The organism is Vagococcus lutrae, from assembly GCF_023299185.1.
In the GTDB taxonomy this organism is placed as follows: Bacteria; Bacillota; Bacilli; order Lactobacillales; family Vagococcaceae; genus Vagococcus_A; species Vagococcus_A lutrae.
In genome coordinates this window covers 865,069-912,500 of sequence record NZ_CP097017.1, presented here as the reverse complement: position 1 = coordinate 912,500, position 47,432 = coordinate 865,069, and the positions used below count along the sequence as shown (strand labels likewise).

Annotated in this window: 43 protein-coding genes and 1 pseudogene (1 of these 44 running past the window's edge); 41 read left to right on the top strand and 3 right to left on the bottom strand. The window is 37.1% G+C overall.

Features of this window, described 5'->3' with window-relative positions; translation table 11 throughout:
- Positions 1-114 carry the start of a prepilin peptidase gene (locus M2919_RS10135; RefSeq protein WP_476756241.1) on the bottom strand. Its footprint begins 288 nt before the window's first position, so only the first 114 of its 402 coding nucleotides appear in the window; it begins with the start codon at positions 112-114; its stop codon lies beyond the left edge, outside the window.
- 288 nt (positions 115-402) lie between these two features.
- Between M2919_RS10135 and uvrC the strand changes: the two genes are divergently transcribed.
- The 31 genes and pseudogenes from uvrC to M2919_RS04185 all read left to right on the top strand — a co-directional run bounded on the left by uvrC (position 403) and on the right by M2919_RS04185 (position 30,864).
- The gene (uvrC, locus tag M2919_RS04320) at positions 403-2,190 is read left to right on the top strand and encodes an excinuclease ABC subunit UvrC (RefSeq protein ID WP_248849401.1); all 1,788 of its coding nucleotides are present in this window, start codon (positions 403-405) and stop codon (positions 2,188-2,190) included.
- 55 nt (positions 2,191-2,245) lie between these two features.
- A complete protein-coding gene (locus tag M2919_RS04315; RefSeq protein ID WP_248849400.1) occupies positions 2,246-2,572 on the top strand; it encodes a hypothetical protein in 327 nt (108 codons plus the stop codon).
- A gap of 48 nt (positions 2,573-2,620) precedes the next feature.
- Positions 2,621-3,520: an ABC transporter ATP-binding protein gene (locus M2919_RS04310; RefSeq protein ID WP_222317222.1), complete on the top strand. Its 900-nt coding sequence runs from the start codon at positions 2,621-2,623 to the stop codon at positions 3,518-3,520.
- Positions 3,513-4,766: an ABC transporter permease gene (locus M2919_RS04305; protein ID WP_168413579.1), complete on the top strand. Its 1,254-nt coding sequence runs from the start codon at positions 3,513-3,515 to the stop codon at positions 4,764-4,766. Before M2919_RS04310 ends, M2919_RS04305 begins: the two co-directional genes overlap by 8 nt.
- Before the next feature lie 124 nt (positions 4,767-4,890).
- Entirely contained in the window at positions 4,891-7,152 is a 2,262-nt protein-coding gene (pcrA, locus tag M2919_RS04300) for a DNA helicase PcrA (RefSeq protein ID WP_248849399.1), read from the top strand.
- Positions 7,153-7,166: 14 nt separating this feature from the next.
- The gene (gene ligA / locus M2919_RS04295; RefSeq protein ID WP_248849398.1) at positions 7,167-9,194 is read left to right on the top strand and encodes an NAD-dependent DNA ligase LigA; all 2,028 of its coding nucleotides are present in this window, start codon (positions 7,167-7,169) and stop codon (positions 9,192-9,194) included.
- Positions 9,195-9,262: 68 nt separating this feature from the next.
- On the top strand, positions 9,263-9,568 hold the full coding sequence (gene gatC / locus M2919_RS04290; RefSeq protein ID WP_126762652.1) for an Asp-tRNA(Asn)/Glu-tRNA(Gln) amidotransferase subunit GatC: 306 nt from the start codon (positions 9,263-9,265) through the stop codon (positions 9,566-9,568).
- On the top strand, positions 9,568-11,037 hold the full coding sequence (gatA, locus tag M2919_RS04285; protein WP_248849397.1) for an Asp-tRNA(Asn)/Glu-tRNA(Gln) amidotransferase subunit GatA: 1,470 nt from the start codon (positions 9,568-9,570) through the stop codon (positions 11,035-11,037). Before gatC ends, gatA begins: the two co-directional genes overlap by 1 nt.
- Entirely contained in the window at positions 11,037-12,467 is a 1,431-nt protein-coding gene (gatB, locus tag M2919_RS04280) for an Asp-tRNA(Asn)/Glu-tRNA(Gln) amidotransferase subunit GatB (RefSeq protein WP_222317228.1), read from the top strand. Before gatA ends, gatB begins: the two co-directional genes overlap by 1 nt.
- A gap of 16 nt (positions 12,468-12,483) precedes the next feature.
- Complete coding sequence (locus M2919_RS04275; protein ID WP_248849396.1) at positions 12,484-13,503, top strand: diacylglycerol kinase; 1,020 nt, start codon at positions 12,484-12,486, stop codon at positions 13,501-13,503.
- Between the two features lie 77 nt (positions 13,504-13,580).
- A complete protein-coding gene (gene rlmD, locus M2919_RS04270) occupies positions 13,581-14,945 on the top strand; it encodes a 23S rRNA (uracil(1939)-C(5))-methyltransferase RlmD (protein WP_222317230.1) in 1,365 nt (454 codons plus the stop codon).
- A 168-nt stretch (positions 14,946-15,113) separates the two neighbouring features.
- Positions 15,114-15,497 carry a hypothetical protein gene (locus M2919_RS04265; protein WP_222317231.1) on the top strand — a complete coding sequence of 128 codons (384 nt, stop codon included), beginning with the start codon at positions 15,114-15,116 and terminating at the stop codon, positions 15,495-15,497.
- Positions 15,498-15,507: 10 nt separating this feature from the next.
- On the top strand, positions 15,508-16,149 hold the full coding sequence (locus tag M2919_RS04260) for an AbiTii domain-containing protein (protein WP_222317232.1): 642 nt from the start codon (positions 15,508-15,510) through the stop codon (positions 16,147-16,149).
- A 173-nt stretch (positions 16,150-16,322) separates the two neighbouring features.
- A pseudogene (locus tag M2919_RS10130) lies at positions 16,323-16,697 on the top strand (recombinase family protein); the annotation flags it as partial.
- A 36-nt stretch (positions 16,698-16,733) separates the two neighbouring features.
- Positions 16,734-17,741, top strand: coding sequence for a recombinase family protein (locus M2919_RS10125; protein ID WP_446558062.1), 1,008 nt, complete (start codon positions 16,734-16,736; stop codon positions 17,739-17,741).
- Between the two features lie 531 nt (positions 17,742-18,272).
- The gene (lsa(E), locus tag M2919_RS04250; protein WP_222317233.1) at positions 18,273-19,757 is read left to right on the top strand and encodes an ABC-F type ribosomal protection protein Lsa(E); all 1,485 of its coding nucleotides are present in this window, start codon (positions 18,273-18,275) and stop codon (positions 19,755-19,757) included.
- A 53-nt stretch (positions 19,758-19,810) separates the two neighbouring features.
- A complete protein-coding gene (gene lnu(B), locus M2919_RS04245; RefSeq protein ID WP_018659192.1) occupies positions 19,811-20,614 on the top strand; it encodes a lincosamide nucleotidyltransferase Lnu(B) in 804 nt (267 codons plus the stop codon).
- A gap of 225 nt (positions 20,615-20,839) precedes the next feature.
- A complete protein-coding gene (locus M2919_RS04240; protein ID WP_428986963.1) occupies positions 20,840-21,094 on the top strand; it encodes a single-stranded DNA-binding protein in 255 nt (84 codons plus the stop codon).
- 102 nt (positions 21,095-21,196) lie between these two features.
- A complete protein-coding gene (locus tag M2919_RS04235; RefSeq protein WP_000228166.1) occupies positions 21,197-22,066 on the top strand; it encodes a nucleotidyltransferase domain-containing protein in 870 nt (289 codons plus the stop codon).
- Positions 22,047-22,781, top strand: coding sequence for a class I SAM-dependent methyltransferase (locus M2919_RS04230; protein ID WP_000662263.1), 735 nt, complete (start codon positions 22,047-22,049; stop codon positions 22,779-22,781). Before M2919_RS04235 ends, M2919_RS04230 begins: the two co-directional genes overlap by 20 nt.
- Before the next feature lie 32 nt (positions 22,782-22,813).
- Positions 22,814-23,677: an aminoglycoside nucleotidyltransferase ANT(6)-Ia gene (locus tag M2919_RS04225; protein ID WP_002294505.1), complete on the top strand. Its 864-nt coding sequence runs from the start codon at positions 22,814-22,816 to the stop codon at positions 23,675-23,677.
- 43 nt (positions 23,678-23,720) lie between these two features.
- Entirely contained in the window at positions 23,721-24,248 is a 528-nt protein-coding gene (locus tag M2919_RS04220; protein ID WP_002294507.1) for a phosphoribosyltransferase family protein, read from the top strand.
- 131 nt (positions 24,249-24,379) lie between these two features.
- Complete coding sequence (locus M2919_RS04215; RefSeq protein ID WP_002294509.1) at positions 24,380-25,189, top strand: ANT(9) family aminoglycoside nucleotidyltransferase Spw; 810 nt, start codon at positions 24,380-24,382, stop codon at positions 25,187-25,189.
- A gap of 807 nt (positions 25,190-25,996) precedes the next feature.
- Positions 25,997-26,368: a DEAD/DEAH box helicase family protein gene (locus M2919_RS04210; RefSeq protein ID WP_222317235.1), complete on the top strand. Its 372-nt coding sequence runs from the start codon at positions 25,997-25,999 to the stop codon at positions 26,366-26,368.
- 366 nt (positions 26,369-26,734) lie between these two features.
- Positions 26,735-26,857: a hypothetical protein gene (locus M2919_RS10060; RefSeq protein WP_268744222.1), complete on the top strand. Its 123-nt coding sequence runs from the start codon at positions 26,735-26,737 to the stop codon at positions 26,855-26,857.
- Positions 26,858-26,937: 80 nt separating this feature from the next.
- On the top strand, positions 26,938-27,162 hold the full coding sequence (locus M2919_RS04205) for a helix-turn-helix domain-containing protein (protein WP_248849395.1): 225 nt from the start codon (positions 26,938-26,940) through the stop codon (positions 27,160-27,162).
- 15 nt (positions 27,163-27,177) lie between these two features.
- Entirely contained in the window at positions 27,178-27,309 is a 132-nt protein-coding gene (locus tag M2919_RS10055; protein WP_272158181.1) for a hypothetical protein, read from the top strand.
- Between the two features lie 110 nt (positions 27,310-27,419).
- Complete coding sequence (locus tag M2919_RS04200; RefSeq protein ID WP_248849394.1) at positions 27,420-28,169, top strand: Crp/Fnr family transcriptional regulator; 750 nt, start codon at positions 27,420-27,422, stop codon at positions 28,167-28,169.
- A gap of 164 nt (positions 28,170-28,333) precedes the next feature.
- Complete coding sequence (locus M2919_RS04195) at positions 28,334-28,636, top strand: iron-sulfur cluster repair di-iron protein, ric (protein ID WP_222317236.1); 303 nt, start codon at positions 28,334-28,336, stop codon at positions 28,634-28,636.
- A 51-nt stretch (positions 28,637-28,687) separates the two neighbouring features.
- Positions 28,688-30,535 (top strand): heavy metal translocating P-type ATPase, encoded by a 1,848-nt coding sequence (locus M2919_RS04190; RefSeq protein WP_248849393.1) that lies wholly within the window; start codon positions 28,688-28,690, stop codon positions 30,533-30,535.
- A gap of 95 nt (positions 30,536-30,630) precedes the next feature.
- A complete protein-coding gene (locus tag M2919_RS04185) occupies positions 30,631-30,864 on the top strand; it encodes a heavy-metal-associated domain-containing protein (protein ID WP_202585197.1) in 234 nt (77 codons plus the stop codon).
- A gap of 339 nt (positions 30,865-31,203) precedes the next feature.
- On the opposite strand, the gene brnQ is transcribed toward M2919_RS04185, so the two are convergent.
- On the bottom strand, positions 31,204-32,538 hold the full coding sequence (gene brnQ / locus M2919_RS04180; protein ID WP_248849392.1) for a branched-chain amino acid transport system II carrier protein: 1,335 nt from the start codon (positions 32,536-32,538) through the stop codon (positions 31,204-31,206).
- 162 nt (positions 32,539-32,700) lie between these two features.
- On the opposite strand from brnQ, the gene M2919_RS04175 reads away from it, so the two are divergent.
- The 10 genes from M2919_RS04175 to M2919_RS04130 all read left to right on the top strand — a co-directional run bounded on the left by M2919_RS04175 (position 32,701) and on the right by M2919_RS04130 (position 45,363).
- Positions 32,701-33,369 carry a TetR/AcrR family transcriptional regulator gene (locus M2919_RS04175; protein ID WP_023606000.1) on the top strand — a complete coding sequence of 223 codons (669 nt, stop codon included), beginning with the start codon at positions 32,701-32,703 and terminating at the stop codon, positions 33,367-33,369.
- Position 33,370: 1 nt separating this feature from the next.
- The gene (locus tag M2919_RS04170; RefSeq protein WP_248849391.1) at positions 33,371-35,089 is read left to right on the top strand and encodes an ABC transporter ATP-binding protein; all 1,719 of its coding nucleotides are present in this window, start codon (positions 33,371-33,373) and stop codon (positions 35,087-35,089) included.
- Positions 35,089-36,945: an ABC transporter ATP-binding protein gene (locus M2919_RS04165; RefSeq protein ID WP_248849390.1), complete on the top strand. Its 1,857-nt coding sequence runs from the start codon at positions 35,089-35,091 to the stop codon at positions 36,943-36,945. Before M2919_RS04170 ends, M2919_RS04165 begins: the two co-directional genes overlap by 1 nt.
- A 142-nt stretch (positions 36,946-37,087) precedes the next feature.
- Positions 37,088-37,954, top strand: a complete 867-nt coding sequence (locus M2919_RS04160; RefSeq protein WP_248849389.1) for a VOC family protein — start codon at positions 37,088-37,090, stop codon at positions 37,952-37,954.
- Between the two features lie 110 nt (positions 37,955-38,064).
- Positions 38,065-39,405 (top strand): DUF1958 domain-containing protein, encoded by a 1,341-nt coding sequence (locus M2919_RS04155; RefSeq protein WP_248849388.1) that lies wholly within the window; start codon positions 38,065-38,067, stop codon positions 39,403-39,405.
- Positions 39,406-39,540: 135 nt separating this feature from the next.
- Positions 39,541-40,803: a UDP-N-acetylglucosamine 1-carboxyvinyltransferase gene (locus tag M2919_RS04150; protein WP_248849387.1), complete on the top strand. Its 1,263-nt coding sequence runs from the start codon at positions 39,541-39,543 to the stop codon at positions 40,801-40,803.
- A gap of 23 nt (positions 40,804-40,826) precedes the next feature.
- Complete coding sequence (rho, locus tag M2919_RS04145) at positions 40,827-42,101, top strand: transcription termination factor Rho (protein WP_126762627.1); 1,275 nt, start codon at positions 40,827-40,829, stop codon at positions 42,099-42,101.
- A gap of 98 nt (positions 42,102-42,199) precedes the next feature.
- Complete coding sequence (locus M2919_RS04140; RefSeq protein WP_023606007.1) at positions 42,200-42,463, top strand: type B 50S ribosomal protein L31; 264 nt, start codon at positions 42,200-42,202, stop codon at positions 42,461-42,463.
- 275 nt (positions 42,464-42,738) lie between these two features.
- Positions 42,739-44,214: a peptidoglycan DD-metalloendopeptidase family protein gene (locus M2919_RS10050; RefSeq protein WP_276520513.1), complete on the top strand. Its 1,476-nt coding sequence runs from the start codon at positions 42,739-42,741 to the stop codon at positions 44,212-44,214.
- Positions 44,215-44,307: 93 nt separating this feature from the next.
- A complete protein-coding gene (locus M2919_RS04130; protein ID WP_248849386.1) occupies positions 44,308-45,363 on the top strand; it encodes an aldose epimerase family protein in 1,056 nt (351 codons plus the stop codon).
- 14 nt (positions 45,364-45,377) lie between these two features.
- On the opposite strand, the gene M2919_RS04125 is transcribed toward M2919_RS04130, so the two are convergent.
- A complete protein-coding gene (locus tag M2919_RS04125; RefSeq protein WP_248849385.1) occupies positions 45,378-47,264 on the bottom strand; it encodes a fructose-1,6-bisphosphatase in 1,887 nt (628 codons plus the stop codon).
- Positions 47,265-47,432: the final 168 nt, after the last annotated feature.

Sequence of the window (47,432 nt, the reverse complement as noted above, 5' to 3'; positions counted from 1 at the left end):
GTATAAGTGATAAATTATCGAAAAGAAAATACTTGCATAATAAATGATAGGTGAAATCATTAAATAATAACTGTCACTAAAAGTAAAAAAAATACCACTGACAGTAATAAGCATGATTGGAAAAAGTGTATGATTAAATGAATGTTGTTTAAAATAGACTATGAATAAGCCAATCTGCAAAATTAAAATAAATAAAATCATGCTGTTTGGCAAGTAAATGACGGGTCTATCAGACTTTTTAAAGCTAAAATAATGGAATATAGTAAAAGTAACAATTAGTAAGAATGTATTTATCCATAGATTCATATAAAACCTTCTTTCTTTATTTGAAACAAAGATGCAATTTAGTTATTTTTAATACAAAATAGATAATGGTATAATAGTTAAGATAGGAGGGATTTGATGAGTGAATGGTTACAACATAAATTAAGTCTATTGCCAACAGATCCTGGTTGCTATTTAATGAAAGATAAAAATCAAACGATTATTTATGTTGGTAAAGCTAAGAATTTGCGAAATCGGGTTCGTTCTTATTTTACAGGAAGTCATGATACAAAAACAGCTCGATTAGTCAGTGAAATTGTTGATTTTGAATATATTGTCACAGAGTCTAATATTGAAGCGTTGATATTAGAGATTAATCTGATTCAAAAGAATGATCCAAAATATAATATTATGTTAAAAGATGATAAGAGCTATCCGTTTATCAAAATCACGAATGAGAAATATCCACGCTTGATGATTACGCGAGAAGTAAAAAAAGATCATGCTTGGTATTTTGGTCCTTATCCAGATGTTAAAGCGGCCAATGAAACGAAAAAGCTTTTAGATAAACTCTATCCATTAAGAAAATGTAGTTTAAATGCGAAAGAGGTCTGTCTTTATTATCATTTGGGACAATGTTTATGTCCAGCAGTAAATGATGTCGATCCACAAGTTTATCGTGATATGGTGGAAGAGATTAAGCGATTTTTGAATGGTGGCTATACAGAAATTCAAAAAAATCTAGAGAAAAAAATGTATCAAGCAGCTGATGAAATGGCGTTTGAACGTGCGGCGGAGTTGCGTGATCAGATTCAATCGATTGAAACGGTTATGACACGTCAAAAAATGACAAATGCAGATTTTATTGACCGTGACGTGTTTGGCTATGCAATTGATAAAGGCTATATGTGCGTGCAAGTCTTTTTTGTCCGTCAAGGAAAGTTGATTGAGCGTGATGTTTCTATTTTTCCTTTTTATAATGAAGCGACGGAAGATTTTTTAACGTTTATAGGTCAATTTTATCAGAAAACGCAGCACTTTATTCCTAAAGAAATCTTTATACCACGAGATATTGATAAAGAAAGTGTGGAAGCGCTAGTGAGTAGTAAAGTGTATCAACCGCAGCGTGGTGAAAAGCGTAAGCTAGTGGACTTAGCGAGTGAAAATGCGCGTGTGTCGTTAGCCGAACGTTTTAGTTTATTAGAGAGAAAGCAAGAGCGGACAGTGGGAGCGATTGAGACACTTGGTGAGTTGTTAAATATCCCGACACCGGTCAGGATTGAAGCGTTTGATAACTCTAACATTATGGGGACAAGTCCGGTATCTGCGATGGTTGTCTTTGTTGATGGTAAACCGCTAAAAAAAGAATATCGTAAGTACCGTATTAAAACAGTGCAAGGGCCAGACGATTATGCGTCGATGCGTGAGGTAATCTATCGTCGTTATTCGCGTGTTTTAAAAGAAGGTCTACCACTACCTGATTTAATTATGATTGACGGTGGTAAAGGCCAAGTCGAAGTGGCACGTGATGTATTGGTGAATCAACTAGGTTTAACGATTCCGATTGCAGGATTAGTTAAGAATGACAAGCATCGGACAAGTGAATTAATCTTCGGTCCAGAACTGGCTGTGGTTCCAATGGAAAGACAATCGGAAGCTTTCTTTTTACTACAACGTATTCAAGATGAAGTCCATCGTTATGCTATTACCTTTCATCGACAAGTACGTAGTAAAAATAGCTTCTCTTCGCAATTAGATGATATTGAAGGGTTGGGACCAAAACGTAAGCGGAAGCTTTTAAAACACTTTAAATCGATAAAAAAAATGGAAGACGCTTCGCTAGAGGAAATACAGGCAGCGGGTATACCAAAATCTGTAGCGGAGAACGTTTTAGCTTATTTTAATATCAAAGAGAAACAGACCTAAGACCGATGACAGCTAATAGGTGGTATGTTACAATTTTGATATTAACAACAAGAAAATGAAGAAGAACGAAAGAGATGAAGAAATGAAGGCACTTTGGGTTCAGGTAATTGTAAGTTTGGTTATGGTAGCAGGAATTGTGTATTATTTACGAGCAGTATCAGTCTTTAAAGATTCAAAGCGCGGTCATGAGATTTTAGCCCGTGCTAGCGTTATGACATTTAGTACCTTCATGATAGGCTTCGCTTGGATACTCATTATTCTGAATACGGCGGGTATGTCACGCAAAAACTTTGTGATGAGTTGTTTGCTACATGCTACAGCAGTATCGGTTGTTAATGCAGGGAGCATTTGGTATTTTTCAAAATCAGAAAATAAAAGGTAAGTAACGATTCCAAAGAATCGTTATTTTCTTTTAGGGAAAGGAGAAAAGATGTTAGAGGTTAGAGGGTTAAGTAAACAGTTTGGTGAGTTAAAGGCGTTGGATGATTTACATTTTACCATTCCTAAGGGGACGATTTTAGGTTTAATTGGTCAAAATGGCGCTGGTAAGACGACTACATTTCGTCTTATTTTAGATTTTTTGAGAGCGGATACGGGCAAGGTTTTTTGGAACGGTCGTGAGTTAACGGAAAAAGACTATAATATTATTGGGTATCTGCCAGAAGAAAGAGGGTTATATCCTAAGATTTCGATTGAAGAACAGTTAATTTATTTTGCAAAATTACGTGGAAAAAGTAAAAAAGAAATTGCACCGAAAATTGATGAATGGTTAGAAAAGTTTGAAGTGAAGGGGAAAAAGACGGATAAAGTCAAATCACTTTCAAAAGGGAATCAACAAAAAGTGCAAGTAATTGCAACATTGATTCACGAACCGGAGTTAATTATTTTAGATGAGCCGTTTAGTGGTTTGGATCCTGTCAATGCCGAGTTATTAAAAGATGCCATCATTGAGTTGAAAGATAAAGGGTCTTGTGTGATTTTTTCCAGTCATAATATGGATAACGTGGAAAAGATTTGTGATCATTTGATTATGTTGCGCAATGGGCGTACGGTATTGGATGGTAAGGTACATGAAATTCGTGAACAATTTGGTCGTACTAAGTTAACAATGGATTCACTAATGCCACGCAATGAAGTGGAAGAAACACTTGGTGTGGAGCGAGTTGTCACACGAGCGGATGGCGCATTAGAGATTCAATTAGCAAATGAAGAAGTAGGGCGCGAGCTTTTTGAAAAAGCTGTTTCTTACGGTTATATGCCTGTTTTTAATCAAGTTCCTCCTACACTGGAAGAGATATTTAAAATGAAAGTGGGGGAAAAAGATGAATAAGTTTTGGATAGTGGCGTTAGAAACATTTAAGCGTAATGTTAAGAGTGTGACATTTATAGTGATGTTATTTGCACCGTTATTGTTTATTGGGTTTATCGGTCTTTCAGCGTTTATTGGCTCAAAAGTAGCCGACACGGATACGGTAGCCATTGTGTCAGAAAATCCTGATATTCGTGCGGCTGTGTTAAGTCAAACAGCATTAGACATTGACAAGAATATCACAACGGTAGATGCTGGCAAAAAAGAGTTAGAAAAAGGGAATATCGATGGGTATATTCTCATTGACGAGGACGAGCAAAACATCGTGGGAACATACTACGGAAATAGTTCACTTGCTATGAGTGATAAGCTACAGTTGACGCAAATATTATCACAATTTCAGTTAGCTGAGCGTAGTAAGTCTTTAGGATTAAGCGAGACTGAAGTCGCGAGTTTAATGGCTCCTGCTCAAATTAAAGAGAAAACAGTGGAATTTTCAGATGGCGAATTGGTCGAGAAGAAAGACGATAAGTTTGCTCGTATGGGTGTCGCCATGTTTATTAGTTTTGCGATGTTCATGATTATATTAATGTACGCGCAAATCATTTCACAAGAAGTGGCTTCTGAAAAAGGGACACGTATTATGGAAGTTATCTTATCGAGTACGTCAGCTGAAAAACATTTTTATGGTAAAATTATGGGGATTTTCATGGTGATTTTAACCCAAATCGGTGTGTATATTCTAACAGCCGTTATGGCTTTTCAAGTTGTTAAAAATCAACCTATTGTCAAAGAGGCGCTTTCCTTTATTTCAATTGGCGAAATTATGAAAGCTCTACTCGGTTACAATTTAATTTTCTTACTATTGGGTGTCATGATTTATACGATTGCTGCAGCGTTTTCTGGTTCTCTCGTATCAAAGTCAGAGGATGCCGCAAAAGCGGTTGTACCAGTGACGTATATTACGATGATTGGTTATTTCCTAAATATTTTCCTAGGCATGAACAATCCAAAAAATCTCGTCTTTGTCATTTCTTCGTACGTGCCATTTGTTTCAAGTTTTACAATGCCAGTGCGAATTGCCAATGATACAGTTTCAGCTTACGAACCACTTATTTCCGTCTTGATTTTAGCAGTTGCAACCGTCTTACTGTTAAGATTATCAGCGAAGATGTACCGAGCAACGTCACTTGTCTATAGTGATGAAGGCATTTGGAAAGTGATGAAACGTTCGTTTACATTATTAAAATATGAGAAGGCCGTGTAATGCGTCTTAAAGCTGTCCGCTTATTTGGGCAGCTTTTTTTGTTTGTGTTTGGCAAACAATTAGAAGAAGTTTTTGTGTAAATTTGCTATAATATAAGAGATTGTGTAAAGAGAGGACGTTGTGAATGCCAACAAGAAAAAGTTTATTAGATGGGATGAACCCGCAGCAGCAAAAGGCGGTGCTTAAAACAGAAGGGCCTCTTTTGATCATGGCAGGTGCAGGAAGTGGAAAGACACGAGTTTTGACACATCGGATTGCTTATTTGATAGCTGAAAAAGGGATTAATCCGTGGAATATTTTAGCGATTACCTTTACTAATAAAGCGTCAAAAGAAATGAAAGAACGTGTTAGTCAGATTATTGCTGGCGAGGGTGATAGTGTTTGGGTATCTACTTTCCACAGTATGTGTGTGAGAATTTTACGTCGTGATGTCGACCTGATTGGTTATAATAGTAATTTTACAATTGCGGATCCAGCCGAACAGTTAACGTTAATTAAGCGAATTATTCGCGAGATGAACTTGGATGATAAAAAGTTTGAGCCGCGTCAAATGTTGGGTAAAATTAGTCAGGCTAAAAATGAGTTGTTAACAGTAGAAGATTATCAACAAGAGCAAGGCAGTTATATAGAAGATATTACCGCGCAAGTTTATGCTAACTATCAACGAGAATTGCGTAAAAATCAAACGGTTGATTTTGATGACTTAATTATGCTAACGATTCGTTTATTTAATGAACACCCTGAAGTGCTAGCTTATTATCAACAGAAATTTCAATATATCCATGTAGATGAGTATCAAGATACTAACCACGCGCAATATACATTGGTTAATCTATTAGCAGGTCGCTTTAAAAATCTCTGTGTAGTAGGGGATGCCGACCAAAGTATTTATGGTTGGCGTGGAGCAGATATGCAAAATATTTTAGATTTTGAAAAAGACTATCCGGATGCAGCGGTTATTTTATTAGAACAAAATTATCGTTCGACTAAAAATATCTTGCAAGCAGCTAATAATGTTATACAACAAAACCAAAATCGAAAAGATAAACGTTTGTGGACGGATAATGAGCAAGGTGAAAAAATCAGCTACTATCGTGGGCCAACAGAGCGAGATGAAGGTCGCTTTATCGTTGAAAAAATTCAAGAAGAAAAACAACAAAACAGCCGCCGAAATGGTGATTTCGCTGTGCTTTACCGGACAAATGCGCAATCTCGTGTGGTAGAAGAAATGTTAATGAAAGCAAATATCCCTTATAAAATGGTTGGGGGACATAAGTTCTACGACCGAAAAGAGATTAAAGACTTAATGGCTTATTTACGCTTAATCGCTAACCCTATGGACTCGATGAGTTTTGAACGTATTGTGAATGAGCCAAAGCGTGGGATAGGTGCGACGTCGATTCAAAAACTACGAGAGTTTGCCGTCATGCATGATTGGTCGATGCTGGAAGCAGCTCAAAATGTCGCGTTGACGACGATTAGTGGTAAGGCAGCACGTGAATTAGCAAATTTTGCGGAAATGATTGTTTCCTTACAAAAAATGGCGGAGTTTTTAAGTATTACCGAGATAGTTGAACAAGTGCTAGCACGCAGTGGATACTTAGATGCTCTAACCTTACAAAATAATTTAGAAGCGCAGACGCGCATTGAAAACTTAGAAGAGTTTTATACGGTGACACGTGCCTATGATGAAGAGCAAGCTAAAGCAGAAGTAGAGGAAACAGAAGAAGGCCAACCGCTTGCACGTTTTCTGAGCGAATTAGCGCTTGTATCGGATTTGGATACGCTAGAAGAAGGTCAGACACAAGTTACCTTAATGACGCTTCATGCGGCAAAAGGGTTAGAATTTCCTGTGGTCTTTCTCTTAGGTATGGAAGAAGGGATTTTCCCACTATCACGGGCGATGTTTGAAGATGATCAGCTAGAAGAAGAGCGCCGATTAGCGTATGTTGGCATTACTCGGGCAGAAGAAAAGCTTTATTTAACGAATGCTTTATCACGGACGCTATACGGACGGACACAAAATAATCCCGTTTCACGTTTTATTCATGAGATTAATCAAGAGTTGATTGAGCCTGTTGGCAATCAAGCGAGTATTGTCGCGCGCCAAAGACAATCGCCTTTTATGACGAAAAAGTCAACGATTGGTCATCGCCCAACACGACCTGAAACGACTGTGAAAAAAACGACTTCGGTGCGTCAAACAGGTAGCGAGCAGCGAGATTGGCAACCTGGCGACAAGGCGCACCATAAAGTATGGGGTGAAGGCACGATTGTTAGCGTTTCGGGCAAAGGAAAAGAGATGGAGTTAGATGTTGCCTTTCCACAACAAGGCATTAAACGTCTATTGGCTGCCTTTGCGCCATTAACTCGACCGGAGAAGTAGAGGAGGATAAAGAGATGCAACCTGAAGAGGCAAAACAACGGATTGAAGAACTAAGAGCAACATTACAAACGTGGGCAAAAGCTTATTATGAAGACGATAATCCCATTACGACGGATGCCGACTATGATAAGGCATATCATGAATTGGTTGAATTAGAAGAAGCCTTTCCAGAATTTCAATCGGCTGACTCAATTACTCAGAAAGTCGGGGGAGAAGTAGCAGAAGGGTTTGAAAAAGTACGTCACGATACGCCCATGTTAAGTTTAAGTAATGCTTTTAATAAAGAAGATTTAGTAGCATTTGACCAACGAATCCGTCGTTTAACATCTGCTGATTTTAGTTATGTCTGTGAGTTAAAGATAGATGGACTGGCAATTGCTCTAAAATATGAAAATGGCCAACTCATTCAAGGCGCGACACGTGGCGACGGAACGATTGGCGAAAATATTACGAATAATTTACGACAAGTGACAAGTATTCCTCATCAATTACCAGAAGCCATTGATTTAGAAGTGCGTGGGGAATGTTACATGCCGAAAGAAAGTTTTGTAAAATTAAATGACATGCGTGAAGCAGAGGGCCAAACTGTCTTTGCTAATCCACGTAATGCGGCAGCTGGAACGCTACGACAGTTAGACAGCCGTGTCGTGAAACAGCGTCAGCTAAGTGCGTTTATGTATGGTTTAGTGCATCAGCCAACAGATGGTTTATCTTCTCAAGAGGATGCGTTAGAACAAATGTCGGACTGGGGCTTTCAAATTAACCCAGACCGTACTGTTTGTCAGACAATCGAGGAAGTCTGGTCATTTATCGAAACGTATCAAGAAAAACGAATGGCGTTACCTTATGAAATCGATGGCATTGTAATTAAGGTGAATGAGTTCTCTGTCCAAAATGAAATCGGCTTTACGGTAAAAGCACCGCGCTGGGCGATTGCTTATAAATTTCCAGCGGAAGAAGCGTTAACTGAGATTTTAGATATTGAATGGACGGTTGGAAGGACGGGCGTTGTCACACCAACAGCGATTATGACACCTGTACGACTGGCAGGAACAACTGTTGGACGAGCGAGTTTGCATAATGTTGATTTAATTCGTAAACGGGACATTCGTCTTCATGATACCGTCGTGATTCATAAAGCAGGTGATATTATACCAGAAGTGACACGAGTTATTTTGGATAAACGTCCGATAGACTCTCAGCCATATGAGATGCCCACGACCTGTCCAGAATGTCATAGTGACCTCGTTCATTTGGAAGAAGAAGTCGCTTTGCGTTGTTTAAACCCTATGTGTCCTGCTCAGATTAAAGAAGGTTTGAATCACTTTGTGTCGCGAAATGCAATGAATATTGACGGTGTCGGGCCGCGAATTATAGAACAACTTTATCAACATCAATTGGTAAAAGATGTGGCGGACTTATATCGCTTGACGGCAGACGATTTATTAGGTTTGGAAAAAATTAAAGAAAAATCCGCCCAGAATATTTTAACTGCGATTGAAGCAAGTAAACAAAATTCATTAGAGCGGTTAATATTTGGACTTGGAATTCGTCATGTCGGAGCAAAAGCGGCAATGTTGATTGCGGAACGTTTTAAAACACTGGAGGCTGCTCGCCAAGCGACAGTAGAAGAAATCACTCAGATTCAAACACTAGGGGAGGTCATTGCGGAAAGTTTTGTGACCTATATGGCACAGCCAGAAGTTGGGGTGTTAATGGAAGAATTAGAAAAAGTCGGTGTGAACATGACCTACCAAGGCGTGACACAAGCAGAAATTGAAGCTATCGACTCTCCTTTTAAGGAAAAAACAGTGGTTCTGACTGGAAGTCTTGAAGCCATGACACGCCCAGAAGCGAAAAAAATCATCGAATCGTTAGGTGGGAAAGTAACTGGCAGCGTATCGAAAAAAACCGATATTGTCATTGCCGGAAGTGAAGCCGGAAGTAAACTAACGAAAGCGGAGAGCTTAGGCGTGACCGTTTGGGATGAAAAACGTATGTTAGAAGCCTTTAAAGACGCGAATCAGAATGTGTCAGACTAAAAAGAACACTGCATAAGTAAGCAAAATATGATAAAATGTGAAAAGAAAATGAAGAGAGAAGGGAAATTATGGCAATTAGTGAAGCAGAAGTAAAACATGTCGCAGCTCTGTCAAAATTAGAAATTTCAGATGAAGAAATTGCAATGTTTACCGAGCAACTAGGTGATATTATTGACATGGTTGAATATTTAGATGAAGTCGATACAACAGGTGTACCTGTTACAGTGAATGTTGTTCATAACGAAACAGTATTACGACCTGATACAGTCGCACAAGACAATACACGTGAAGAATTATTAAGAAATGTTCCAGATAAAGAAAATGGCTATATTCGTGTGCCAGTCATTATTGAAGATGGAGGTGCGGGAGCCTAATGATGTCATTATTTCAAGGAAGTATTCAAGATTTACACCAAAAATTAGTTAATAAAGAGTTAACTGTTGTCGAACTAATTGAGGCAACGTTTGACCGTATTGAAGCGACTGACGAGGTGTTAAACACCTTTTTAACACTTGATAAAGAAGGCGCTCTTGAACAAGCAGCTGCTTTAGATGAAAAAGGAATTGACGAAGGAAATATTTTGGCAGGTATTCCAATCGGGATTAAAGATAACATTGTTACAAAAGATGTGGAAACAACAGCAGCAAGTAAAATGTTAGGTGGGTTTATCCCAGTCTATGATGCTACAGTTATGTCAGCGGTGAAAGCTCATGATATGATTCCAGTTGGTAAACTCAACATGGACGAGTTTGCTATGGGAGGAAGTACTGAAACATCTTATTATAAAAAAACAACTAATGCATGGGACGCTACAAAAGTACCGGGTGGTTCATCAGGTGGTTCAGCTGCAGCAGTCGCAGCAGGACAAGTTCCAGTTTCATTAGGAACTGATACGGGTGGTAGTATTCGCCAACCAGCAGCCTTTAATGGAATTGTTGGAATGAAACCGACATACGGTCGTATTTCACGTTTTGGTTTAATAGCGTTTGCTTCAAGTTTAGACCAAATTGGGCCATTAACACGTACGGTAGAAGAAAACGCTCATGTCTTACAAGCCATTAGCGGACACGATCCGAAAGATAGTACGAGTGCGCAACTAGAGGTTCCAGATTTCACGGCGAACTTAAAAGCTGGTGTTAAAGGAATGAAAATAGCCCTTCCAAAAGAATACTTAGAAGAAGGGATTGACCCAGCGATTCGCGAAGCAGTCTTAAAAGCTGTGGAGACGTATCGTGAACTTGGTGCGACGGTTGAAGAAGTCTCATTGCCACATTCTAAATATGGTGTTGCAGCTTACTACATCATTGCTTCATCCGAAGCTTCTTCGAATTTACAACGTTTCGACGGTATTCGCTATGGATATCGCTCGGAATCTGCTACTAATTTAGAAGAATTATATGTCAAAACACGTTCTGAAGGCTTTGGTTCAGAAGTGAAACGCCGTATTATGTTAGGGACATTCTCACTAAGTTCAGGCTTTTACGATGCTCACTTTAAGAAAGCCGGACAAGTCCGTACTTTGATAAAAAATGACTTTGAAAAAGTCTTTGAATCATATGATTTAATTATTGGGCCGACAACGCCTACTGTTGCCTATGACTTAGGAGATAAAATCTCTGACCCACTTGCGATGTATATGGCTGACATTTTAACCATTCCAGTTAACTTGGCGGGTGTACCGGGTATGTCGATTCCATGTGGATTTGCAGACGGACTACCAATCGGCTTACAATTAATCGGCAAACGTTTTGATGAAGCAACTATGTACCAAGCAGCATACGCATTTGAACAAGCGACAAACTTTCATCAACAACGTCCTGAGATTTTAGGAGGTAAGGCATAATGAACTTTGAAACAGTCATTGGATTAGAAATCCACGTAGAATTAAAAACAGATTCTAAAATCTTTTCAACATCACCCGCTCATTTTGGAGCAGAGCCGAATGTGAACACAAACGTCGTCGACTTTAGTTATCCAGGCGTATTACCGGTGATGAATGAAAAAGCTTTAGAGTACGGTATTAAAGCAGCTCTTGCTTTAAACTGTGATATTTCTCAACATACACATTTTGACCGAAAAAACTACTTTTATCCAGATAATCCTAAAGCATATCAAATCTCCCAAGATGAGTCTCCAGTTGGACATGATGGTTGGGTAGAAATTGATGTAGCAGGTAAAAAGAAAAAAATTCGCGTTGAACGCGTCCATTTAGAAGAAGATGCTGGGAAAAACATCCATGGCACTGACGGATATTCATACGTTGACTTAAACCGTCAAGGCACTCCGTTAATTGAAATCGTTTCTGAAGCAGATATTCGTTCACCTGAAGAAGCCTATGCCTATTTAGATGCGGTACGTTCAATTATTCAGTTTACGGGTGTCAGTGATGTTAAAATGGAAGAAGGCTCTATGCGTTGTGACGCTAACATCTCATTACGTCCATATGGTCAAGAAGAATTCGGAACAAAAACGGAGTTGAAAAACCTAAACTCCCTGAACTTTGTCAAAAAAGGTTTGGAATATGAAGTCAAACGTCAAACGCAAGTCCTTTTATCTGGAGGCGTTATTCAACAAGAAACACGTCGTTATGACGATGCTACGGGTGAAACAGTCTTAATGCGTGTGAAAGAAGGAGCGAGCGATTATCGTTACTTCCCAGAGCCAGATTTACCACCTTTGACGATTTCAGATGAAACAATCGCGCGTATCAAAGAGGAATTACCAGAGATGCCTCAAGCACGTCGTGAACGATACATTCAAGAGTTAGGCTTACCAGAGTATGATGCGATGGTCTTGACTTTAACACGTGAAATGTCTGATTTCTTTGATGCAACATTAGAGGCTGGAGCAGACGCTAAACAAGCTTCAAACTGGTTAATGGGAGATGTCTCTGCATATCTTAACAGCCAACAAAAAACGTTGTCAGAGACGAAGCTGACACCAGATAATCTTGCTGGAATGATTCAATTAATTGCAGACGGAACCATCAGCTCGAAAATTGCGAAGAAAGTCTTTAAAGAATTAATTGAACATGGTGGCGATGCGAAAAAAGTCGTCGAAGAAAAAGGATTGGTTCAGTTATCTGACCCAGCACAATTATTACCTATTATTACTGAAATTTTAGATAACAATGCGCAATCAATCGAAGATTTTAAAAATGGTAAAGACCGAGCAGTTGGCTTCTTAGTAGGTCAAGCGATGAAACAAACAAAAGGAAAAGCCAATCCAGGTGTCGTCAATAAATTGATAATGGAAGAACTGGCAAAACGCTAGAAAAAGAGGGAAAACCATGCGGGCAAGAGTAATATATAATCCAACATCAGGAAAAGAGTTATTAAAGAAAAATTTGCCGGATATTTTAACGATTCTAGAGCGAGCAGGTTATGAAGCAAGTGCGTTTGCGACCACACCTGATCCCAAATCAGCTGAACGTGAAGCCAAACGGGCTGCTTTAGCAGGCTTTGATTTGATTGTCGCAGCAGGTGGTGACGGAACCATCAACCAAGTTGTTAATGGGATTGCGCCTTTGGAAAAACGACCTAAAATGGCGGTCATACCTGGTGGAACGACGAATGACTATGCACGCGCATTAAAAATACCACGTGATGATGTTTTAGCAGCAGCACGAATTATTGCTAAAAATCAAACGGTCAAGATGGATATCGGACAGGCTGGTGCGCAATACTTTATTAATATTGGAGCAGGTGGCTATTTAACAGAGCTAACCTATGAAGTACCGTCACACTTAAAGAGTATTTTTGGTTATCTAGCGTATCTCGTTAAAGGAGCAGAAATGCTACCACATGTGAAGCCAATTGATATGAAATTAATCTATGACGATGGCGAGTATGTTGGGAAGGCGTCGATGTTTTTCTTAGGCTTAACGAATTCCATAGGTGGTTTTGAAACAATTGCACCTGACGCACGTTTAGATGATGGGAAGTTCTCATTAATCATAGTAAAAACAGCGAATCTTGTGGAAATATTACGTTTGATTGTAAAACTTTTAAACGGTGGTAAGCATATTGATGATCCAAATATTATTTATGTGAAAACATCAGAACTATATGCGGAAGCGACGGAAGAAAATGTGAAAATGATGATTAATTTAGACGGAGAATACGGTGGCGATGCGCCAATGACGTTTAAGAATCTACCACAACATATAGAAACTTTTGTCAATCTCGACCAAATTTCGGATGCAGCTGTTATAGGGGATGAGTTTAAAGAAGCCTCAAGTGCGTTCGTGCGAGAAATGGAGCATTTAACACAAGAAGATTTAGACGGTGATGGAGAGATTTCCAAATAGCCAGGAGAAAGGAAGAGACGTGGTCGCTTCCTTTCTTTTTGTCAAGAAGAAGAGTGAATTATGAAGGGAAAAAATAAATGACAGTGAAAAAAAATCGTCAACTGACGGTGAAAATTGAAGACTTAACACATGAAGGAATGGGCGTAGCGAAAGTTGAAGGGTATCCTCTGTTTATCGAAAATGCCTTACCGGGAGAAGAGGTACTTGTACATGTCGTGAAAGCAGGCAAAAAGTTTGGCTTTGCTAAAGTCATCGATTATCTGACTGAAAGTCATCAGCGTGTGTCTCAGACAGATGATGTGCTTATCCGAACAGGTATTGCGCCATTAAGTCACTTAACGTATGAGCAGCAACTTCTTTTTAAACAGACTCAAGTCAAGCGTAATCTAAGCAAGATAGCGCAATTAGATGACGTCTCTGTCTTAGAGACAATCGGAATGACAGACCCTTGGCAGTATCGAAATAAAGCTCAAGTTCCTTTTCGTCGCGTCAACGGACGAGGAGAAACCGGATTTTATCGTAAAAATTCTCATGATTTAATACCGATAGAAGACTATCAGATACAACATACTGAAATAGATAAGGTTATTGCCATCGTGCGTGACGCTTTGAATGATTATCGGATTAAACCATATAATGAAGAGGAGCATACAGGGTTAATCCGCCACATTATTGTCAGACGTGGATTTTATACAGGCGAGATGATGGTGGGCTTTGTCACACGTACGAAGAAATTTTTTGATAGTGACCGTGTTGTGAAAAAGATTTTAGAACAAGCACCTGAAGTGACCACGATTGTTCAAAATATTAACGAAGATAAAACCAATGTGATATTAGGAAATGAAACAGTAACATTATATGGCGATGGCTTTATACATGACCGTTTATTTGATAAGACTTACCGTTTATCACTTAATTCTTTCTTCCAAGTGAATACCCAGCAAGCAGAGGTGCTGTATGAACAAGCAATGAACTTTGCAGAACTGAATTCGTCAGATATTGTCATAGATGCTTACTGTGGAATTGGAACGATAGGGATGTCTCTTGCCAATCGTGTGGCGCACGTTTATGGTATGGATGTTGTCCCACAAGCGATTGCGGATGCGAAAGAAAATCAGAAGTTAAATGATATTAAGAATGTCACATTTGAAACAGGAAAAGCGGAAGAAGTGTTACCAAGCTGGGTGGCAGAGGGTATAAAAGCGAATGTTCTGATTGTCGACCCACCACGTAAAGGATTAGACCCAAGTTTTATTGAGACGGCTTGTGAGCTAGCTCCTGACAGAATCGTTTATGTATCCTGTCATCCGGGAACATTTGCTCGTGATGTCAAGTTATTTGGCGAAAAAGGCTATGAATTAACGAAAGTACAACCGGTTGATATGTTTCCACAAACGACACATGTGGAGACGGTTGTGTTGCTACAAAGAAAAATTATATAGAAATCCTGAAACTTAAAAACTTTTACAAGCATATTGTCTTTACTGGTGAGGTTGATAAGATCAAAAATAAAGAGATTAAAGACTGTATAAATGTTTCGATAGCGATTGATATAGAGTGTGGAGATACAACCAAATAAATAATTGGATTATAAGAAACGGAGGGACATTATGGAAAAAAATCATCATAACGGCAAAGAAAAGGATATTAATAACTCTTTTAGTGTTTCAGGAAATGCTAATGGGGTTCAAATTCAACAGAATGTATCTAATTCTACGCAATCACAGGTAGTAAATGAGGTTTTTGAGTACGAAAAAGTATTAGAAGTTTTAAACGAAATTTCGAATTTCCAGCAGATGTTTAAAGATACATACGGAAATGAATCCGAACAAGTATCAGATTCACTAAACCAAGCTAAACAAGCAGTCATAAACAGGGAACATCCATCAAAGATAAAAGGATTTCTTAATGTAATTAAAGAGATATCATTAAGAGTTACAAGTAACTTAGTAGCGACAGGAATACTTGGTCTACTTAGTCGAATTGGAATTTAGAGGTAGTGCAATGGGAAAAATAGTGTTAGATTTACAACAAGAAGCACTTAGTAAAGATAGCGATGTTTTAAACTTATTAAGGAAAGCTTATATAGTAGCAAGAAAATTAAAGTTGAATGAATTTGAAGAATGGGTCAATAATGAGTTGAATGGTTATCAAGAAACCGATAAAATACCCGATTATAGAAAAGTTAGAGGAGAAGTTAAGGCTTGGAATCCATATCTTGGATGGATTCCAATGATTATACAAAACAATGAGATAGCTAATCAATTATCAGAACATTTAGCTTCAGATTCGATTCCTAATCTAAAAAACGTATATGAGAGTTTAAATGGTAATCATGCGACGTTACAGTTTGATGCAGGTATGAACAATTTATTATCAAAGTCAAGTGGGGTTAACACCAAATATGCTTTAATGATAAGTGCTAATCAAATATATAATATAATGGAAAGAGTTCGTAATATTGTATTAGATTGGTCTATTACTCTTGAAGAAAATGATATTTTAGGAGAAGGTTTGCAATTTACAGAAAAAGAAAAAGATATTGCTGTTTCTTCTTCTACTATTAATAATTACACGAATAATTTCTATGGTGACGTTCAAGAAACGCAAATACAACAAAATACATCAGAATCTACGCAAAAATAGAGTAATACAATTTTAAGGAGTACTGTGACAATAGTATTCCTTTTTCTTTTTTGAGACTAAGAGTTATTTCCCTGTCCCGTACAGCTGTAAAAGAAAAGATAAAGAAACTTCGTGTTGCTGCCTATTGCCGTATTTCTACAGAAACTGAAGAATAAAACTCTAGTTATGAGGTTCATGTCGATCACTATACAGAGTTTATAAAGAAGAATACTGAGTTGAAGTTTGTTGTAATCTTTGCAGATGGTGGTATCTTTGGTACGAACACTAAAAAGCGGGACGAAATTAATCGTATTATTGAAGAGTGTATGGATGGTAACATCGACATGGTTATTACTAAATCCATCAGGCGATTTGCACGTAACAACCTAGACTGCCTTTAATATATTAGACAGCTCGAGGATAAGAACATATCCGTCTACTTTGAAAAAGAGAACATCAACATAATGGACGGCAAAGGGGAGCTTCTGCTGACTATTATGTCATCTTTAGCACAACAGGAAAGCGAGAGACTTTCACAAAACGTTAAGCTTGGTTTTCAATACCGATACCAACAGGGAAAGGTACAGGTCAACCACAAACGGTTTATGGGCTACACCAAAGATGAAGATGGAAATTTAATCATTGTCTCCGAAGAAGCTGAGATTATCAAACGCATCTACCGAGAATACCTTGAAGGTCAGAGTCTAGTGGGTATTGGTCGAGGTCTTGAGAAGGATGGTATTTTAACAGCAGCAGGAAAACCAAGATGGCGACCGGAATCAGTTAAAAAAATCCTCCAAAATGAAAAATACATCGGAGATGCCCTCTTACAAAAGACTGTTACTGTAGATTTTCTAACCAAGAAACGAGTTAAGAATGAAGGTCATCTTCCCCAGTATTATGTTGAAAATAGCCATGAGGCGATTATTCCTAAAGAGTTATTTTTGCAGGTGCAGGAAGAGATTCATCGAAGAAGCAATATCTACACAGGAGAAGGCAAGAACAAACGAATTTATAGTAGCAAGTACGCTTTAAGTGCCATCACCTTCTGTGGAGATTGTGGCGATATTTATAGGAGAACCTATTGGAATATTCATGGTAGAAAAGAATTTGTCTGGCGATGCGTGACTAGAATCGAGCAAGGTCCTGAGGTTTGTAAGAACCGAACCGTAAAAGAAGATGAACTCTATGGTGCTGTAATGACCGCAATTAATAAACTGCTTGCAGGTGGCAATAACATGATAAAGACCTTGGAAGAGAACATTCATGCTGTGATTGGTGAAACGACAGAATACCAAATTTCAGAGATTAACAACTTACTGGAGGAAAAGCAAAAAGAACTTATCAAGCTGGCGAACAAGGGTCAAGACTATGAACACCTAGCAGATGAGATTGATGAGCTGAGAGACAAGCGACAGATCCTTTTAGTAGAAGATGCCTCCCTCAGTGGCGAGAACGAGCGAATCAATGAGCTGATTGAATTCATCCGCAATAATAAATTCCGTACCTTAGAGTACGACGATAAGCTTGTGAGAAAGATAATCCAGAGCGTTACAGTCTATGAAGACCACTTTATCATAACCTTTAAATCTGGCATCGAATTGGAAATATGAAAAAGTTGTGATAATATGAAGATAAACTCACGATAAATTCAAGTCAAAAGTCAGAATTGATATAGAGTTGTAATCTTTAGAAAAAAACAGAAAAATCACAAAAGCAGAAAAATTATATTGGATTTTTGAAGATAATATGATATAATAAAACGACTTGGAGGTGGAAGAATGTATAACTTTTCTTGCTAATTATATGATGCATAATAAGATATTTAAAGAAACGGATATAGAACCGTTTGTTTTGTTATGCAAATTGCAAGAAAGTTAAGTATTCTACACTCAATAATACATTACAGTAACCTTATGTTATGTATAACAAAAGGTAATAATAGTATTTGTTTTTGAGCCGTAAGAATTTACTTTCTTGCGGCTTTTAATATTTGTAAAAGAAAGGAAGATAAACGTGATAGACAATGATACTATGTCATTCATGACAAAATCCTTGCAGAGTTGGATAACATTATAGAGTAATTAATGCCGAAAACCGACTTTGCTTATAAAATTTTTATAATGTAAAGGAGGAAGAAATATATGTCCTTAATAAATGTTTCAAATCTAACTTTTTCATATGAAGGAAGTTATGACAATATTTTTGAAAATGTAAGTTTTCAGATAGATACAGATTGGAAACTCGGTTTTATTGGAAGAAACGGACGCGGTAAAACTACTTTCTTAAATTTACTGCTTGGCAAATATGCGTATTCCGGCAATATAAGTTCTACAGTTAAGTTTGAGTATTTTCCTTATGATGTGGAAGATAAGAGTCTATATACAATTGAAGTAATGAAGAGTATTTGTACGGAATGTATGGATTGGGAGATTTTTCGTGAAATATCATTGCTTGATGTTCAAGAAGATGCTTTATATCGTCCGTTTAATACATTGTCAAATGGTGAGCAAACGAAGGTCCTTCTTGCAGCTTTATTCCTTACAGCGAGTTGTTTCCTGCTTATTGATGAACCTACAAACCATCTTGACATCGATGCACGTAATGTAGTGCAAAACTATTTGAAACGCAAGAAGGGGTTTATTTTGGTATCTCATGATAGAAGCTTACTTGATCAATGTGTTGACCATATACTATCTATCAATAAAACGAATATCGAAATCCAAAAGGGAAATTTTACTTCTTGGTGGGAGAACAAAACGTTACAAGATAATTTTGAACTGGCAGAAAACAAGAAACTCCTTAAAGAAATAGGAAGGTTGTCTTATGCAGCAAAACGTAGTTCAAACTGGTCAAATAAAGTAGAAAAAAGTAAATATGGAACAACAAATTCTGGTTCAAAACTGGATAAGGGTTATGTTGGACATAAGGCTGCAAAAGCGATGAAACGTGCCAAAAATATTGAGTCAAGACATCAGGAAGCCGTTTTACAAAAATCAGAACTGCTCCACAACATTGAACAATATGATGACTTAAAAATTTCACCACTTGAATTTCACAAAGAGTGCTTAATAGAAGCGAATGATTTATCATTGTCTTATGGAGATAAAGAAGTATGCAGTAATCTTAATTTCAGAGTCAATATTGGTGATAGAGTTGCCATTATCGGAAAAAATGGGAGTGGTAAGTCTAGTATCCTAAAATTGATTAATGGAGATGATATTAAATTTACCGGAAATTTTATGCTAGCAAGTGGACTAAAAATTTCTTATATTTCGCAAGATACTTCATATTTAAAAGGTAATCTATCTGAATTTGCCTATAATAATAAGATCGATGAAACTCTATTTAAAACGATTCTTCGTAAACTGGATTTTAATAGAGAGCAGTTTGATAAGAACATGGTGGATTTTAGTGCTGGTCAGAAAAAGAAAGTACTAATTGCTAAAAGCCTGTGTGAAAGTGCACATTTGTATATATGGGATGAGCCATTGAACTATATTGATATTTTTTCACGTATCCAAATTGAAAAAATGATTTTAGAATATTGTCCTACACTATTGTTTGTGGAGCATGATGATGCTTTTTGCAATAATATTTGTACGAAAAATATCAATTTATGTCTATAGAGATTTTGAGTTGCCACAATAACTAAAAGATATTTAGATGAAAGGGTGAAGAAATGTTAAAACAAAAAGAATTAATTGCAAATGTTAAGAATCTTACTGAGTCAGATGAACGAATTACAGCTTGTATGATGTATGGATCGTTTACCAAAGGAGAAGGTGACCAATACTCGGATATAGAGTTCTATATATTTTTGAAAGATAGCATAACCTCGAACTTTGATTCATCCAACTGGTTGTTTGACGTAGCTCCGTACTTGATGCTTTATAAAAATGAGTATGGAACAGAGGTAGTTATTTTTGATAATCTTATACGTGGGGAATTTCATTTCCTTTCTGAAAAAGATATGAACATAATCCCCTCGTTTAAAGATTCAGGTTATATTCCTGATATGAAGGATATGCTTATTTACGATGAAACAGGGCAATTAGAAAATTATTTATTAGAGATAAGTGGTGCAAGACCAAATAGACTTACTGAAGAAAATGCTAATTTCTTGTTGTGTGATTTCTCTAATCTATGGTTGATGGGAATCAATGTTCTAAAAAGAGGAGAATATGCTCGTTCTTTAGAACTCTTATCACAGCTTCAAAAAAATATACTACAACTTATACGTATGGTAGAAAAAAATGCGGATAATTGGCTAAATATGAGTAAGAACCTTGAAAAAGAAATTAGCCTTGAAAATTATAAAAAGTTTGCAAAGACCACTGCTCGATTAGATAAGGTAGAATTATTTGAAGCCTATAAAAATTCCTTACTGTTAGTTATAGATTTGCGAAGTCACCTTCTTGAACAATACAACTTAAAAGTTACACATGATATTTTAGAAAGATTGTTGAATTACATTAGTGAATAGAAGAGTAACGTTATTTAGAGCATTGGTTACTAAGAATTAACAGTATACCTCGGTTTTCAAAAAACAGCGAAGTCTATGGATATGTTCCCACATACGCAAGCCCTCAGTGGATATCTTCCCTCAAAGACAATAATGTTCAAGTGACTAATTTTTGACAGCTATCCCCTCATCTCAAAACATGTTGAGTGTGTTGCATTGATGTCTAAGGTGGATGAATAAAAGAAGTTGAAGAGTAATAGTACCAGGTACAGACACAATTCAGAATTGTTTGCGTACCTGGTACTGTTTTTTCAAGGTGAAGTCTTTCTTGTTAAAGATTTATTCAAGGGATATGTGTGGAATAGGATACCCAGAAAGGATCGACTTCTGCTTGGAACGTTATTTTTAAACCATGTTAGCAAAATGAATGGTAATTTAAAGGCTATTGAAAAGACTTCATCTAATCAGCAGAGGTATAAAAAGACAATTGATAAGTTTTAACTATCTTTTGTGAAATTAAAAAAATTATAAATATGTTGAGTAGAAGCAAAAGATTTGGCTTGGAATTTTTACAGCAGTGAATCGATAAAAGGAGCATGCTTGATGGTAGATAATATTATTAAATCAGTAGCAGAGAAATTATCCTCTCTGTCTTATATAGAAGGTATTGTTTTAGGTGGTTCACGTGCAAGGGGCACCCATACAGAGGATTCGGATATAGATATCGGCATCTATTACAATTCAGAATCATTTGACATAAATACTATTAATCAATTCGCTACAAAGCTGGATGATGAGCATAGAAATAACCTTGTTGTACCTCCCGGAGCATGGGGTGATTGGATTAATGGCGGCGGATGGTTAGTCATAAACGGGTATCATGTGGATTTAATTTTACGTGATATTAAACGTGTGGAACAAATAATGAAAGATACAGAGCACGGAATTGTTACTGCCAATTATCAGACTGGGCATCCCCATGGTTATATTAGTGCAATGTATCGAGGAGAATTAGCGATTAGCAAAATACTATATGCTAAGAATGAAAGCTTATGCGAATTAAAAAAACAGGCAGAAACTTATCCCAATGCTTTGCAGAAAAGTTTAGTTAACTTTTTTATGTTTGAAGCAGGGTTCTCTTTAATGTTTGTAAAAGCAAATTCGGGAACAGACGATAAATATTATATTGCGGGTCATGTTTTTCGTATAGTTTCATGTTTAAATCAAGTGTTATTTGCATGTAATAATGCTTATTGTATCAACGAAAAGAAAGCTATAAAACTGCTTGAAACTTTTGAACATAAACCTGAAAAATATACCGAGAAGGTAAATCATATTTTTGAAGTACTCGGTATCTCACTTTTTGAATGCTACGACATGACCGAGAAGCTTTATAATGAAGTGAATGAAATTGTATCGGAGATAAATAACTTTTTAAACGAGGAGAGTTCAGATGAAAGAAAACAAATATGATGATAATATATTTTTTCAAAAATACAGTCAAATGAGTCGCTCGCAGAAAGGACTGGCTGGTGCGGGAGAATGGGAGACTTTGAAAAAGATGCTACCTGATTTTAAGGGTAAGCGTGTGCTTGATTTAGGATGCGGCTATGGATGGCACTGTATATATGCGATGGAAAACGGTGCTTCCTCTGTAGTAGGTGTTGATATTTCTCATAAAATGCTCGAAGTAGCAAAAGGAAAAACCCATTTTCCACAGATTGAATATGAATGCTGTGCCATAGAAGATGTGGATTTCCCAGAGGAGAGCTTTGATGTAATACTAAGTTCGCTTGCGTTTCATTATGTAGCAGACTATGAGAATTTAATAAAAAAGATATATAGGATGCTGAAGGCTGGTGGCAATTTAGTTTTTACAGTTGAACATCCTGTTTTTACTGCTCATGGAACACAAGACTGGTATTATAACGAAAAAGGAGAAATACTGCATTTCCCGGTGGACAATTATTATTATGAGGGCAAACGGACAGCTATGTTTTTGGAAGAAAAGGTTACAAAATATCATAGAACACTGACCACATATCTAAATACACTGCTTTCAAATAGTTTTATAATAAATCAGATTGTGGAGCCACAGCCGCCAGAGAACATGATGGATATTCCGGGGATGGCGGATGAAATGCGACGCCCAATGATGCTGATTGTATCGGCAAAAAAGAAGATGTAATAATATAGAAAAAATAAACGAGGAGTATGTAAATGAGATCAGAAAAAGAAATGATGGATTTAGTACTTTCTTTAGCAGAACAGGATGAACGTATTCGAATTGTGACCCTTGAGGGGTCACGCGCAAATATTAATATACCTAAAGATGAATTTCAGGATTATGATATTACATATTTTGTAAGTGATATAGAACCGTTTATATCTAATGATGACTGGCTTAATCAATTTGGGAATATAATAATGATGCAAAAGCCGGAGGATATGGAATTATTCCCACCTGAAGAAAAGGGGTTTTCCTATCTTATGCTATTTGATGATTACAATAAAATTGATCTTACCTTATTGCCCTTGGAAGAGTTAGATAATTACCTAAAGGGCGATAAATTAATAAAGGTTCTAATTGATAAAGATTGTAGAATTAAAAGGGACATAGTTCCGACTGATATAGATTATCATGTAAGAAAGCCAAGCGCAAGGGAGTATGATGATTGCTGCAATGAATTTTGGAATGTAACACCTTATGTTATTAAAGGATTGTGCCGCAAAGAGATACTGTTTGCAATCGATCATCTGAACCAGATTCTACGGTTTGAACTACTTAGGATGATGTCGTGGAAGGTTGGGATAAAGACAGAATTTTCATTAAGTGTTGGGAAAAATTATAAGTATATTAACAAATACATTGATGAAGATCTATGGAATAGATTATTATCTACATATCGCATGGATTCCTATGAAAATATTTGGAAGTCATTATTTATATGCCACCAATTGTTCAGGGAAGTGTCCAAAGAGGTAGCAGAACTACTGGGGTTTGATTATCCAGAGTATGGTAAGAACATAACAAGATATACCGAGGACATGTATAAAAAATATGTTGAAAATGACTATTTTTAAAGATTAGCAAAGATTATTAACCATAAGCAAGGGGTGTAAATGTATGGAAAGTACTGATGTTATAAATGAAATTAGAGGTATATTACCTCGTAACTCAATTGGAAAATATGATTTACTAACTATTTTTACACATAAAACCGTTTTTGATAAAATTGTAAAAGTACTATCATTGGATTTTCAAAATAAAGTAGATTATGTGGCTGCCCCAGAAGCAATTGGATGGATACTAGGCACTGCCATAGCCAAAGAACTTGGAGTGGGGTTTATTGGAGTAAGAAAAGGTGATAAGCTGCCATACGCAAAAGAAGAGATTATTTCGACACATTTTACCGACTATTCAGGTCAAGATAAAAGCTTTGAAATATCTAAGAGTTCTATTGTGAGGAACAAAAGAGTTTTGATTGTAGATGATTGGATAGAGACAGGTTCTCAAATGAAGGCTTTAATAGCTTTGTTAGAGAAATTGGATTGCAGCATTATTGGGTTGGCTACTATTGGGATTGATATAAATGAGGTTACTCAAAAATGGATAGACAGCAGTTTTGTAGCTTATATTGGCTCAAACATATAATAAACCGAAAGAAAATCTTGAATCAAAATTTTGGATGGCGTTAATTTACAATACAACGAAAGATGTTTACTCTTTTTTTATAAATTTTAAGAGGCGTTAAAAAACAGTTTTCAGACGAAAGGAGATCGAAGTTGAGTATAGATTTAAGTAACAAAAAAATTCCGAAAGAAGCAATTCAAGCATTAAAAACTATAGCGGAACTACTTGATAATATGTTAATTGGGGTGTATTTGTATGGTTCGGCAGTAATGGGTGGTTTACGTATGAATAGCGATGTAGATATTTTGGTAATAACAAATCAAAGTTTATCTGAAAAAACTCGAAGGAATCTTACAAATAGGTTAATGCTTATATCTGGGAAAATAGGAAACATAAAAGATATGAGGCCTCTTGAAGTTACGGTCATAAATCAAAAGGATATTGTCCCTTGGCATTTCCCCCCCAAATATGAATTTATGTATGGCGAGTGGCTAAGAGAGCAGTTTGAAAAGGGAGAAATTCCTGAGTCGACTTATGATCCGGATTTAGCAATACTTTTAGCACAACTAAGAAAAAATAGTATTAACCTTTTGGGACCAAAGGCAACAGAAGTAATTGAGCCTGTGCCAATGACAGATATTCGAAAAGCAATTAAAGAATCGTTGCCCGGGTTGATAGCTAGCATTAACGGTGACGAACGCAATGTGATTTTAACTTTAGCCAGAATGTGGCTGACAGCATCTACTGGTGAAATTCGCTCAAAAGATCTGGCAGCTGAATGGGCGATACCTCAATTACCCGATGAGCATGCTACTTTACTCAACAAAGCGAGAGAGGCTTATTTAGGAGAGTGTGTTGACAAGTGGGAAGGAATGGAATCTGAGGTGGCTGAACTCGTTAATCATATGAAAAAGTCTATAGAGTCTTCCCTTAATATCCAATTACCTTTTCGAATAGTTTAAATATAACAAAGACTAGTTGTTAATGTGCATTATTGATTGCTTCGATATGTTCCCCCATATATCAGTTTCTTAAAAAATAATCAAAATACCGTTGATACGTTCCCGCGAACGAAAGGGTTAAAAATCAGCTTAAGACATCAATGCCATCAACTCGAGCCATGTGGAGACGGTAGGGTTGATGTCTAGGGTAGATAAGTAAGGATGTAATAAGATAAGTAAATAAAGGCTTTCCGTGATTTGAGGTCTGGTTCTAAGCCGGAAGGATAATCGCGGATTTTTGCTTTGAGGGAAGTTATTCAAGAATAACAAAGTGTAGGGTAGAGTAGATAGGATTTAATTTACTCTGCGAGTTTACAGGATTCTTGGCAAATTTAGATTGAGTGGATAAGATTACGATGGAAAAGTATAGTTCAAGGAAATAAAAAATGTAATTAACTTTATAAATGCAACGACGAGTGAGATTGAGAATAAAAACGAGAGAAGTTATTGAAACGATAAGATAATTGTTCTCAAAGGATTATTGTTGGTTGGAAGTAAAAAAAGCAATACTTGCCGAATTAAAAAATTGGAATTAACAAAACTACTATGTTCGTTGAGGCTGATAGTATTGCTGACTACGTTATGGAAACGAATTAATACGAAAGAATTTATGGCTCCGTTTGCAATTATGGTTGGGCTTTCTAGTCTATTGCCTTGATGATATAGAATAGATTGGAAGAATACTTAGTGAGATACACGCCACATGATGACTAAAGCTATGCTACTGATTTCATGTTATCCCATCCCATATCTGCAGTATTTCTTGAAATGGGCTTAGTAAAAAGTGTGATAACCTTATCCGCTATCTTTGATTTGTGTTTGGATAGTTTTCTCGTTTGTAAGGTCTTAGTCATTGCGCCTTTAAGAGTCGCAGGGGATACATGGCCAGCTGAAATTAAAAAGTGGGATTATCTAAAAGGACTCTCTTATTCGGTGGCAGTGGGAACAGAAAAAGAACGAATTGATGCCCTCAAGAAACAATTAACGTTACACAATATCAATCGTGAAAACGTGGATTGGTTGGTTCACAAAAGTGGTATTCCCTTTGATTTTGATATGGTGGTTATTGAGGAATTGTCATCTTTTAAGTCCTCTGGAGCAAAGCGATTTAAGAGTCTGCTTATAGTAAGCCCTCTGTAAAAAGAATAGTCGAACTTATCGGAACTCCCTCCAGTAATGGATTGATGGATTTATGGGCAGAGTTGCGAATTCTAGATTTTGGTGAAAGGTCTGGTAGATACATTAGTCATTATGGAAATACCTATTCTAAGCCAGATAAGAGAAACGCACAGATTGTTTTTTTCATATAAACCACTACCCGCTGTTGAAGAGGAAATCTACCGATTATCTCAAGATGCCCGAATATGTTAGCAATGAGGTGTTTGTCACTTTAAGTGATAAAGAATAGAAGCTCTATTAAAATTTTAAGGAAGAGATGTTGCTAAGTTAGGTGATGAAGAGATTGATGCGGTTAATGCGGTAGTACTTTCTGGAAAACTTCTTCAGATGGCAAATGATGCAGTATACGATATCGAGAATAAGGCTCGTGTGATTCATGATAAAAAGTTAGATGCTTTGGAAGATTTAATCGAAGGAGCGAATGGGAAACCAGACCTTGTTGCTTGTTGATTATAATAATATTTTAACAACCATTGTATTTATCAACCAAACGGTTTATAATGTTATTAACGTAAAATTGGAGGTGCTGTATGACTACGGCAGAAATGATTAAAAAACTGTGTGAGCAAATGAATGTAAGCGTTTCTGAACTCGCTAGACGTATTGGACAGACTCCACAGAATTTCAATAAGAAATTAAAGCGGGAAACGGTAACCTTGGATGAGTTGAAAGCCATCGCTGATGTGCTAGGTGTCAAGTTTGTGCAGGCATTTATTTTACCTGATAGAGATGAAATAAAAATATCTAACGAATAAAGGAGGCGGTCTAATATGATGATTAGTCCGGAAAGTTACTATAAAGAGTATCTCAAAGGAAAAATAAAAGAAGAAATAATGACCACCATCCGAGGAGTTAAGCAAGAAATAGTCCACCAAAAAAACACAATGGAAAGTCTAGGCTAAGGCGATAATCTAATAAGAATTCCACATAAATTCACTTGCATTTACTAGACTCATGAATACTTGGAAATAAATAAACAAGACCCAAAATATGTTATGAAAGGAGTATCTGAATGTCGAAGAAGGATTGCAAACAAGATATCAGGAAAAATTCTCATAATACTTCCTCACACGGTTATCATCACAGACATGATCCAAATTCAAAGAATTCATGTATCGGTGTTGTACCAATCTTTAATCATCTTGAAGCAGCCCAGATGGAAGAAATAATGAAAGTCATGAAGTCCATTTCATATAAAAAAGGTGAAGTACTTTATCGAGAAGGAGATACATCTAATGTCTTATATATTGTAAGTAAGGGTAAAATTAGAATCTACCGTTTATCTGAATCTGGAAAAGAGCAATTATTGAGAATTTTAAATCCAGGAGATTTTACAGGAGAATTAGCTCTGTTTCGTGAATCAATCCATGAAGCGTATGCAGAAGCAATGATTGATACCGATGTATGTATGATTAATAAAAATGACTTACAAGAATTTTTATTAAAGTACCCTACGATATCTTTGAAGATCTTAGCTGAGTTTTCTAACCGATTGGAAATATCAGAAAAACAAACAACTAGATTTGTCACCGAGAAAGTGGCGGCTAGATTAGCGTTGTTTCTTGGAGAGTGTACAGATGGGGGAGTTAGTCCAATAGAAATTGAATTACCGATGAGTAAAAAAGATTTAGCCTCTTATTTAGGAACGACACCAGAAACGATCAGTAGAACATTGGTTGATTTTGAAGATGCAGGTTATATAAAGCAAAAAAGAAACAGAAAGATTGAGATTTTAGATTTAGATGGTTTGTTGTTGATATAGCAGATAATCTTAAAATAAAAATAGAACAGTTGGTATTAAGTTAAAAATACTAACTGTTCTATTTTTCTGCGGAAAAAGAACAAACTTGATGTAGATCAAGTTAATATCTTTTAATCTCTTATATAATCTAATCAACCCAAAGAAAAAAGAAAGAAGGAAAAAGCATGTCGAAAAAATTAGATTTTAATCAAGTCAAGGAAACACATTTAAAAACATTAGCACAGTATGTACCAATTGTAGCAAGAGTTCATGGCGGAAATCATCCAGAATTTCACGAAGTTCGTGAAGTATATGATAAGCTTGGAAAAAAATTAAAAGATAAAGGAAGGGGAAAAACTGATTTAGTAGATGAATTTGCAAAGTTACGTAAAATTACAGACAATTATACAGTTCCAGATGATGTTTGTGAAAGCTATGAAGCAGTATATAACCTGTTGGCAGAATTAGATAAAGCATATGAATCATAAAAGAAACAAGTGATACAATTAATAAAAATTGTAATAGGAAGGAGTATGTATGTGCAAAAAATAATTTTAGGGAGAAAAAATCATATTATAATAGTAAGTGCAATTTTAATAACAATTGCATATGTTAGTAAATTAGGATTTCAAAACGAACCTATAGCTATATGGACACTAATAATTGCCTCTGTTTTAGGAGTTATACCGATTGCCATCCAAGCGTATCAAGCACTCAGAGTTAAAGTAGTCAGTATTGATGTGTTAGTGACCATTGCAGTCATTGGTGCGTTTCTAATTAGAAATTATGAGGAGTCAGCAATTGTTACCTTTTTATTTTTATTTGGAGCTTATCTAGAACAAAGAACACTGAATAAAACACGTTCTGCAATAAAAGAATTAACTGAAATGGCGCCAGAAGTTGCTCTAAAGCAACTGAAAAATGGTGAATTTGAAGAAGTCGCAATAGAAGAGGTTGATGTAGGTGATATTTTACTTGTTAAAACGGGTGCAAAAATTCCTGTTGACGGGACAGTTTTAACAGGAGAAGGGCATATTAATGAAGCAAGTATTACAGGTGAAGCCGTTTTAGTAAGCAAAAAGAAAGATTTAGGAGTATATGCGGGAACAATTTTAGAAAATGGAACACTGCAAATCACTGCTGACCGTGTAGGCGAAGAAACTACTTTTGGTAAAATCATTGAGTTAGTGGAAGAAGCACAGGATTCAAAATCAGAGGCAGAACGCTTTATTGATAGATTCTCTAAATATTATACACCGGCTGTTTTAGTTCTCTCTTTTATTGTATGGCTCATTTCAAGAGATATTCAACTGGCGATTACGATATTAGTTTTAGGATGCCCAGGAGCACTAGTAATCGGTGTTCCCGTTTCAAATGTTGCGGGTATTGGTAATGGAGCACGTCATGGTGTTCTTCTAAAAGGCAGCGAGGTTATTAATGATTTTAGCAAACTTGATACCATGGTATTTGACAAAACGGGAACATTGACAATAGGAAATCCTAGAGTAGCTGATAAAGAAATTTATGCAGATAATGTAGATGACGTATTCGCTTATCTGTCAAGTGTTGAAAAGGAATCCGATCATCCATTAGCAAAAGCAGTTGTGGAATATATTGGAGATATAGAACCATTTAGAGTTGAAAAAACAGAGGTTGTAAAAGGCGGAGGAATTGTAGCACATGTAGAAGGTCATAGAGTTGCGGTCGGAAATGTTGCACTGATGAAGAAAGAAAATATATATTTAAGTGAGAAAGTTCACGCAGATATTGCTAGATTTGAGGGAAATGGAAATTCATTAGTTTTAACATCAGTTGATGGTGAATTAAAGGTATTGTTAGGGATTCGTGATCAAATTCGTCCAGGTGTAAAAGAAAATCTTCAGAAGTTGAAAAAACTTGGTGTTAAAAATCTAGTCGTTCTTTCAGGTGATAATCAAGGAACAGTTGATTTAGTGTCGCGTGAACTAGGTTTTACAGAGGCCCGCGGGCACATGTTGCCGGAAGATAAATCAGCATATATTAAAGTACTGCAAGAAAGAGGTCAAATTGTTGCATTTGTTGGGGACGGAGTAAATGATAGTCCTTCACTAGCTCTAGCACAAATTGGAATTGCCATGGGAGGCGGAACAGATGTAGCCATAGAAACGTCAGATGTTGTTTTAATGAATTCAGATTTTAGTCTCTTGCCACATGCACTAGGTTTAACAAAAGCGGCAGCTAATAACATGCGCCAAAATATTTTTATTGCAGTTGGAGTTGTATTAGTCCTGCTAGCTAGCGTATTTTTTAGTGACTGGATGAATATGTCAATCGGAATGTTAGTACACGAAGCAAGCATATTAGTGGTCATTTTAAATGGCATGAGGTTGCTACGATACAAACTATGAAAATAAACAACAAATTAAGCTGTTGATGCAAATCAATTTAATGATGATAATAATCGAGTATAATAAAATCGATGTAAACTAAAGGAGAGAAGAAAATGCAAAAAGCAACGATTCAATTAGAAACATTAACATGTCCGTCTTGTATGCAAAAAATAGAGAATGGTGTGAAATCTTTGGACGGGGTAAGTAATGAGAGTTTAAAAGTACTATTTAATTCAAGCAAGGTGAGGGTGGAATTTGACGATGAAAAAGTATCTATAAAAGACATTGAACATGTTATCGACAAATTAGGTTATGAAGTATTAAAATCCCAGGTCAAAAATATTTAAGTAACGAACCACTTAAGTTTATACGGGAGATAGTGTTTGGGGAGCATTTTTCCCTAAAAACTGTATTAGAGGAGCTATGTAATAAATCCATACTTTGACTGATATGTTCTCACATATAAATTCCCTCTGTGGATATGTTTCCCAGAGGAGATTTTCGATAAAAGTATTTGAGCCACTATTTCTTGATAGCTATGAACTTGTCTCCAAAAATGTGGAGTGTGTAGGGCTTTTATTTCGTAAGTAATAGTTATAATAATAACTTTTGGTCAAAAAAAGACTGATGAATCTAATCATAATTCATCAGTCTTTTAAATTACAGAGCTTTTTTAATTTTACTCCCTACGCTGTTTTTCTTGCCCACAATGTCATTCCGCATAGTGTTACGACTACTGGGATTAGCCAAGCCATACTGACTGAAGCAAGTGGTAAAATGCTGTCTAGTTTATCAAAAGAAGTTACCATCGCAGGAATGATCATAATTTTTGTCGTGATGACTTTTAAGGCATCGATAACGGCAAAGATAGTGGCAACCCAAATGGTGACACGATAGACGCTTTTTTTGCTTTTGAAGAATGGGTCGGCAAAAGCTAAGAAGATTAGGCTAATGGCGAGTGGGTATAAAAATGAAAGTACAGGTGTCGCGATTAAGATAATCGAGCTAAGTCCAACATTCGCAATTAAACCGCCTAATAGACTAAAAAGATGAACGAATTGACGATAGCTAATGTTCGGGAAAAGTTCATGAAAAGTTTCGCTACAAGCACTAATCAATCCAATCGCTGTTTTTAGGCAAGCTAAGGTGATAATCGTTGCGAGTAAAATAACGCCATAAGAGCCAAAATAGTAGTTGGCAATTTGATTAAGTGCGACGCCACCATTAGGAGCTGTAGCCATTTGATGACGGCTAGTTGCTCCGATAAAGGTTAAGCTGCCGTAAATAACTGCCATTAAAACAACAGTGAAAATACCTGATTTAAGTGTATCAAGAGCGATTTGTTTAGGCTCGTGAATCCCAAGTTGTTGAATGGCTTTAACAATAATAATACCAAAGGCAAGAGCTGCTAAGACGTCCATCGTATTATACCCTTCGATAAAGCCAGTAAAGAAGGGTTGTTGATAGCTCGGATCAGCTGGGATATCTTGTATATTTCCCATAGGTCGAATAAAACTAATTAAAATAAGTGCACTAAGAAATAATAAAAATAACGGATTTAAAATTTTTCCAATCCACAGCATCATTTTACTCGGGTTGAGTGACAAGCGCCATGCAAATAAAAAGAAAATAATAGAAAAGACTAATAACCATAGCGAACGTTGTTGTGCATTTAAGTAAGGAGCAAAGCCTACTTCAAATGAGACTGTCGCCGTTCGAGGTAAGGCAAAGAATGGTCCGATTGTTAGGTAGAGAGCGATGGTGAAAAATAGTCCGAAGCCTTTGCTTGCTTTCGACGCGAGGTCGTAGATGCCTTGACTTTCTGAAAAGCCAATCGCGAGAATTCCTAAAAAGGGTAAACCGACACCGGTAACGATAAAACCAATGGTTGCCAGAGGTGTTTGGTTACCAGCAAGTTGTCCCATTAAAACAGGGAAAATTAGATTTCCGGCTCCAAAAAATAATCCGAATAGTAAGGAACCGACCGTTAGATATTGTTTCATTGTTAAGTTCTTTTTCATAGAAAGCCTCCTTTTTTTATATCATACCGTGATTGTATAGTAAATGTAAGTATTTTCAGAAAAAAATTTTAAAAATTGAGTTGTTTTTATTGAATTATGACACCTTGTCGTATATAATGACAAGGTGTCATAAAGTTGTTTAGCAAGAGAGGGGGCAAATGAATGCCAAAAGAAACGTTTTTTAGATTACCTAGAGATAAGCAAGAACGCATATTAGAAGCAGCGCATGTTGAGTTTTCACAGCACTCTTTAAAAGAGGCGTCTGTTTCGAGTTTGATTAAGCTTGCTGATATTCCACGTGGTAGTTTTTATCAATATTTTGAAGATATGCGTGATCTTTATTATTATTATTTTGAATTTTTAAGAGAAGATAGTTTTAATAGTTTTGTCACATTACTAAAAGCCTATGAAGGTGATTTGTTTAAGACGTTAACGGATTATCATAAAATGTTTTTAGAAACAATTTTGATGGGAGAAAATGCTGATTTTTATCGTCATTTCTTTTTAAATATGGATGACTATGCGACACGAAAAGTTTCCAAGCATATCATTCGAGATAATGATGAGACTGGAAAGTGTCCAGTAGGGCGCTATCATCGTGAGCGTTATGATGTGTTTTCTTTGATTGATAGCGAGGCATTAAACGTATCGTCGGATAAAGAGATGAATGAACTCTTACGTTTTGCGTTGCAAATGTTTTTTTCCAGTATTCTGCATGCCTATCGAAAGGAAGACATCCCTGTTGAACAATGTATGGTAGAAGCACAAGCTGAGTTTTCTCAGAAAATAAATTGGTTAAAATATGGTGTAGTAAAGGAAGGAAGGTGCTAGGATGTTAAAAATAATTAAGAAGATGTCCATGACGTCAATTATTGGCGCAATCGTCTTTATGTTTGTTCAAGTATTAAGTGATTTAAAACTGCCCTCATTAACATCAGATATTATTAATAACGGGGTAGCTAAAGGGGATATCGATTATATTTGGTCGGTAGGTCTCGTTATGATTGGTTTTTCAATAATTAGTATTACAGCCGCTATTGGTAATACGTTTTTTGCGGTAAGAGAATCACAGAAGATTGGTCGTTCATTGCGTTCAGAGTTATATAGTAAAGTAACGTACTCTTCTCATGAACAGTTTGATGAGCATGGTACAGCGTCTTTAATTACACGAACAACTAACGATGTCAATCAGATTCAATTAGTATCGCAATTATTTTTACGGGTGATGATTACAGCGCCAATCATGTTGATAGGGGCTAGTACAATGGCTTATCGAAAAGATCCTCAATTGACGAAGATTTTCTTTTATGTTTTGCCTATTTTGGTTGTCTTTATCGGAGTGATTTTATATTTTGCGGTTCCATTATTTACATCATTACAAAAGAAAACAGACCGTCTGAATTTGGTCTTTCGTGAAGGTTTAACCGGTGTACGTGTTATTCGGGCGTTTAATCGTGCGGAGTATGAAGCCAATCGATTTGATGAAGCGAATCAAGATTACGTTAATACAGCGATTAAAGTTAATACGATTGTGGCATTTATGATTCCTATTGTCACGTTAATCATGAGTGGAACGAATGTGGCGATTATCTGGTTTGGTGGGCATTATATTTCAGAAGGAACACTTGAAGTAGGGAATTTAATTGCCTTTATGACGTATGCTATGCAAATTCTTATGAGTTTTATGATGATGAGTATGATGTTTGTCTTTATTCCAAGAGCTCAAGCATCGGCAAAGCGTATTAATGAAGTGTTGGATATGGAAGAAAATATTCAAGATGACACTCAGACTGAAGTGATTCCAGCTAGTCCAGCTAGTTTATCGTTTGAGCATGTCGACTATCGTTATCAAGGGGCTGAAAAATTAGCGTTGCAAGATGTGAATTTTTCTATGAAAGCCGGTCAAACGTTAGCGATTATTGGCGGAACGGGTTCTGGTAAATCGACGTTAGTGAATTTAATCCCACGTTTTTATGATGTTGAGTCAGGAAGTATTAAAATTAATGGGGTTGATGTAGCAAAAGCGAAACAAGCAGATGTACGCGAACATGTTGGATTTGTGACGCAACAAGCAAAATTATTCATCGGGACGATTCGAGAAAACATGCAATATGGTAATGAGAATGCGACGGATGAAGAAATCTGGAAAGCACTTGAAATTGCGCAAGCGAAATCTTTTGTTGAAGGATTGGAAGACGGCTTGGATAGTAAAGTCGAGCAAAATGGGGATAATTTCTCTGGTGGACAGCGTCAGCGTTTGTGTATAGCACGAGCTTTGGTAAAAAAAGCGAGCGTCTATGTTTTTGATGATTCTTTTTCAGCATTGGATTTTAAAACAGATAAGAATTTACGTGCAGCGTTATCAGAAGAAATCACGGATGCGGTTATCGTCATTGTGGCACAGCGAATTAGTTCTGTTGTCGATGCCGATGAAATTTTAGTGATTGATGATGGTGTGATTGTAGATCAAGGAACACACGAACAGTTGAAAGCAACCTCTGAAACTTATCAAGAAATCATGAGTTCTCAATTACGAGAGGAGGAAATTTAATGAGCGCACAACGCAGACCAGGACGTCCAGGTGGTCATGGCCATGGAGGAAAGAAAGAAAAAGCGAAAAACTTCTGGGGCACGACAGCACGTCTTTTAAGATATATGTCAACAAAAGCTTATGCGATTGGGTTAGTTTTTGTTTTAGCTATTGTGGCGACGGTATTTCAAATTCGGACGCCGAAAATTTTAGGTCGGGCAACGACAGAGATTTTCGAAGGTTTGAAAAAAGGGTTCATGCAGATGAAAGCTGGACAGCAAATCGACAAGTTTCCGATTGATTTTGATGCGATTAAGCGCATTTTAATGACAGTTATTTTACTATATGTGATTGCTGCTGTTTTAGGGATGATTCAACAGATTATTATGACGCGTGTTTCACAGCGAACGGTTTATCAACTTCGAAAAGACTTGAAAAATAAGATGAATGTTGTGCCGATTAATTATTACGACACGCATTCAAACGGGGATATTTTATCGCGTGCGATTAATGATATGGATAATATCGCTGCCACGTTACAACAAAGTCTAACGCAATTAGTAACAAGTATTGTAACGTTTATTGGGATTTTAATTATGATGCTTTCTATCAGTTGGCAACTGACACTTGTCGCGTTTATCACGGTTCCATTAAGTTTGATTGTCGTGATGATTGTCGCGCCAAAATCTCAACGTTTCTTTAGTACACAACAAAAAAGCTTAGGTTTACTGAATGACCAAGTAGAAGAAACTTACGGTGGTCATACGGTAGTGAAAAGTTTTAACTATGAAGACCGTGCGATAGATGTGTTTGAAGAACAAAACAAAACGTTATATGAAGTAGGTTGGAAAGCGCAGTTTATTTCATCTATGATTATGCCGTTGATGAACTTTATTAAAAACTTAGGCTATGTATTTGTTGCGGTATTAGGGGGCGTGAAGGTAGCTAATGGACAAATGCCATTAGGGGACGTTCAAGCCTTCTTACAATATACGAGTCAGTTCTCACAACCTATTACACAAATTACGAACTTAATGAATACCATTCAATCAACAATTGCTTCAGCAGAACGTGTCTTTGAAGTGCTGGATGAACAAGAAATGTCAGATGAGCCTTCTGGAATTGACCCTATTGAAACTGATGCGAAAGTGATGTTTGACCATGTTCAATTTGGCTACGACCAAAAAGAGTTACTAATGACAGATTTTAACTTAGCGGTTAAAGAAGGCGATATGACAGCGATTGTTGGACCAACTGGTGCCGGTAAAACAACGATTATTAATTTACTCGAACGTTTTTACGATGTCAGTGGTGGTAGTATTAAGCTAGAAGGAACGGATATTCGAGATATCTCTCGTGAATCATTACGTTCTCGTTTTTCAATGGTGTTACAAGATACGTGGCTCTTTACTGGGACGATTTATGATAACATCCATTATGGAAATGAGTCAGCGACAGAAGAAGAAGTCTATGCAGCGGCTAAAGCAGCTTACGCTGATGAGTTTATACGTCGCTTACCACACGGCTATGATACGGTTTTAAATGAAGAGGCAAGTAATATTTCACAAGGACAACGTCAATTAATTACGATTGCGCGTGCTTTCTTAGCCAATCCTGAGATATTAATCCTTGATGAGGCGACGTCTAGTGTTGATACGCGAACAGAGTTACTCATTCAAGAAGCGATGAGTCGTTTGTTAAAAGACCGTACGAGCTTCGTTGTAGCCCATCGTTTATCTACGATTCGAGATGCCGATACAATTATCGTTATGAATCAAGGTGAGATTGTGGAAACAGGTAACCATGATGAATTAATGGCTAAAGATGGTTTTTATGCAGATTTATACAATAGTCAATTCTCTGAAGAGGTGGCTTAAGAGTAGAGCTTTCAGGAAATGTCATGATTTGACATTTTCTGAAAGTTTTTTTGTTTTGCTTATCATATCAATACCCTTTTTTAAAAAATCATGGTAGGATGATAAACAGGGTATGTGAAAAGAAAAGTGAGGGAAATGGAGAATGACGAACAAATTTCGTATAGCGCCAGATACAGCAGTAGGCTTTGTGGCGTTAAAAGTAGAAAATTTAGAAAAACAATTAGCGTTTTATCATGATATTTTGAAATTTGATATTTTAAGTGAAGAAAATGGGATGGCATTTTTAGGAATCAAAGAGACGAAAGAACGTTTGCTCGTCTTAATGGAGAAAGAAGACGGTATTCCAAGCCCGTATACACACAACGGTTTACATCACTTAGGGTTAGTTGTACCATCTCGCGTCAAGCTAAGTAAAATCTATCAACAATTACTCGCACATGACTATCCTGTTATCGAGTTAGTCGATGTTGGTTATGCTGAAGAAATCTTTTTAGAAGACCCAGAATACAATGTCATTAAAATTTATTGGGATAAGCCGACTGTGGATACGACACCAACCATGAAACAAATAAAACCGTTAGATAAAGCGTCACTACTAGCTGAGACGAAAGAACCTTTACGTGGATTGACCGCTTTAGCACGTGTTGGTCACGTTCATTTAAATGTCCATGACTTAGAACAAAGTATGGCGTTTTATCAAGATGTTTTAGGTTTTAGCTCTCAAGAAGTACCATTCGATAGTATTAAATATTTGTCGACCGATAAAGACTACTATGATGTCTGTATGAGTAATTGGTATAAAATCGACGAAGAAACACAAAGTGATGAAAATCTTGGTTTAGATTATATCGTATTTAACATGCAAAGTGTTGAAGAATTAGAAGCGTTAAAAGCGCATCTATGCCATCGTGGTCATGATTACTACTATGATAAAGGTAAGCAAGTCTTACAGTTAGACGATCCTAATGGGATTCATTTGTGGTTTCATGTAAAACGTGTCAAAAAATAATGAAAAAGCTTCTGTTATGAGCCTCGTAACAGAAGCTTTTTATTTTTACTCTTTCTTTTTTTTGAAATATTGCCTACAATATGAAAGACATCACAAAAAGGAGAAGGTAGATGAAAAGAGTAAATCAGATAGTTTTAAGAGGGATATTGGTAGTATGGATGATGCTTGGAGGTGCGTCATCTATGCAAGCTGTTTCGTTGATGGAGTTAATGAATGAGTCACCATACGAGGTAAATGAAAGTGACCAACCTAAATCCAGTCTCGTATATGAACTAGAAACAGGACGTGTTGTTTGGGAAAATCAAGCAGATTTAAAATGGAAGACGGCAAGCGTTTCTAAGTTGATGACGATTTTTGTTGCTTTGGAAAAACTTGGGGAAGAAGGATTGAATCAAACCATTACGATTACGCAGCCTTATGTTGATATGGCACAAGATTACAATCTCAGTAACAATAATATGCAATTGGGTGCGACTTATACCATACAAGAACTCCTTGATTTGATTGTCGTCCCATCGTCTAATGCCGCGACATTATTATTATCGGATATCGTGTCTGACGGTGACCGCGCTTTATTTGTACAATGGATGAATGAAACAGCGAGTCAATTGGGAATGGAAAATTCAACCTTTTATAATCCATTGGGCGCGCCTAATAAATATCTAGGGGTTAATATGGTGCCAGGTGCCGACCCAGAAGGAGATAATGAGTCTACCGCACGTGATTTAGGGATTTTAACGTATCATTTGCTAAAGAAATATCCTTTTATACTTGATCACAGTAAGAATAGAGTGGTAACAGTCAAAGCGGGTACGCCGTATGAGGAAACGTTTGAATCGCATTTACACTCTTTGCCAGGAGCTATATATGAATACGAGGGCTTTGACGGGATTAAGACTGGGTCTAGCGGGAACGCTGGTTTTAATATGTCTGCTACTGCTAAGCGTGGAGAAACACGCTTTGTTGAAATTTTGTTAGGAATAGGCGATTGGAGCAATCAAGATGGTGAGATGATTCGCCATACGTTTGGAAATGTATTACTAGACTATGCGTTTGATCGATACGAGTATCGCTTGCTTGCCGAAAAAGGCGAGGTGGAGATTGACGGTCAAACCTATCTGTTAGCAGAAGATTATTATGATGTTGTTCCTAAAGACAGTGAGCCAATTCTCACGTATCAAGCTGAGGATAAACGCGTGAGCATTCAAAGTGAATTAGCTGCATTAAAAGAAGATGTGGGTGAACGAGGCGTAAAAGCAGAACTTAAAACGATTAATCCTTTAAAAAAATCGACGACTAAGACAACCACATCATTAAAAACGATGACGTTTTGGCATCAGTGGCAACAATTGCCGCTGACCTTAAAAGGATTGTTTTCTATTATTGTTGTATTAGTCCTACTTATTATTTTATTGATAATCGCATTAGTTAAAAAATGGCGCCGTCATTAAGCGTTTTGTTGAAGAGTGGGAAACCACTCTTTTTTTATCGAGTCTTTTTAACTAGGCGGTAATATGGTAAAATGATTAAGATTGGCTATAATAGAAGTACAATTAAAAATAGAGCAAATAAGAGGAATGACATCGATGACGAAATTTATTATAAATGGTGGTAAAAAGTTAAAAGGAGACGTTGCAATAGACGGAGCTAAAAATAGCGCGGTGGCTTTAATTCCAGCAGCGATTTTGGCAGATTCTCCAGTGGTCTTAGAGGGTGTACCTGATATTGATGATGTCCACGCATTAAAAGAGATATTAGAATTAATGGGCGTAAAAGTGACGTTTGAAAACAATGAAATGACCATAGACCCACGTGGTATGGTATCCATGCCTATGCCTAGTGGAAAGATTAATAGTTTACGGGCTTCTTATTATTTTATGGGGGCATTACTGGGTAAGTTTGGTGAAGCGGTTGTTGGCTTGCCTGGTGGTTGTTATTTAGGCCCACGTCCGATTGATTTACATATTAAAGGTTTTGAAGCATTAGGTGCGACGGTTAGCAATGAACACGGTGCCATGTATTTGCGTACCGAAAATGGTGACCTCGAGGGAACGCGTATCTATATGGATATGGTTTCGATCGGTGCAACGATTAACGTCATGTTAGCAGCGGTTAAAGCAAAAGGAAAGACTGTGATTGAAAACGCAGCAAGGGAACCTGAAATTATCGACGTAGCTACTTTGTTAAATAATATGGGAGCTAATATCAAAGGTGCTGGCACAAATGAAATCCGTATTGAAGGGGTAGAAAAACTTTCTGGGTGTCGTCATGCGATGATACCTGACCGCATAGAAGCGGGCACTTACTTAGCTCTTGCTGCGGCAGTGGGCGACGGTGTTTATGTGACGAATGTCATTCATGAGCATTTAGAGAGCTTTTTATCAAAGTTAGAAGAAATGGGTGTTAACATGGATGTTCGTGAAGATAGCATCTTCGTTCATCCAGTGGATAAGTTAAAACCAGTCAATATTAAAACCTATCCGTATCCTGGTTTTGCGACTGATTTGCAACAACCTATTACCCCACTGTTGTTAAAAGCAGAAGGAGAAAGTGTTATTGAAGATACGATTTATCAACAACGAGTGAATCACATACCGGAGCTAGCACGAATGGGAGGACGTTGTCATGTTGAAGGGAACATGATTATTTCTGACGGACAGTCTGTTTTAAAAGGAGCAGAAGTAGCGGCAACGGATTTACGAGCAGGTGCCTGTCTAGTCATTGCTGGCTTAATGGCAGAAGGAACGACAACAGTTACGAATGTCGAACATATTTTAAGAGGATATGACTCGATTGTCGATAAGTTGACAGCTCTTGGTGCTGATATACGAATGGATGACGAAAACTAGTTTTAAAATCAGAAAGGATACTTATGAAAGATTACCTAACAATGGGAGAACTGGATAACAGCACGTTAAAAGAAATTTACGAGTACGCGCGTCAGTTTAAAATCCCGTATTACAGTCAAATGAATAAAAAGGAATTGTCGCTTGCGGTAATTCGGGCACAAGCTGAAAAACAAGGCTTCTTCATGATGGAAGGCGTGCTAGATATCGTTTCTCAAGATGGGTATGGATTTTTACGTCCGATTAACTATAGCCCAAGTCAAGAAGATATCTATATTTCCTCTTCCCAAATCCGTCGTTTCGGTTTACGAAATGGGGATAAAGTGGGTGGAAAAGCGCGTCCGCCAAAAGAAAGTGAACGCTATTATGGCCTGATGCACGTTGAAACAGTCAATGGAAAAAATCCAGAAGAAGCGAAAGAACGCCCGCATTTTCCAGCGTTAACAGCGATATATCCTGATCATCAGCTTGTGTTAGAAACGACACGTGGCCGTTTAGGTAGTCGAATGATTGATATGTTTTCACCGATTGGCTTCGGTCAGCGTGGATTAATTGTAGCACCACCTAAAGCGGGGAAAACAAGTTTAATCAAAGAAATTGCCAATGGCATTACGGAAAATCATCCTGATGTCGAGCTTATCGTATTGTTACTAGATGAGCGTCCAGAAGAAGTAACCGATATAGAACGTAGTGTTAAAGCAGATGTCGTTTCTTCGACGTTTGATTTGCAACCGCAAAATCATACGCGTGTCTCAGAGCTCGTATTAGAACGGGCGATGCGATTAGTGGAAGATAAGCGCGATGTGGTTATCTTAATGGATAATATTACACGGTTGGCTCGTGCCTACAACTTGGTAATTCCGCCAAGTGGTCGAACGTTAAGTGGAGGGATTGATCCTGCGGCTTTTTATCGTCCTAAAAAATTCTTTGGCGCCGCACGTAATATCGAAGAAGGCGGTAGCTTAACGATTTTATCTACGGCGTTGATTGATACAGGCAGTCGTATGGATGACGTTATTTATGAAGAGTTTAAAGGGACAGGTAACATGGAACTACATTTATCGCGTGAGCTAGCGGAACGTCGCGTATTCCCTGCGATAGATATTAAACGTTCGAGTACGAGAAAAGAAGAGCTACTCGTAAGCAAGGAGCAACTCGAAGAAACTTGGAAGATTCGTCGCTTGATGAAAGGTGACTCTTTAGGTTACACGGAACAATTGTTAGAAATGATGCGTCAAACGAAAAATAATGAAGAATTGTGCTTAGCATTGAAAGACGTTTCTTTATCGAACAAAAGGTAGTTGTCTTTTATAGTGAAACGTGCTATCATAGTTCTGTTATAAAAACTTAAGAAGAAACTCTGTTTCAGCAAATGATTCAGGGCAAAGGAGAGAAAATCATGAAACAAGGAATTCATCCAGAATACCATCCAGTTGTGTTTATGGATACAACAACAGGCTTTAAATTTTTATCAGGTTCAACAAAACACTCTGATGAAACTGTTGAGTGGGAAGACGGTAACACATACCCATTAGTACGTGTGGAAATCAGTTCTGATTCACATCCGTTCTATACAGGACGTCAAAAATTCACTCAAGCAGACGGACGCGTGGACCGTTTCAACAAGAAATACGGTTTGGCAGACGAAAACGCTGCAAAATAATTTTAGAATTCGAAGGCATTGCTTCGGTGATGTTTTAAGAGCTTCCTGATAAGGGAGCTCTTTTTTTAAAGAGTAAGTTAAGGGGAATGTTTCACAAACTTAAGTGCTTTCTTAGACGAAAACACTTAAAAATGACGGTATTTTCACGGATTAATGACGACTCTATATAATCTTATTTAAATACTAGAATTATTATAATTTGTGTAGTATAATTAGATCGTTATATATACAGAAAAGTTGGTTAGAATGTTTGAATAACAAAGGAGTTAATATATATGAACTATAATTTTAAAAGAAAGTTGAGCATGTTGTTTCTAAGTACAACATTATTAAGTGCCAATGTGAGTCCGATTATTGTTTTAGCGAATGAAAAAGATGAAGCGGCTCATCCGACGACAGAGGCAGCTCAGACGACAGAGGAAACGTCGGCAGAAAGCACAGAAACTGAAGCATCAGGTGAAGTGACAGAAGTTCCTGTCGAGCCGACTGTTCCAGTTGAGCCTGTACAGCCGGAAGAACAACCTTCTCAACCAGAAGAGAAACCAGAAGTACCGGAAGAAACACCTGAAACAAAACCGGAAGAAAAACCAGAGGAAAAACCAGAGCAACCTTCTAAACCGGAAGAGAAGCCTGAAAAGCCGTCAAAACCGGAAGAAAAACCAAGTGTTCCTTCTCAGCCGACAGCTCCATCACAGCCGCAAGCGCCAGCTCGTCCACAAGTGACGCCAGTGGCACCGGCTTATCCACAGGGCAATCAAGTTGTCACGCCATTACCAGGTCTGAGCCAAGATTTGTTAGTGGAAGAAGGTAGTGTTAAAGTCACGCCAAATCGTGATACGCATGAGTTCCTAAAAGAGATTACTTTGCCAAGTTATCAATTAGCTAAAGAATATGAGTTGTTTACATCAGTTATGTTAGCACAGGCAATTTTAGAAAGTGCGAGTGGAAATAGCGATTTAGCTGCGCCAGGTAACTTTAACTTATTTGGTATTAAAGGAACACATGAAGGAAAAGGTGTCTCTTTCTTAACACATGAGGATGACGGGCGTGGTAATCTTTACACGATTACAAGTGTCTTTAGAAAGTATGAAAATTATCATGACTCTTTAGAAGACTATGCGAAATTATTAAAGACAGATTTTTATAAAGGAGCATGGCGTACAAAAGACAACACATATGAAGACGTGACAGCTTTCTTAACAGGCCGTTACGCAACGGATACGTCTTATGCGAAAAAATTAAATGGCTTAATTGAAGCGTATGAATTAGATCGTTTTGACGATATGGATTTAACGGATAAAGAAGTGTTAAAAATTGTTGAAGATATTGAAATTGACGACAAAGACTGGGGTTACCCACTAGAAGAAAAAGCAACGACTGTCTCAGGATATGAGTGGCGTTTAGATCCATTTACCGGGCATGCTGATTTCCATACAGGCTTAGATTTACCAATGCCAACAGGAACACGTGTCTTAGCAGCGAGAAATGGGATTGTCATTCAAGCAGCAGATATGGGAGATAGTTATGGGAATTCTGTCATTATCCAGCATCCAACGGGATTATTAACACGTTATGCCCATATGGATAAGTTATCTGTTAAAAAAGGTGATACTGTTTCAAGAGGTCAAATGATTGGAACAGTTGGATCAACGGGACGTAGTACAGGTAGTCACCTTCACTTTGAATTGTTAAATGGTAAAGAAGGCTTGTACAAGGGTCATATGAATCCAAACTTAATTATTGAAAAATAAGCAAATATGGACATCCTAAACGATTTTGTTTAGGATGTTTTTTTCATTTTAGAACGGATATGTTAAAATGAAGAAAACAATGGGAGGTTTACCATGAAATTAGAAACGAAAGCGTTTGGCTTAGAAGATGTTTTTTGTTATTCATTTATAAATGAAAAAGGAGAAGTTTTTTCGGCGACGAATTTAGGCGCACGGATTGTATCATGGAAAGTATTGGATAAAAATCAGCAACTAATTGAAACCGTTTTAGGCATGGATAGTGCCACAGAGTATTTAGAGAAAGATCCTTACATAGGTGCAACGATTGGCCGTGTGGCAGGTAGAATTGCGAATGGCCATTATACTTATGACAATCAAACAGTTCAACTCACTCAAAATGAACAAGGGAATACTTTACATGGCGGTCCTCATAGTTTTGAAGAAGCTGTTTGGGAAGCCGAAGCAACTGTGGAAAACGGATTGGGAAAATTAGTTTTTCACTTATTTAGTCCAGCTGGGGAGAATGGTTTCCCGGGCGATTTAAACGTGAAGGTCACGTATACGATTTCAGAAGATATGACGTGGCAAATCGACTATGAAGCTAAAACGAATGAAACGACTTTATTTAATCCTACGAACCATGTGTATTTTAATTTAAATGGTCATTACGAACAGACGATAGATAATCACTTGTTGTACGTGAATGCTGATAGGTACGTCCCGCTCCTTGCGAATAATTTGCCGATAGGGAAGAAACAGTCAGTTGTAGGGACGGCATTTGACGTGCGAGATGACGCAGGAACAAGACTGGAAGATGTTTTCTCTTTAACAGATGAGCAAGTATTAGCTGTTGGTGGCTATGACCATCCCTTTGTCCTAAATCAGCCTTCTTTAGAAATCCCACAGGCATCAATAAAATCATTAGAAACAGGTCTTACTCTATCAGTGTATACAGATGCCGCATCTATCGTGATTTTTACATTAAATCTGGGGGATAAAACTATAACGATGCGTGAACAAGAAGTCAGACATCATAGCGGTATCACTTTTGAAACACAAGCATTGCCTGATGCTATTAATCAAGAGGACTTTGGAAATATTGTGTTAAAACCAAATGACGTCTTTCGTTCGACAACGATTTATCGATGGCATGAAAAAAATCCACATTAATAATGTGGATTTTTTTACTTTTTGTTTAATTCATCAATCATTTTAAGTAGTTGAGCGCCAATATTTGTTTCTTTAACGCGCTTTCTTTTGACGACTCTGTCAACTAATCGTTTAGTAGATATAATATCCTGCCTGTTTTTCAACGCTTCTTTTTTTGATGTAAATGGTTGGTGCGCTACGAGTTGCATGCCGTATGAGTTGTAAATCAATGTGTAGCCAGCGATACCAGTGGTTTGTTGATAAGGTTTAGAAAAACCACCGTCAATCACAATGAGTTTGCCTTCTGCTTTAATAGGATTTTCACCGTTGATTTCTTTTACTGGGGTATGGCCGTTAATAATATGACTGTCAGTTTCGCTAAGGCCAAATTCTGTTAAGATGTTTTGGCATACCGTTGGGCAATTGCGCAAGCGGTAATAAGGATTTTTGTTTTCAACGTGCGTCGCTTTGTCTTTAATAAAGTAGCGTTCAAATGTTGTCATCTCGTCTTTGCCAAATAGTGAGGAGTATTCGCCACACCATAAGTACCAAAGAGTGTCAGTATAAAAATCTTGATAAGAGTCAGGTTGTTCATAAGCGGTTCTAACAGCTTCTTCAAAAAAATCAAGAAGTGCCTTACCTTGATAGTGTTGATCGTGGAGCGTCAAAGATTGGAACTGCCCGTCTTCAGTTAAAGGCATGCAGCCGTGTATTAAGAGATTATTATTATAGCAAAGGTACATGCTACCTTTTTTGATTAAGAAATCGAGATGACGTTTTAATTTTTCAGAGTGTTGAAAAGCGTGCATCAGTTGTTTTAATACTTTTTTCTCTTCTGGTAGTAAAAGGTCGGGTGTTTCTGGGTTTACAGTATGAAAGCAAGTATTTTCTAAAGGATATGTCTTTCCATTTAAATGAATCGTTTCTGTTTCATAGTCAATATGGCGCAGTAACGCACGTTTTTCCATAGCATATTCAGGTCGGCGATCAATCCATTGTAGTTCGAGTTTAAATCGCATCATCGCAATAGCTTGATGAATCTGAGTGATTTGTCGTCGCTCTTTATCGGTCAACTCACTATCTTTTGCTTCTTTTGGTCGAAAAGCAGGGTTGTCGTCATAGTAAGTTTCGGCTAGGGAGAGTAGTGGACGTAAATTGATGCCGTAGCTATCTTCAATAATACTTAAATTGTTATAGCGAGCACAAATACGAATGACAGTCGTCATGCATAAATGAGAGCCAGCGAAGGCACCAAGCCAAATAATGTCATGATTTCCCCACTGAATATCGACAGAATGATGATGAATCAGTGTTTCCATGATTTTATCAGGAGATGGTCCACGGTCGTAAATATCTCCTACAACATGCAGATGATCAACGACTAATCGTTGAATCGTATAGGAGAGACCAATGATAAACGTATCCGCCTGTTTAAATAAAATGATGTCTGATAAGATTTGTTCATAATAATCTTGTTTGTTATAGTCGCTAGCATCCTGATATAAAAGCTCTTCAATTAAGTAAGCTTGAGCGGGTGGTAATGATTTGCGAACTTTTGAACGGGTATATTTTGTTGATGAAAAGCGGACTAATTCAATCAATAATTGGATGGTTTCTTTTTGCCAAATGTTTATTTCTTCATTAGAAATCATTTTTTGTTTAACTTCGTCTAAGACTTCTTCAGGGTAATAGATGAGAAATGCTAGTTCATTTTGTTCGTCTGTCGTTAGTTTATTTTGAAAAGCAACGGCTATTTTTTCTTTAATACTACCTGAGCCGTTTCTTAAAACGTGTTGAAAAGCTTCAAATTCACCATGCAAGTCACTCACAAAATGTTCCGTTCCTTTTGGGAGATTTAAGATAGAGCGGAGATTCATTAGCTCAGTGAGTTCTGCCGATGACGTTGTAAACCGTGTATTCAAAAGACTTTCCTCCTAATGTTTTAGATATACCATATTGTTTATACAAGAATAATCATAGACTTAATAAAGGCTTTAGTCAACTGTACCAATTAAAGATAATAGTTGGTTAACTTAGGAGGTGTTTGCAACTAAATGATGAATTACGTATAATAGGAACGTCATAAGAAC

Bases quoted from the DNA above. Each gene is read 5' to 3' on its own strand.
- uvrC (WP_248849401.1), top strand. From the start codon at position 403: ATGAGTGAATGGTTACAACATAAATTAAGTCTATTGCCAACAGATCCT.
- M2919_RS04315 (WP_248849400.1), top strand. From the start codon at position 2,246: ATGAAGAAGAACGAAAGAGATGAAGAAATGAAGGCACTTTGGGTTCAG.
- M2919_RS04310 (WP_222317222.1), top strand. From the start codon at position 2,621: ATGTTAGAGGTTAGAGGGTTAAGTAAACAGTTTGGTGAGTTAAAGGCG.
- M2919_RS04305 (WP_168413579.1), top strand. From the start codon at position 3,513: ATGAATAAGTTTTGGATAGTGGCGTTAGAAACATTTAAGCGTAATGTT.
- pcrA (WP_248849399.1), top strand. From the start codon at position 4,891: ATGCCAACAAGAAAAAGTTTATTAGATGGGATGAACCCGCAGCAGCAA.
- ligA (WP_248849398.1), top strand. From the start codon at position 7,167: ATGCAACCTGAAGAGGCAAAACAACGGATTGAAGAACTAAGAGCAACA.
- gatC (WP_126762652.1), top strand. From the start codon at position 9,263: ATGGCAATTAGTGAAGCAGAAGTAAAACATGTCGCAGCTCTGTCAAAA.
- gatA (WP_248849397.1), top strand. From the start codon at position 9,568: ATGATGTCATTATTTCAAGGAAGTATTCAAGATTTACACCAAAAATTA.
- gatB (WP_222317228.1), top strand. From the start codon at position 11,037: ATGAACTTTGAAACAGTCATTGGATTAGAAATCCACGTAGAATTAAAA.
- M2919_RS04275 (WP_248849396.1), top strand. From the start codon at position 12,484: ATGCGGGCAAGAGTAATATATAATCCAACATCAGGAAAAGAGTTATTA.
- rlmD (WP_222317230.1), top strand. From the start codon at position 13,581: ATGACAGTGAAAAAAAATCGTCAACTGACGGTGAAAATTGAAGACTTA.
- M2919_RS04265 (WP_222317231.1), top strand. From the start codon at position 15,114: ATGGAAAAAAATCATCATAACGGCAAAGAAAAGGATATTAATAACTCT.
- M2919_RS04260 (WP_222317232.1), top strand. From the start codon at position 15,508: ATGGGAAAAATAGTGTTAGATTTACAACAAGAAGCACTTAGTAAAGAT.
- M2919_RS10125 (WP_446558062.1), top strand. From the start codon at position 16,734: ATGGGCTACACCAAAGATGAAGATGGAAATTTAATCATTGTCTCCGAA.
- M2919_RS04235 (WP_000228166.1), top strand. From the start codon at position 21,197: ATGGTAGATAATATTATTAAATCAGTAGCAGAGAAATTATCCTCTCTG.
- M2919_RS04230 (WP_000662263.1), top strand. From the start codon at position 22,047: ATGAAAGAAAACAAATATGATGATAATATATTTTTTCAAAAATACAGT.
- M2919_RS04225 (WP_002294505.1), top strand. From the start codon at position 22,814: ATGAGATCAGAAAAAGAAATGATGGATTTAGTACTTTCTTTAGCAGAA.
- M2919_RS04220 (WP_002294507.1), top strand. From the start codon at position 23,721: ATGGAAAGTACTGATGTTATAAATGAAATTAGAGGTATATTACCTCGT.
- M2919_RS04210 (WP_222317235.1), top strand. From the start codon at position 25,997: ATGGGCTTAGTAAAAAGTGTGATAACCTTATCCGCTATCTTTGATTTG.
- M2919_RS10060 (WP_268744222.1), top strand. From the start codon at position 26,735: ATGGCAAATGATGCAGTATACGATATCGAGAATAAGGCTCGTGTGATT.
- M2919_RS04205 (WP_248849395.1), top strand. From the start codon at position 26,938: ATGACTACGGCAGAAATGATTAAAAAACTGTGTGAGCAAATGAATGTA.
- M2919_RS10055 (WP_272158181.1), top strand. From the start codon at position 27,178: ATGATGATTAGTCCGGAAAGTTACTATAAAGAGTATCTCAAAGGAAAA.
- M2919_RS04200 (WP_248849394.1), top strand. From the start codon at position 27,420: ATGTCGAAGAAGGATTGCAAACAAGATATCAGGAAAAATTCTCATAAT.
- M2919_RS04195 (WP_222317236.1), top strand. From the start codon at position 28,334: ATGTCGAAAAAATTAGATTTTAATCAAGTCAAGGAAACACATTTAAAA.
- M2919_RS04185 (WP_202585197.1), top strand. From the start codon at position 30,631: ATGCAAAAAGCAACGATTCAATTAGAAACATTAACATGTCCGTCTTGT.
- brnQ (WP_248849392.1), bottom strand. From the start codon at position 32,538: ATGAAAAAGAACTTAACAATGAAACAATATCTAACGGTCGGTTCCTTA.
- M2919_RS04175 (WP_023606000.1), top strand. From the start codon at position 32,701: ATGCCAAAAGAAACGTTTTTTAGATTACCTAGAGATAAGCAAGAACGC.
- M2919_RS04170 (WP_248849391.1), top strand. From the start codon at position 33,371: ATGTTAAAAATAATTAAGAAGATGTCCATGACGTCAATTATTGGCGCA.
- M2919_RS04165 (WP_248849390.1), top strand. From the start codon at position 35,089: ATGAGCGCACAACGCAGACCAGGACGTCCAGGTGGTCATGGCCATGGA.
- M2919_RS04160 (WP_248849389.1), top strand. From the start codon at position 37,088: ATGACGAACAAATTTCGTATAGCGCCAGATACAGCAGTAGGCTTTGTG.
- M2919_RS04155 (WP_248849388.1), top strand. From the start codon at position 38,065: ATGAAAAGAGTAAATCAGATAGTTTTAAGAGGGATATTGGTAGTATGG.
- M2919_RS04150 (WP_248849387.1), top strand. From the start codon at position 39,541: ATGACGAAATTTATTATAAATGGTGGTAAAAAGTTAAAAGGAGACGTT.
- rho (WP_126762627.1), top strand. From the start codon at position 40,827: ATGAAAGATTACCTAACAATGGGAGAACTGGATAACAGCACGTTAAAA.
- M2919_RS04140 (WP_023606007.1), top strand. From the start codon at position 42,200: ATGAAACAAGGAATTCATCCAGAATACCATCCAGTTGTGTTTATGGAT.
- M2919_RS10050 (WP_276520513.1), top strand. From the start codon at position 42,739: ATGAACTATAATTTTAAAAGAAAGTTGAGCATGTTGTTTCTAAGTACA.
- M2919_RS04130 (WP_248849386.1), top strand. From the start codon at position 44,308: ATGAAATTAGAAACGAAAGCGTTTGGCTTAGAAGATGTTTTTTGTTAT.